This is a genomic window from candidate division WOR-1 bacterium RIFOXYB2_FULL_36_35, assembly GCA_001771505.1.
Taxonomy (GTDB): domain Bacteria; phylum Margulisbacteria; class WOR-1; order XYC2-FULL-46-14; family XYC2-FULL-37-10; genus XYB2-FULL-36-35.
In genome coordinates, this window is record MEUA01000028.1 from 1 (window position 1) to 46397 (window position 46397).

Below are 46397 nucleotides of genomic sequence, written 5' to 3' on the forward strand. Positions count from 1 at the left end.
AACCGACAGGAAATGGAGATGGCACATACTATATTTCGTTTGGGTTGGCAAGATCGGTAAATAGTGTATATGCGACAGCAGGACTAAAGGATGTGGCGATAATAAATAATGTATCGAAGACTTCGGCAACAGTGCCATTTACAATAAAGCCTGAAATAACAAGCAGCATATCGCCAACAAATGGTTATGCAGGCAGTAAAATAAAAATATATGGAACAGGATTTGGCGCGACTAATGATACCGTAACGGTAATATTGAATGATGGGACGACAAGCGTAAGTACAACAGGGGTTGTAACAAGAGTTAACGATGAGCCAGCATATGATGGATATGATCAGGTAGGAGCTACAGTTCCTGCAAGTTTATTAGCAGGCGTATATAAGGTTATAGTAGAAACCAATGAAGCTCAAAGCAATGATGATGAGACCTTTACTGTAGACGCAGCTCCCGGGGCACAAACACCGTCAGTGACAAAGATTGAAGTAAGAAAAGATGAGAATTCAGCTTATGTGACTACAAGTGAAGGATATCTAGGATATACGGTAAAGATGAGCGGAACAGGGTTTGAAGGGAACTATAATAATCAAGGCAAGGTAATGATAGATGGCGTAGAGATGCCGATATATAGTTGGAATGAACCGACAGGAAATGGAGATGGCACATACTATATTTCGTTTGGGTTGGCAAGATCGGTAAATAGTGTATATGCGACAGCAGGACTAAAGGCTGTGGCGATAATAAATAATGTATCGAAGACTTCGGCAACAGTGCCATTTACGATAAAGCCTGAAATAACAAGCAGCATATCGCCAACAAATGGTTATGCAGGCAGTAAAATAAAAATATATGGAACAGGATTTGGCGCGACTAATGATACCGTAACGGTAATATTGAATGATGGGACGACAAGCGTAAGTACAACAGGGGTTGCAACAAGAGTTAACGATGAGCCAGCAATATTATATGATGGATATGATCAGGTAGAGACTACGGTTCCTGCTGGATTGACAGTAGGTACTTATGAAGTTGTTGTTGTCGCGGGATTAGTAGAGAGCAATAATGATTATAAATTTACTGTAAAAGAGATACCTCAAACCCCAACTCCAGTTATTACCGGGCTTGAAGTTGATACTGACACTTCTCAAAATAATGCATGGCAGGCAACTACTGATGCTGTGATATACGATCATATAAGAATTGTTGGAACAGGATTCGGAAATACAATTTCTAAAGGAGAATTTTCTACAGATACAAATAATGTGACTATTGCGGGATTGAGAATTCGTGATGGTGGAGCAAATGATTATGATGGATTGCAAGTCTATAGCTGGCTCGATAATTATATAGAAATCGGTATCCCAAGGAGAATCGGCGATGGCGCAAACTCTGATAATTTTATAAAAGCCGGACCAAATGAAATTAAAATTACCGCAAATGGAAAAGTTTCAAATGTCATAACTTTAAACATAAAACCTTATGTTTATGCTTTGGCGCCTGGAAATGGCATAGCCGGTGATGAAGTTAAAATTAAAGGGACAGCTTTAGTTCCAGATGCTTTAGGTCAACGTTATATAAATTTTGGAAGTTATACCGCTGTTGAGAAAAGTTTTGATCAGCAGGCAGGAATGGATCCTGATGGAACAAGCAATGACGACTTTACAGATGGGAATGATGTTGTAACTGTAACAGTTCCAAGCGGTTTGGTCATTGCCGGAGATTATAGTGTCTCTGCTGTTGTTTCCAGTTTGACAAGTAATATCAAGACATTTACTATAAAATCTTTGGGCGCGCCAAAGATAATTCAAGTTACACCTGATGTCCTTTTAAATACTGAAAACATTACAGTTATTATCGATGGGGAGAATTTTATTGATGGGGCTTCTGTCTTTCTTGTAAAAGATCAGCAGCCTTCTATTACAAGCGACAATGTGATAGTTGAATCTTCTTCAAGAATAAGAGCATATTTGCCAATAAAAGATAAAGGTGCGGTTATAGGCAAGTGGAACCTTGTTGTTACAAATCCTGATACTCAAACAGCATCAAAAGTTATATCAATTCTTGACGGCAATGATCCAAACAATGAAACCGCACAGGTTATTGACGATTTTGAAGGGATGGCGGTCAAGCCGGAAAATTATACAGCGTTTACATCCGGAGGAGATATTAACTTTGCTCTCTCTTCAGTAGAAAAACATGAAGGGGAACAGTCAATAGCTGTTACTTACGGATCGTCACCTACTGATAAGTATAGGGGATATAACGGGTATCTATCTGAACCTAGAGATATTTCAGATTTTACCTCTGTTGCGTTATGGGTAAAAGGTGATGGGAGTTCAGGTCTTGTCAGTCTTCAGCTTACAGACAAAAATAGTAATAATTTTGCCGCGGTAGATTCTAAAGGGGACCCCAAATACACAATACCTTTAACGACTACAATATGGACCAAGTATGTAATTCCATTAAGCGCTTTTGTTCAGATTAAAGATGGGTTCCCTTCCGGCGGACAGGCTATGGATAAGAGTTCGATAGCAAATTATCAGATTGTATTTAAGGGGTCAGGAGGAACAACAGGGACTGTTTATGTTGACTTTGTTGTTGCGGAAGGATATATTCCTCCTCCAGCCCTTGGGGATATAACGACTTCTATTGCGCGCTCAGGATCAGATATAAGTATCACTTGGAAGCATAATGATAAATATGCCGGAACTTCTGATATTTATACAAGCAACACCTTTTCAACAAATGCTAATGATTGGACCATCTGGAAAAAGAGCGTTGCAAGCCCACAGACTGATCTCTCTCAGGTCGGTTTGGGAACAGAAAAATATTATAAAGTGGTTAAAACTGATGCCGGCATATCAAGTGACATGTTAAAAGACGATGTTGTCGGTAAATTTGATATAAAAGCTTTAAAAAACTTGAAATATAATTTAGTCTCTCTTCCTTTAATTCAGTCTGAGTCTAATATTAACAGTGTTATCGGAAATCAGATGACAGGAGCCCCTTTTGAATTTGGCGCTGATTCTATTTATTATCCCGTTGGAGATGTTTTTGAAATTGCATGGTTAAAAGATGATGGTAAATGGTACAAATCGGGGACTACCGATACCTTAGCTCAAATTTCAATTGATGAGAAAAAAGGATTTTATATGGTTGTTAATGATACTACGGGGAATCCGGATAAAAATGTGACAATAGTAGGAAATGTCAGTTTTTCAAAAGCTGTTCAAACTGTAAGCCAGGGCTATAATTTGGTCGGTTCTCCATATCCTGTTACGGTTGGTTTATCGTCATCAGGCTTATTTGAAAGCGGACTTAAACCCGGAGATTTTGAATTTGCAGCTTCATCTATTTATTATCCAAATGCACAAGGCGGCTTTGATGTCGCATGGCTCAAGAGTGACGGGACCTGGCGTGATACTGGGACTGACAACATAACAAGTATAAAATTAAAACCGGGAGTCGGTTATTATTTATATGATACAGATGTGTCCAATTCAAATCTTAATTTTGAATGGACATATCCGTTGCCATATTGAAAGTAGGAGGAGAATAAATGTTAAAAGAGTTATTTAAAAAAATTAATAAAACCGGGAGTATAATTTTGTTTTTACTTCTTTTAATGATGGCTCTTTCTACACAAGCTTTGGCTACAGGTGTAAACATTCGTATGCTGGAACAGGTAAACGTTCCAAATGCCGGGGGGACAATTTCTGATGATCAGGGGATTCCTCTTCCTGTCGGTTCTGTTGTTCAGATAATACAGGTTGTCGGTTCAGTAGATCAGGCTGATATGAGCAAAGCTCATTTTGTAGGTGGGGATGATATCTGGATAGCTGATGTAACGGTGGGCTTGGGGACAGGAGCTCCCGGATCGCTATATATTCAAAACGGTTCTATTAGTGAAAAGACTATATATTTAAGAGGATGGAATGCTACAAGTTTAGCTTCTGCCACTAAGTATGGAAATTCTGCAACAAAATCTGTCACGGGCCTTTCTCCTATTACATGGGATGTTCCAAGTTTCGCGACGGCAACTTCTATAACACCTTCTGAGACTTTAACATTTAATCCGTCAAGTCTTTATGCTGGAGATGAAGCTTCCGTCGTGGCGACAAATTCGGCGGGGACATTTACTTCGGCAACTACTTTTAATTTTGGTTCAGGGATTGCGGTAAGTAAGGGATCAAACACCACAACTACTTATAATCTCTCTCTTGCGGTTCAGGCGTCGGCCGCTTCCGGAAGCAGGTCTATTTCTGCTTCAACTGGAGGGGCGGGAAACTTTACGATAAATTCTCCTTCTATTTCCTCCGTCTCTCCTCAACAAGGGACGCAGGGGACAGCAACAATAGCTACAATTACTGGCGTTGGGACTCATTTTAAAAATGGCAGTACGACTGTTGTCTTTAACGGAGGAGGAATAACAGTTAATAGTGCAACTGTTAAATCTGCAACTCAAGTTGAAGTTTCAATAACTATCGATCCTGCGGCTTCTGCTACAACAAGGACTGTAACGGTTACAACTCCGATTGTAAATCTTGGGACAGAAAGCGTAACTTCTTCGACGGCTGGTTTTCAGGTTGTCTCTTCTTCAAGCAATGCTATCATCGATGACTTTGAAGGGATTTATGTCCCTGCGGATGGTTATTATTCTTATGAGGCGGCAGGCGATTCTTTACCTACTATGGAGTTGTCTACCAAAACGTACCATGAAACGGCTACCTCTATGCATTTTGCTTATAAAGCGGCCTCTGATTCAAAAAATGCTTGGAGAGGGTTTGGCGGAATATTGACGAATCTAAAAGATATAACTTCATACGACACTATTTCTTTCTGGATGAAAGGGGATGGCTCAACAAATACAGTAAAGATTCAATTAAAAGATGATGACGGAACAAATTGGGCGGCAACAGATGCAGCTGCTGTTTCAACGGCAGATACAGACTGGAAAGAGTATAAAGTTCCGATCTCATCAATAACAAAATCATTGAATCCTGGGGCTGACGGCTCACTTGAGAAAACAAAAATAGCCGAATACCAGTTTACATTTGTGGGGAAAAACGGATCATTAAATGACGGCGTTTATATAGATTATGTAACCCTTGAGAATGCGGCAGAGACTCCTGCTTTATCTGTGAACAAGACCACTCTTAACTTTACGGCTCAATATGGAGGAGTAAATCCCAATTCTCAAACAGTCTCTGTCTCTAATACAGGAGGAGGAACCCTCAGTTGGAGTACATCAGACCCGGGGAATTGGCTTTCTATCTCTCCGCTTAGCGGAACACTTGGAGCAGGAAATGGAGAGACACTTACATTTTCTGTCGATGTTACAGGTGTTGCGACAGGAGATTATTCATACTCTGCAATAATTAATTCGATTGATGGGGGATCATCAACTATCGTTGTAAATCTTAATGTTACAGAGCCTCATGCCCTTGCCCCAAAACTTTTATCCGCTGATCCCGCCTCCGCGACACAGGGGACAACTGTTTCTCTTATGACGATTGAAGCCCAAGATACTCAGTTTAGCGGAACACTAAGTGTTGATTTCGGCGAAGGGATTACACATGGCAATGTCACAGTTATTGATGATACGACCTTGACGGTTGCGGATGTTGTACTTGCAGGCAGCGCCTCTGCCGGTTTGAAGCTTATAAAAGTTACTCAAGGTAGTTCAGTAATTACAGGTGAAATATTTACGGTTATAGAGACAACTTCATCGTTTGTTATTGACGATTTTGAAGGAGATCTTGTGGATCCTGCTAACGGTTATTACAGAGAGGCGGCTCTTAAAGATTATAAACCTACAAGTGAACGTACTTCTAAAGAGGCTTATGAAAAAGATTATTCTTTTAGCGTTGTCTATGGAAGCATAAGCGATCCTGCAAATGCCTGGAGGCTTGTAGGGGCTGTTTTAAATGATTTAAAGGATATATCAAGTTACAATGCTATATCTCTCAGAATTAAAGGGGATGGACAGCCTCATCAGTTTAAGTTCCAGTTAAAAGACAGAGACAGCGCTACAAGTGATGAGGGGGATAATTTTGCAAGTAATCCTATCGACATTAACCCTACAACAAACTGGCAGGAATATACTATACCTATAGCTAATATCGGCAGCCGTGTTAACGAAGGGAGTACCGATAACAGTAACGGGACTTTAGATAAGCAATTGATAAAAGAATACCAGTTGGTTTTTCAGGGAGAGAGCGGGACCAGTGGATTGCTTCTTGATTATGTGATTTTAAAAAATACATCTCAAATTGAAGATCCTGTTATTACTTCAATAGATCCTAATCATGGAATTTATGGCAGAGAGACAACCTTTACTCTTACGGGTTCAGGCCTTGGCAATGGCGGAGAGATTAAAATAGAGGGACAGGGGATAACCTCTATATACAAATCTTCCGCGGATCAAGAGAGCAGAGTTTCTGCTTGGAGTATAAACAGCATAGCTTTTACAGTCCCCAGAATGGAAGTTGGAACTAAGACAATAAGTGTTAAACGTACAGATGGAAAAGAGAGTAACACTATAACATTTAACGTTGTAGCTTCTGATGTGACCGGAGTTTCTGGTTCGTATAACTATCCCAACCCGTTTAATCCTTTGGCAGGGGAGATTACGAAGATAGTCTTTGATCCGCAAGGGGCAACATCTGCTACAGCATACATTATGGATATGACTACAAGAATTGTAGGGAAACTTAGCTGGACAGATGATGGCTCGGGTCCTTCCGAAATTGAATGGAATGGCGTAAGCGCATTTTCAGAAAAATTGGGAGATGGGGTCTATTTGTATCGTGTAATTGATTCAAATAATAAATTGCTTGGTAAAGGGAAAATACTAATTATCAATAAATAATGGAGAAAAGCAAGAAATTTATGTCCAGAATTTTCGATAATAAGTTAGGAGATGAAAAGATGAGAAAGATCAAATTTTCAATTGCATGGATGGTAGTTTTTCTGTTGTGTTTGATCTCTTTGCCTGTTTTTGCGGCTCAGGACATGATAGTCGCAGATCCAATGTATATAGGTGTGGGGGCGAGACCCCTCGGAATGGGTAAAGCATATGTTGCAGTCGCAGAAGATGGCGATACGGTTTTTGTAAATCCCGCAGGTCTTGGAAAAGTTCTTACGCCAAAATTGACTAGCATGTATACAAGCCTTTTGGGTGATGTAAATTATGTAGTTTTGGGAGGAGCTTACCCTCAGACCAAAAATAGCGCCATCGGAGTTGGGGCGATTATTGCTTCCTCTCCGGATATAATATTGTCAGATTCGAACGGAACAAAGCTTGGTTCAGGCACATGGGGATCCAGTCTCTTTTTCTTGTCTTATGGGATTGATCTTATAAATTCAAATATCCAGTTGGGAGGAAGCTTGAAATATTTTTCACAGGGAGGGACTGGAGACTCATCAATTGAGAATGCAAATTCAACAGGAATAGGGTTTGATATTGGAGCTCTTTATGCTGTATCAGATAAACTCTCTTTGGGTGTTTCAGCTCAAAATCCTTTAGGGACGAAGCTGACTTCAGGAAATGGAATTGAAAATACGGTTCCATATTTAATTAAAGTCGGCGGCGCTTATAAAACGAGCATGTATGATGATAGAAAACTTACTTTGGCTTGCGATGTTGACATAGTTGACAACAGGCCATTAACTTTGCATGTTGGAGCGGAATTGGGTCTTACTCAAAATATTACAATAAGGGCGGGGTTGGACCAGAATCCGATTCCTAATTCCGAGATCCAAAATAACCCTACCCTTGGGATGGGATTATCTGTTAGTGGAATGGAATTTAACTATGCTTATCATCCGTATGGTAATATAGCGGAAGATTCTACACACTATTTTTCTCTATCTTATGTTGGAGATAAATACATAGAAGAAGAGACCTTTGGAATTGTTATTTATGAGCCGAAAGATAAATCTATAATTTATGATGATAAAGTTGCGGTGTCAGGAAGCGCCGAAGGGTTTAAAACTGTTTCTGTCAACGGGATAACTGTTTCTGTAAACAATGATGGCACTTTTAATGCTAATGTTCCAATTGGAAATGTAGGCAAAAAATTAATTGAGGTTACGGCTGCCAAGGATGACGGGGAAAAATTATCTGAATCAATAAGGGTCTTAAGATTGGTTGGGTTTAAAGATGTACCACAAAGTTATTGGGCAAAACGGCCTATTGAAGGATCAAGTACTGTTGGTCTTGTTGAAGGCTATCCTGACGGGACATTTAAACCCGAGAGGACTTTAAGCAGGGCGGAACTTGCGACTCTTCTTGTTCGTGCAAGCGGGACGGAAGTTACAGAGCGTCCTCGAAGCAAAGTTTTTAAAGATGTAGATCCGAGTCATTGGGCGGCTCCTTATATAAAAGAAGCGATAGCAATGGGTTTGGTTCAAGGCTACCCTGACGGGAACTTTAGGCCAAACAATAAAATTTCAAAGGCCGAAGCGATAACCGTTTTGGCACGCTATGACAGACTCCCCCTGGAAAAAGTTGAACAAAAGCCTTTCAGTGATGTTGCTGTTGATAATTGGGCCGCTAAATATGTTCAAGCTGCAAAGAATGCTGGTGTTTTATCTTATGTAAAGAAGGGTTCTTTGGGAGTTAAACAAGATGTTACTCGTGCTGAAGCTATAGAGATGATGAGCAAGACCTCTATGGCGGGGGCCCTTATAAAAGAGTTGTTTTCCTGGGAGAAAGGCTTTAGATTGAAAAAAGAAAAGCCTATGATAAAGGCGAGTTTGTAAGGAGATGTATAAAAAATGCCAGACATTGATAACGTAGGCAATAGTTTCTCTTTTAAAATGCCTATAGGTCCTCATAATTATAATAATGGGAATACTGAATTTATTCCTCCTGACTTAAAAGAAGTTGGAGAAGAATATTTAGGACAGGTTTGTGGAGAAAAAAATCCAACTCCAAAACAATCGGAGAGGGCTGCTCATATAATTTTGGGGCAATATAGTTATTTGCCGCCTGTTTGGATTGATGGTGAATTGCGATATTATGATGAATTAGCGCGAGAAGTTTGTGATGCTCTTTATGAAGAAGAGGCTTTTTCCATGGTTTCTGTTGAGGTTGACCAGCGGGGAGTTGTTGAGGTTAACCTTACAGCCCTGGTCTCTACTGATGAGCGCAAAATTTTGGAAAAAATTTATCTAGGAGAAGGGGTTAGATTAATTGATTCTGATGGAGACAGTTACGCAGTTCCCCCTGAGCAATTGCGACAAACCTTACTTGAAAATACGAAAATTAATTTAATTGGGGGGGAGCCAGGCATAGGGGTTGAGAAATATTTAAATGACAAAGGTGAACTCTGTTTAAAAATTTCAGCTCCGGCGGCAGATGTTCCTCTTAACGGACAAAGAAGCTATCAATTTAGTTTGGAAATTAAACCTGAAAAGGAGACTGTTTCTAGAGAACAAACTTCAGTAAGACAAATAACCGATACAACTGGAAACACAATTAGTGTTCCTGTTTTTACTGAGAAAGTTGAAGTTATAAGCTTGTTTGAGGGAAGGCTCTCTTTTATGGGGGAGGTTAAGGTCAATTATAAGCCTTATGCCCGTAAAGCAGTACGAGAGAGTGCAGCTCCGTCGCTTGGAAGATCTTTGCAGATTGAAAGAAATTAAACGTTAGGAGTATATAATGGTTAGTATAGGATTAAATCTTATAAGTTATTTTTCCGCATTATCTGCGACCCACTTAACTGCGTCAAATGATTCAACAAATGGTACAGATACGACTCTTCAAGAAGTTGATCCTGCTATTCTTCAAGCCCAATATGAAGTAGTTTTAAAAATAATTGATCTTATTGAATTAAAAGATCGAGTGTCAACTCTTGCCGACAGATTAGACAGGCTTGATCCCGGGTATTCTATTAGAAAAGGGATATCGCATAAATTAGATAGATTTTTTGTTGGAGACCAAAGGGTCTCTTTCTCTGAAAAAGATGATTTTGATTTTCAAGGTGAAGATAAGAAGAAAGTTTTTGATGCTTTAATAAGAGCGGGACTTATTACCCGTAAGGTTGTTAGTGGTAGACAGGGAAGACATTGTATCCTTAATTTTGAAGAGATATTTGTCAGTTTTGCAATTAAGAATATCGTTATAGATGGACAGGTTGTGTCAGACGAGAGAAAAGCCAAAATATTTACAAGCCTTTTAGCTCTCATAACAAAAAAACTGGAACAATCTTTAGACGAAAGTTTGGATTTAAGAGGATTTATTTCTGATGCTGAATTTGGAATTTTTGGGGATAGAGTTAGGCCTGCCGTTGTTTTTGGGGCTTTATCTGACTATGTTGAAAAAAAGAGATTGTTGGATGCTAATAGTGGACATTATTATAATGTTTATGTTGTTAAAAAAGAGGCATTTAGGACTGTTGCCAGTGATTTTAATGCTTTTAAATCCGCGGTTAACATTCCTGGGATTACAGAAGATGCAGATCTTCTTGCAATATACAGAATACTCCAAACAGCTTATGATAAAGAAAAGAGACTTGAAAGAGTAAAGGATAATTTAAGTGCGGCTGTTACAAAATCAGAAACTCCTTCTACCTCTTCAGGAGATATCATAACTCCTTGGCTCGCAGAAGTTGGTGAGCGTGCAGTTTATGGTACAGATAATTATCTGCAGCGATTAGATATTATAGCAAAAGTTAGGCGGGAAATAGGCGAAACCTATGAACTTGACGGTAGAAGTTATGATGTTGAAACGTTGACTGATGCTACAAGTATTATTGCTTCGCATGAAAAAGAATTACTTGGCAAATTACAGGGAAAAACAAAGGAATTATTTGACACAGCTGCAGGATCAACTTATGCAAGGATAATGAGGGTTGAAAGAGATTTATCAAACGCTATTAATAATAAAAAAGAATCAGGCACTGTTGGTCTTGATACATCAAGGACAATGGAACTCCTTCCCGAGATGGTGAAACCTTCCGCAAAAAAACCTTTGAATGCTTTCTGGAGTTGGATGGCAACTCAAGGCGCCCGAGGTGGACTTACATTTGAAGTTCCTGTAGAGACGATTGGTTCTGAACGTGGCGCGGATTTGATGGCGACTGTTGCTGTAAAACCGTCGTTTTCCGGGAAGATCGGAGATAATTATCTTCTTCAGTTTGATCCTTATTTTCTGGGGCTGAAACAATACGGTTTTAATCTTCACGGATTGACAATAGATCCTGACGCTTCTTATCTACCTAAGGATTTTTCTCTTGGAGTTGACATCGTAAATAAGTTAAACGTCGTGAGGCAATCTTTTTCTACGATTGTTGATGGAAACTTTTTAGCTAATGGAAGATTATCTTTGGGAGACGCGGGGTTGTTGTACGGAATGAACGGTAGACTAAGTTATGAAAAAAACAGGACAGTGGCGCTTGGTGATGTTTATACAACTTCCGGCAGGTTTGCTTTTGGTTTCGATTTGGGTTTTTCTTCTAATATTTTCTCACTTATGATCTCTTTCAATGCTGTTTGGCAGACGGCCCCTGTTGTTTCTGCCAATGGGATGGAGACTTTTAGCAATGTTCTCGCCGGAGAGTTGCCTGTTTACAGAGGAATTGATGCCTCTTTAGTTGGGATACTTGATCTTTCTAGGTTGGGTAATTTTACTGTAAACAGTTATTTTACAGATATGCCAAGATCTGATGATACCGTCGCAGGGATATTTGGAATATACAGACCGGAAAACTTTTCTTCATTATATGTGGCAGGTGGGTATACTTTAACTTCAGATAATATTTGGAAGCCGGGGATAAAAGTTGGCACAGGAGAAGTTGATCTTTTTGGGGTCTCTTCTTTGGGTTTTGTTGCCGGATATACTTTTGATAGATCCTTTGGAAATAAAGATTTTAATTTTAGAAATGGAACATTTACTGCTGGAGTAGTTGGTGGTTTTGGAGGGCGGCGTAGAGTAAGTGTTCGAGCATTAAGAGCGGCTCTTCGTTCTGAAAGAGAGGGGCGTATATCTAGATCTCAGCAAAGATTGGAAATCGGTAGAGCTAATGTTAGTCCTTTATCTACGAACCACCCATATTTGGAGGATATTGCCGACTTAGGCAAGTACGCAACTCCTCTTCCTTCAGAGGAATCTATTGCTCAGCCTATTAGTGGCGAAGTTCCGGAAGTTTCAATATTAGGCGGAAAGAAGATATATCTTAACGAAGAAATGTCAGATAAATTGCGAAGTGCGTTGATTGAGTTAAATAAGCAGACAGAATTTATAAAACAGGCTTTAATATCTTTAGGAGTTAACGACGAGTCTGTAAATAGAGTAGAGCGAATTGATTTGATTGTTCCTGCTGATGTGATAGCAGAATTGCCTGGGGAGATTGTTTTGGAAGCTGCTGATGCTGATGAAATTAGTAAGCTTATAGGTTTATGCGCGGTTGGGTTTATTGAAGAGGCTGTTGATGTTGATGGCTCTCAAAAGATAATATTTAAAGTGCAAGAGTTTTTTAATAAATTAAATAAAGAGATAGAAGATAATAGGGTGGGACGCGCTCTGGTAGCTCTTATTAATGCGATCCATCTTATAGACCCTATATTGAGTGAAACCCTAAAAACAGAAAACCCTGAAATTGCGAGTTCAGATGTGATGAGTCGTGCAAAAATAGAGTATCTTTATAGCAGGCTTGATCTTTATGCTGAAGATGGTGTAAGTGTCGAATATATTTTGAAATGGCATGAAAACTTTAATCAAAAAGGAGCGTCTCTACCACTGGATGGTGTGTCTCAGGAAAGATCAGCTGTAACAGCAGTTCCTTCTCAAGAAGAAGGAGCCCCTGCTTTACAATCGCCAAGTGAACCAGCCAGGACTGATTTATCCTCTGGGACAGCTCCAGCATCAGAGCCTCAAATCTTTCCGACTCCTCAACCAGAGAGAACCGTTGAGGATCAGATTCCTCAAGAGCTTTTAAACGATGGTGATCCATTGCGTACTATGGAACAATTTATTTACGGAATAGAGGAAGAGTAATTTTATATGACATCCTGTTCTGAAATATCTTTTAATAATTTAACATCGATAACTACTTCGCCTCAATGCAAAAAAGATGTTGAGCCTACCGTTGAAAAGGAGCTTGAATATGTTAGAGTTCTTATCTATCTTACAACCCTTCTTGAGGAGGCAAAAGAGCTTTATAATTCAGCCAAGTCTTCGGATCCTGAGGATAAAATAAGAAGGGAATTGCAGGTAATAATTTATCCGTATCTTGCAAGAGGTGGAATTTCAGATATTAATGCACTTGTTAATAAAATTATAAGTAAACTGAAAGTTGAACTTACCTCTGATAGAGAGACTAAACTTAGGGATGATTTAACAAGAGCGCTTAGCCTAGAGAGTGTTTCTAACGTTTTATCCAGGACTCCTGCTAAGGATGAAAATATTCAGGCTCATCTTATTGCCATGACGAGGGATATTTCAAGATATGTGGCTTATGGGTTTGAAAATTATGAAGGATTAATTGGTTTTTCTAGAAAAATAGGAGATTTAAAAACAGATAGCACCCTTCCTGATTTTGTTCGTAATTCAGCAGCTCATGGATATAAAGGAATGGTTAAGGCTTTGGAGAGTGCCATCTCTGATCTTGAATCTAAATTGCCTGATGGTCTTCGCCCAAAAACTCCTAACCAGATAAGCTCTCTTTCAAATGGCGGATTGACTTCAAGCGAGCTTGAATGTTTAAAGGCGTGGCTTGAAGATTTTAATTGTCTTCAGATTCAAACCCCTGAACCCCAATTTCCTAATCGGGGATTTACTATACCTTATGATCTTAATGTCAGACTGATAGAGTCAATTACACTTCCTATGCAGACTCTTGCAGAAGTCCTTTCAGATGAAGCTGGTGGTGATTGGATAAATTTAAAAGAGGTCGTTCTTAATGAAAAGAGACCTGTTTTAACCTTTTTATCACGGTTTATTCCATCTGAACCCCGTTTAGGAGATCGGGGTGAATATATTGAGAATAGAGATGGAAATAAATATTTTCAGATAGGGGCATTCTTTAATAATGTCAAATTTGTATCAGGACATCCTGATACTCATGGCTATACTTACTCAAAAGAGAGTATAGCCATACTTAAACTTTTGTGGTTGCTGGCGGCAGTAGCTGATTTGTCAAGTAGGAGTTCACAAGCGGACGGATCGTCTATTCTAATTGATCAAGTCAAGGGCAGAGCTAGCGCTTTTGTTGCGAGTGATCTTTTAATGATTGATCAGGTTAATAATATTATTAGATTTTTAGATGGCGTAGAAGAGCGTCGACTTAAATATTATTGGCATATTTTAAAAGAGGCTGTTAAGCAATCAGATGAAACACACCCTCAGGGAGGGGATATAATTAAAGATATTCCTAAGATGATCAACGATAAATTTATGGAGAGAGTTCTAAATCTTCAACAAAAACGGTCTACTGAGAGTTATTCTCCGCCAATAAGCGGGGTTGCTTCTCCCATTGTAGCGTTTATTAATGTTTCTGCTGATTCTGTAACTATGTTTGTTCGGTTTAGATGTGCTGGAATATGCAACGATATTTTTACTCAAGCTATAGATTCATTTAATGATTCGAATATCGGTGGCATGTTTATAATATATCCATATTCTGAGCATTTGCCTGATGAAAAAATAGAAGAGTTAAAGGAAGCTATTTCCAATTCTTCTATTAGAGGCTTCTCTGAATAATATAGGGACTGTTGCAAAATGGTCATTCCCGTGAAAACGGGAATCTATTTCTCAGAAAACAACCCCGATTATTATAATCGTGGTTAAGATGGATCTCCGCTTTCCTGCCTGCCGTCAGGCAGGCGACAGGCACGGCGCGGGGATGGCAAATTGCAAAAACTGTTATTACCCAACAAGCCTATAAGAGCAGTAAAAAATGAAATTCCACTTTGTTTTATCCGATGTAGATATATGGATGCAATACGAATTAAGCTCCGATGTCCGGTCCTCCCTTCTCCTCAAAGGATAGATTTTTTAAATCAGCTTAAATCTGCTAAAACTATGTTTTTGGCGAGATCACCTAATGCTTTTTCATTTGTGCAACAGATTTATACTAATAAAGCGTTTGCTGGGTGGAAAGAAGAGGTCTCTGGTTTTTTAATGAAAGTTGCCCGTGCGTTTTCGAGAATTGCGTATCTTGATGAAGCAAATAGCATAATAAAATTTTGTAATACTTTAGAGCCTGGAGGGACAAGAAAGAGGATCTATCATGATTTTCAAATAAGCAATGAATTTGATCGTCTTTTAATGTACGGAGATACCGATAATGCAATAAAATTACTCAGGAGGGCTTTGTTATCTCCCTCTCTTACAGAAGATGATAAAACCTCCATTATAGAATTTGCATCTTATACGCTTGTTTATTTTACTTATAGAACAATAGCTTTTTCCGATTCATCTATAGAGAAAATAACAGAACCATGGAAAGGGCTTTTTTCTCTTAAATTGAGTGACCCTCAAATGTTTGGTCTTTCTAAAGAAGTGGTCAGGGTCGCTACTGCGATAGCATTAGATCTTTCTCCTTTGGAAGAAAAAGAGAAATGGAAAGAATTGTTGGAAGCTGCCGGAGAAGATAAAAGAAGGGTTGCAGAGGGCCTTGTAAATACAAATTATCTTAGAGCTGTGATGCCTGAGTCTGTTGCAAAGAAGCGGGGAGATGTAATTTATAGACTTGTAGAGACCCTTTATAATATGGAAACTGATGAAAGAAAAAGAGCTGTTTTTTTGATGGAGATGATATCTGTTGCAAATCTTACCGCGGATATTGGAAATGGTTTTATTGCCGCTAAATTGTATTTAGCTATAGGATTAAAAATGCGTGAAGAGGTTGAACGGGGGGAGTTGGAAAATGAAAAATTAATTAATTTGTGCCGTAAAATATACTCTAAAGCCGGTGATTTTATGATGATAGGTGAAATAGATATGGCGATTCCTCTTTGTGGAGTTCTTTTTAATTTACATGATGAGCTGTTGGGTGAACAAGTGTTTGGTAAAATCAAAACTTTTTTTGAAAAAAAGATGATTGAACCAGCGTTAAAGTTGCTAACTTTTGGGTATGAAACAAATTTATTTTCAAGGACTCGCAGATATAGATTTATTTCAATACTGGCAAAAAATATATCTGATTCTGAAATTAGAGAAAGAGTAAAAAAGTTTTTGATCGATAATAACAGTAAGAGTAATTTTTTTGTGATTCTCTCTTCGTTGGTTTTTTATTTTGAGCAGAGGTTTAATGAAATTATAGAGTTAGTTGATGCCATGCCATCTCCTGATCTATTGGTTCGACAATTTAGAGCAGACGCTTTAAGAAAATCTTTTTGTCGTGAAGAGGCAATAGAGGAATCATCCTGTATTATTGATGAGGCGCAAAAAGGGACAGATGATGATATCAAGCTAAGGGCTTTTGTTTGTAGGGCTTATTCTTATTATCATGCGCCATGGATTGAGGGCCATCTTCAAAAAGCTCTTGAAGATTTTAAAGTTGCGGAAGATCTTGTTGAAAATTTTGGTTTAGGATCTGTTCAACGTATCTTATTAGGCAAGGCGCTTGTTTATGTTGATCTAGGAGATTATGACTCCGCGGAACAAATTGTTTGTAGTATACCCTACTCTTTGCATGATGATAAAACTAACAGAATAAGGGCTTTGATCAAAGAGATAAGAGGACTAGAAGGATGTCACACTGAACTTGTCAAGGGATGATTTTAACCCTGATTAATTTATATAAGAGCAATAAAAACATCGAAATTTACCTTCATTTTTAGCGATATATATGTAGGGCTTGTTGGGTAATGACAGTTTTTGCAATTTGTCATCCCAGCGAAAGCGGGGATCCATCTTGTTTTATGAGAAATAGATTCCCGTTTTCACGGGAATGACCATTATGCAACAGACCCATGTAGTAAAGAGAGAATATACAATGACTCATGACCCAAGACCCATGACTCATGACCAATATTAAATAATCTAAAAGTAACGGGGAGAAATGAGAAATGTCTGATATTTTAAGGCTTGGTTTGAATCCCATATTTTCTTTTTCTAGTTCTTCTGATAAAGATAAAAAAGAGAAACCTGAAACTAAACAATGTATAGTAAATGGCTTTGTTGGAACTGTTTTTGGTTATTATGGTAACCAGCTTTCTTACGATGTCAGTAGTGATGGCTGGCAGCCTGGTGATGTCGTGGGGGAAGTAGATAAAAGTACTACCACAGAAGAGAATCCCTCATTGATTGCCCTTCGCGTTCCTGTTTACCTTGATCTCAAGCTTAGTGAGAATGTTGGTTTATCATTTGGGGGGACAGGGAATCTGGACAACCTTTTTTCTGCAAATAATTTGACTTCCAATCCGTTTAATTTAACAGAAGCTTTATTTAGTGGGAATCTTAATGTTTCTAATGATTATATTGCAAGCCTTTCTTTGGGAGGATTTTCAGGCTTATCTTATTTTGGCTTTTATGAGTTTTGGGATGGCAGCCTGCCGACTGATGATTATGAAAAATTAAGATGGGGCGGGCGACTTCATAATAATTTTGATTTTGGACATATTTTCGGAGTTGATCCATCAAAGTACGATCTGTCCCTTAATATTGGCTGGGAAGGTTCTTATCTTTCACAGCCTACTCAAAAGGAATTTAATTCACTTGCGGTTGCCGATGTTGCAGGGAGAGTAGGTATATTGGAAGTAGAAGCAAACTTTAAGTGGAGGTATTATTCAGGATTTTCAATTCGTACCGTTTTATCTGGCAATGAAAATTCCTCAGAGGGAAATGATGATTCCAGTTGTTGGGTAAATATATGTGATGGAGAGACAGGTGTTGGCTGCTGGGAAAATACTTGCACGGGAGAAGACGGGCCACCAAGCTATGGAAATGACAATGGTGATATTGGATCAGGAATTGGAGATGGGATTGCTCAAACAGTTGAAGAAAATTTGGATTATTCGGGAAATATTTTCGAGGTTCGGGGCGGGATTAAGATCTCTCCCGCCTTTGGTGAGACTTCAAACTTTAGTTTTATGATTATGGGGGGGCTCTCTTTTTATAAAGAAGAGAAGGGGTGGTTTGTGGGGGGAGAAGCAGAGATCCCTTTATGCCATGCACCCCGATTAGAAAATCAGGGTGAATACAGGTTGGGGGTTGGGTATTCTTTTGTAAATAATTATGCTTCAATTTTTGCTGATTCAAAAAATGATAGCCATAATCTGAAGTTGTCTTTAGATGCCGGGAAAAATCAATTAACTCTTATTGGCCGACTTTCAACTTCAAAAGATGAAGGGAAACCTCCTTATTTTGTCGGAATGACTTTAACTCACTATTTTGAGGGAAGTTTTTTTGATGTGATGCAAAGTTTATTTCATTAAAACACCTGCTATTTAACGGTTATCTTCCTCTCTGGAAATACTTTTATTTTGAAAAACCGACCAAGTTTATGTCATGATACTTGACAAACTCATTGTTAAGTTTTATTATAATGTCTGTGATAAGTTATGATGTTTTTTATATCAGATAGAAGACGACCAGTCTATACTATATCAATAGCGGCAGAAATGTTAGAATGTCATCCTAGAACATTGCGTATATATGAAGAGAAGGGTTTAGTGAAACCTTATCGCCGTAATAATATTCGTCTCTATTCTCAGCAAGACATAGAGAGTATCAAGAAAATATGCGATTTAATGGATGAATTAAGCATTAATTTATCTGCCGTTAGGGCATTATTTAAGGTTTCGGAGAAATTCCACCTTTCATTTTCAAAAATGATTGATAGAATGTTAGAATAGTATTAAGTACAGACCAAATAAAGGAGTTGAATATATGTCGATGATATGTGATGAGTGCCATATAAATCAAGCTACAGTTCATGTAACAAGAGTGGTAAATGGGAAAAAGGTTGTAAGACATTTATGTCCGACATGCGCGGAAAAACTTGGATTTATGCCAACAGATCTTGGGTTCCCAGGGTTTTTTGAAATTCCGGATATATTTGCTTCATTTTTTAAACGCCGTCCTTCTGAAAGAATATATGATTATTTTACGGATTCCGCGCAAAAGGTTATCCATCTTGCCTCAGAAGAGGCTCGCAGATTAAAACACGACCATTTGACGACAGAGCATCTACTACTTGGAATAATTCGTGAAGAGGGTTTTGCTTACAAAATTTTAAAAGATTTAGAAGTTGATCTTGTTGATCTTTTTTCTGATATTGAATCTTTAATTGGTCATGGAGAAGGGACTAAAGGAGAGATATCTCTTTCACCAAGAACAAAAAAAGTTTTGGAGCTTTCTTATAATGCAGCAAAAGAATTAGGTTTTAGTTTTGTAGGGTCAGAGCATATTCTTTTAGGAATTATTCGTGAAGGGGAGTCAATTTCAGCTCAATCTCTTCACAAACGTAAAATTACGTTTGATAAGGTTGTAAGCAAAATATTGGAAGAGTTGGAAAAAGAACAGAAGGGGGAAGAGGGGTTGCTTGGTGGGGATGCAGATGACCAGTTTTCCTTGGAAGGCGGGCCTGAGGGGATGGATATTCCCGAGGGGTCTGAGGATATAGAAGGTGGAGGAGGTGGTTTCTTTGGTGGTATGCCGGGGTTTGGTTTCCCAGGGACAATGGCTCCTCCCAGGTCAAGAAAACCGGCGCTTGCGTCTTTTGGTAAAGACTTGACTCTTGAAGCAAAGGAGGGGAGGCTTGATCCTGTTATAGATAGGAGTAAAGAGATAGAAAGGGTTATAAGAATTCTTTCTCGTCGAACCAAAAATAATCCGGCATTACTTGGTGATCCCGGTGTTGGTAAAACAGCTATAGTGGAAGGCCTTGCTGATAAGATCATAAAAGGTGATGTCCCAGATGTTTTAAAAGGAAAGAAGCTTATCTCTCTTGATTTGGGAGGGATGGTAGCCGGAACAAAATACCGTGGCGAGTTTGAAGCCAGGATCAAAAAAGTTCTTGATGAAGTGCTAAGCAAAAAAAGAGAAATTATTTTATTTATAGACGAACTTCATACTTTGGTTGGGGCTGGGGCTGCTGAGGGGGCAATTGATGCTGCCAATATGTTAAAGCCTGCGCTTGCAAGGGGAGAGTTACAAGTTATCGGAGCTACAACAGTTGATGAATACCGTAAAAATATAGAAAAAGACGCTGCATTGGAACGTAGATTTCAACCTGTTATGGTAAATGAACCAGACAAGGAACTTGCCGTGCAAATATTGCAGGGGATTCGGTCTAAGTATGAAGAACATCACAGAGTGAAAATTCCTGATGCCGCTTTATTTGCAGCTGTCTCTTTGTCTGATCGTTACATATCAGATAGATTCCTTCCTGATAAGGCAATTGATGTTATGGATGAAGCTGCCGCAAAGGTTCGTTTAAAGCTTATTAACAGGCCTAAAGCATTAAAAGAAGTTGAAAATAAAATTGAGGATGTTAAAAAGAGCCAGGCTGCAGCTATTGGCGAACAGAAATATGAAAAGGCCGCATCAAAAAGAGACGAATTACAGAGCCTGCAGGATCATTTGAAAAAGTTGGAAGAAGAATGGAAAGTGGAATCAAGTAATATCGCTGCTGTGGTTACAGAAGATGATATTGCAGAGGTTGTTTCTGATTGGACGGGAATTCCTGTTGTAAAACTTACTCAAGCGGAGACGGAAAAACTTCTTCATATGGAAGAGACTTTGCATAAGCGTGTTATCGGACAGGATGAATCTATAGTTTCGATTGCTCAGGCTATTCGCAGGGGAAGGGCGGGGCTCAAGGCTCCTGAACGTCCGTTGGGATCTTTCATTTTTGCGGGACCTACAGGGGTTGGAAAAACAGAGGTTGCAAGGCGCCTGGCGGAATTTATGTTTGGGACTATGGATGCAATGATTCGTATTGATATGTCTGAATATATGGAAAAGCATACCATATCGAGATTAATTGGAGCGCCTCCGGGATATGTTGGATATGAAGAGGGGGGAGTTTTAACTGAAGCTGTACGCCGTAAACCATATTCTGTTGTCCTTTTTGATGAAATAGAGAAAGGACATCCTGATGTGTTTAATGTTTTGCTTCAAATATTGGATGATGGAAGAGTTACAGATTCTAAAGGAAAGCTTATTGATTTTAAAAATACAATAATCATCATGACTACAAATATTGGACAGAGACTGATAATTGAAAGGGGAGCTATAGGCTTTATGGCTAAAGAGGACAGGGAAGCCGATTATGAAAAGATGAAAGATACGGTTATGGATGAGATGAAAAAAGAGTTTAGACCTGAATTTTTAAACCGTATCGATGAAATTATAGTTTTTCATCCATTATCAGATGCAGAATTGAAGCAAATTGCAAAACTTATACTTTCTGATGTTGAGAGACAAATGGAGGAACAAGAGATGCAGCTAGCTATAGATGATGAGATTACATCTATGATAGTGAAAGAGGGGTATGATCCTAAATTTGGAGCAAGGCCTTTACGCCGTGCTGTTAGGCGTTTAATTGAAAATCCGTTAAGCAATCAATTGATTGAGGGAAAGTTTAAAGCCGGAGATAAAGTTGCCGCTGTTGTTAAAGATGGGAAAATAGTTTTTGAAAAGATCGGGAAGGCTGAAATTAAGGGTAAACGTTCTGAATCAGAAACTAAATCTGTAACAAAGCCTGTACAAGCTGAATCGTCATCTAAAAAAGAGCTCGATGGTGGAGAAAAATTCAAGAAAGGTAAAAAAAAGAGTAAATAATACTAATTATAAAAGTTCTTTAAGTTTTATACTACCTGTGTATAATGCTTGACCTACAATACAACCCTCAAGAGGAAGCTTTTTTAGTTTTTCTATATCTTCGGTACAGGCAACCCCTCCGGACGCAATAACCGGAACTTTTACAGCATTTGCGAATTTTTCAATTTCATCAAAATTAGGACCCGTAAGCATCCCATCACGAGAAATATCTGTAAATATAAATCTTTTAACTCCCATTGCGACAACTTCTTGTCCTAACGCAGCGGCAGTCTTTTGCGAAACATTTGTCCATCCGTTTGCCATTACTTTTCCATCTTTTGCGTCTACAGCTACAATTATTTGATCTCTAAATTTCTGACAAACTTTTTCTATTAAATTGGGATTAAATATCGCGGAACTTCCAAGTACAACACGAGAAATTCCAAGGGACAAGAGTTTTTCAATGTCGTCCATTCTTCTGTATCCTCCGCCTACTTGAATGGCTATATTTGATGTCTCTACAATTTTTTTTATGATCTCAAAATTTTTGGGAGTTCCTGTTCTTGCTCCATCTAAATCTACGACATGAAGACGTTTAGCTCCTTCTTGTTCCCACGTTAGCATTGCTTTGACAGGATCTTCATAATAGATGGTTTTTTTGTCGAAATGGCCTTGTTTTAGCCTTACGCATTTTCCATCTAATATATCTATAGCTGGTATTATTTCAAACATATTTCACCAAAATTCTTTAAAATTTTTAATCCTACAACACCCGATTTTTCAGGATGGAATTGAATTCCAAACATTTTCCCTTTTGATATAGAAGAAACAAATTCAATCCCATAATCTGTGGTCGTGCTTACAATCGACTCTTCTTTGGGGTTGCAATAATAAGAATGAGCAAAGTATACCATAGATCCGTTTTCAATTCCATTAAAGAGCTTAGATTCATTTTTTATTTTCATCTGATTCCACCCCATATGAGGAATTGATAATTTTAAATCTGTTCTTGTAAAGTTGAATTTTTTTACTTCTCCTTTTATTATGGCAAGCCCTTTGTCTCTTCCTTCTTCCGATTTCTCAAAAAGAAGTTGAAAGCCAATACATATTCCAAGAAAAGGTTTGTTTCTGGCTATTGCTTCTTCTATAGTTAATTCAAGCCCTTTTGCCCTTAATTCTTTCATTGCCGAGTCAAAGGCTCCGACTCCCGGGAGAATTATTCCGCTTGCAGAAAGTATTTCAGCTTTATCTTTTGTTAATGTTGCCTTAACACCTAAATTTTCTAGGGCTTTTTGAACGCTTCTTAGATTTCCCGCGCCATAGTCGATTATAGCTATAAACATAGCGCTCCAGCTCCTAAAACACCGGCTTTTGAACCAAGACGCGCTTTAACTATTTTTATAGTAGATGCAGGGATTGGCAGAGCATGTTTTTTGACATAAGATCGTACAGGCTTAAGCAGTAAATTATCCATGTTTGAGAGTCCTCCACCTACAACTATAAGTTCCGGATCGAAAATATTGACGAGATTTGTAATTCCTAATCCTAAATAATATGCAACTTGATCTATAATTTTTAGAGCTTTTTTCTCTCCTTGTTGGGCTTTTATGTGAACAGCCATGGCATTTTCTCCAAAAATTTTTTTAATAGAAGTTCCTGACGCCATTGATTCTAAATCTCCATAATTTCCACAACCACACTTATATTTGCGATTGCTTGCATCTATTATTATATGTCCTATTTCTCCCGCAGATCCATTTTTACCTCTATAAATTTTCCTTTCAATTATTATTCCACCTCCGATTCCGGTGGAGACTGTTATATAAATAAAATTTTTGGCCTTTTTGCCGGCGCCAAAAAGAGCTTCTCCGTATGCCGCGCAATTTGCATCGTTATCAACATAAACCGGAATACGAAACATGTCGGTTAGTATTTTTTTTAAATTTACCTTTTTCCAGCCGGGAAGATTTGGGGGATTTACGACTATCCCTTTTTCATATAATATAGGGCCTGGTACGCCTATTCCTATTGCTGATATTTTTGCTTTGCTTAATTTTTTTAAAGTTTCTATTGATTTTTTTATTTTATTGAGGACTGCTTTTTTCCCTTTTTTAGCTTCGGTAGGGATGTTTATGTCTGTGATGATGTTTTTTTTGTCTAAATCGATGAGAGCGGAAGCGATTTTTGTCCCTCCTAAGTCAATGCCTATAACACAATTTTTAGGATTTTCCATTTGTAATAAAGTATAACACGAAATAAAAAGCGCTGGGGGGTTAAGATTTTAGCTTTGGCATTGTCACTCTCAAGGCTTAACTGCTAAAAGTTGTTGACATTAGAGTCTCCCTATTGCTATAATTATCACTCAGTGTTATGGAGTGATAATTTGTGAGTAAAATGTCAGATGAATTGAAGTAAAATTTTTTTATGTCGTTTGAAATTTAGTTTTATATAAAAAAGGAGGTGACGTGAAAGTATGGCAGCAAAAAAGCTTATACCGCTTGGGGATAGAGTTGTAGTATTGCCTGAGCCGCAAGAAGAAAAAACTCGTTCAGGGATTGTTCTTCCGGATACAGCAAAAGAAAAACCATCAGAAGGAACAGTTGTTGCTGTTGGCACGGGAAGAATTTTGGATAACGGACAAAAAGTTGCTATTGAAGTAAAAGTTGGAGATAAGGTTATCTATAGCAAATACGGTGGGACAGAAGTTAAACTTGAAGGTGAAGAGTATATAATTTTACAAGAGAGAGATATTTTGGCAGTAAAAGGTTAATAGAATTTTTGGAGGTGAGTATTAAAAATGGCTTCGAAACAATTAAAGTTTGGTGATGAAGCTTGGCGTGCTGCTGAAAAAGGGGTAGAAAAAGTTGCAGATGCGGTAAAAGTAACTTTAGGGCCTCGCGGCAGAAATGTAGTCCTTGAGAAAAAATGGGGATCACCAACAATTACAAATGACGGGGTAACTATTGCAAAAGAGATAGACCTCGAAGACCCATTTGAAAATATGGGAGCTCAACTTTTAAAAGAAGTAGCTTCAAAGACCAATGATATAGCAGGCGATGGAACAACAACTGCTACAGTTTTAGGACATATTATATTTAAAGAAGGATTAAAAAATGTTGTTGCTGGTATTAATCCTATGGCTTTAAAGAGAGGGATTAACAAGGCAGTTGAAGTCGCAGTTGCTGAACTAAAAAAGAATAGCAGGCCTGTTGAGACAAAAGAGGCTATATCTCAGGTTGCGGCAATTTCAGCAAATAATGACCAGGAAATTGGCGATTTAATTGCAAATGCGATGGAGAAGGTTGGCAAAGATGGTGTTATTACTGTTGAAGAGTCCAAAGGGATTGAAACAACTTTGGATGTTGTAGAAGGGATGCAGTTTGACAAAGGGTATGCTTCTCCTTATATGGTAACTGATCGTGATCGCATGGAAGCTGTCCTTGAAGATTGCTTAATATTAATTACCGATAAGAAGATTTCTGCGGTAAAAGATCTTTTGCCTTCTCTTGAAAAATCTGTTCAAATGAGCAAACCGTTGCTTATTATTGCAGATGATATAGAAGGAGAAGCCCTTGCTACTATAGTTGTAAACAAACTTCGTGGAACACTTAATTGTGTTGCCGTAAAAGCTCCGGGATTTGGCGATAGAAGGAAAGCCATGCTTGAAGATATTGCTATTTTAACCGGCGGTGAAGTTGTGACTGAAGACAAGGGATTGTCTTTGGAAAATGTTGATGATAAATGGTTTGGAAAGGCAAAGAAAATTGTTATTGCAAAAGAGGCTACTACAATTATTGAAGGAGCTGGAACCCAAAAAGATGTTAAGGATAGAGTTTCTCAAATTAAAAAAGAGATAGACCTGTCTGATTCATCTTATGATAAGGAAAAGCTTCAAGAGAGATTGGCTAAGCTTTCAGGCGGTGTTGCTGTAATTAAAGCCGGGGCTGCCACTGAGACAGAACTCAAGGAGAAAAAACATCGTATAGAAGATGCCCTTTCTGCCACAAGAGCTGCTGTTGAAGAAGGTATTATTGCCGGCGGCGGATCAAGTTTGATCGGTATAATTCCGGCAATAGAAAAGCTTGAAAAGGAGACTTCAGGAGACGAAAAAGCTGGTGTCTCTATTGTAAAGCGTTCACTTAGTGAGCCTTTAAAACAAATAGCTACCAATGCTGGAGTTGAAGGATCCGTTGTTGTTGAACAGATAAAAAAGGAGAAGGCGGGTATCGGCTTTAACGCTCAGACTTTTGAATATGTTGATATGTTTAAAGCAGGTATCGTTGATCCTTTGAAAGTTACACGTTCAGCGCTTCAAAACGCAGCATCAATTGCGTCACTTCTTCTTACAACTGAAGTGTTAATTGCAGATAAGCCGGAAGAGGACAAGGCTCCTGCAATGCCAGGTGGTGGAATGGGTGGTATGGGCGGCATGGGAGGAATGATGTAGAACTATCTGCATCATCTAGTTTTAGTTTTGATAGAAGGGCCGGTTATTAAATCGGCCCTTTTTTTTGTTGCTTTCTGCTTACAAGCCTCAAAGCTTATGATGAAATAAGAGTTTTTGTTGTCATCCGAAAAATTCTTCTGTACGTGGATGATTATTGATAAATTTTTAATCGGATGATATTATAACACCAGGTTTCAAGAGATCAAGGTGTCGAGGTTTCAAGAGAGCAAAAGGAGCGCTTGAAATGAAGAAAATTCTAGTCATCCATGGGCCGAATTTAGATCTTTTAGGACAGAGGGAAATCGATGTTTATGGCAAATTTACCCTTGAAGAGATAAATTCCGAACTTAATAAATCGGCAAAAGAGCTTGGGGTGGAACTTGAAATAATTCAACTTGCAGGTGAAGGGGAAATTGTTAAAAAAGTAGGGTCAGCCAAAAAAGAGGGCTTTTCAGCAATAATTATAAACCCCGGAGGATATACTCATTACAGTATTGCGATCCGTGACGCAGTTGCCGCAGTTGATATTCCTACAATAGAGGTGCATCTTTCAAATATTTACGCACGCGAGGAGTTTCGCCACACATCTGTTATTGCCGCTGTAGCCCGCGGCCAAGTTTCAGGATTTGGAAAGGAAAGCTACTTATTGGGGCTTAGAGCCGCTGTTGCTTCTATGAGATGATTAGCGACTACGGGTTACCTACTGCAGACTCCTGTCTGCCGGCTGATTTTAAAAAAGCGATAGAGATTGCTGAAAAAGTTTTTAAAGAACTTCCGACATTTGTAAAAATAGGCCTTTCTGAAAAAGAAGTTGCCCAAAAAATTAGGTCTGCATTAAAAAAGCATGGAGCTAAAAAAGAGGCTTTCCGCATAATTGTAGCATCAGGTAAAAATTCCACTAAAATACATGGCTTTGCGGGTAGAAGAAAAATCAAACAAGGTGACATTGTCATGTTTGATTTTGGAGCTTTGTATAATACTTTTAGATCAGATATTACAAGAACCTATATTATAGGAAAACCGACAAAGAAACACAAAAAGATATGGGCACTTCTTTTAAAGGCTCAAAAAGGAGCAATTGAAAAGATTAAAGCGGGAACCTCCTGCAAAGTAGTTGATCTTACCGCAAGAGCTATAATACAAAGAGCAGGCCACGGTGAAAATTTTATCCATTCGACAGGACACGCCGTACGACACAAAATCCACGAATATCCGAGGATTCGTTCAAAAAGCAGAGGAGTTTTGAAAGAGGGCGATGTTATTACAATTGAGCCGGGGATTTATATAAAAGGATGGGGTGGGATGCGGGTTGAGGACATGGTTTTGGTGACAAAAAGGGGGTATAGGGTTTTGACGAGGTTGCCGCAAACCCTCACCCTAAATCCCTCTCCCAGAGGGCGAGGGACTTAATTTCATGAAAACAACAGCCATCATAACAGCCGGCGGATCGGGACAGCGAATGGGTGAGCCCAAGCAGTTTCTTTTCTTGCTTGGACGACCTATGCTTGAATGGACAATTGACGCATTTAAAAAGTGTGATGCTATAAACGAGATAATTCTTGTTGTCGCAAAAGATAATATTGCAAAGGCAAAGGTTTATGGATTTAAAGTTGCAGAAGGGGGAGAGGAGCGGACCGATTCTGTTAGAAATGGATTGGCACTAGTTTCTCCTGATACCGATATTGTCCTAATACATGATGGAGCCAGACCCCTTGTTACGGAGAAGATTATAAAAAGAGCGGTTGATGGGTTAAAGGAGACGGGAGCTGCAATTGTTGGTGTGCCGGTGAAGGATACTGTAAAACAAGTGAACAGTGAACAGTGTACAGTGTACAGAACGCTTGAGAGAAGTTCTTTATGGCAAGCGCAGACACCCCAGGCGTTTCGATATGACATTATCAAAAAGGCATATGAAAATGCGAAATCAAATGCGACTGATGATTCAAAGCTGGTTGAGGATTTAGGGATTAAAGTTAAAATGGTTATGGGGAGTTATGAGAATATAAAAGTTACGACACCGGAAGATCTGATAATCGCAGAAGCTTTTTTGAAAAACAGATTATGAACTCCGATTGGGTCTGTTTGCATAATGGTCATTTCCGTGCCGTATCTGCCTCCTGCGTGATAAAATTTGCCGCTCTTACAATATTTATCTAAAATTTCTATGTTTTTTTGTCGATATATATATATGATAACCTATTCAGCAGGAGTAGTTTCTACTCCTGCAGCAAGAACAACCCTTGCAACTACAGCGCTTACTTTCGCAAAAGGCTATTTTGACAGGCACGAATATCGAAGCGCTTTAAGTTTTTTATTGTCTGTGGATGTAGGGCAATGGGATTATCCTAATTTTAGAACTGTTATAAAATGTTACTATCTCCTTGAAGAATATGAGAATGCCTTGCGTTATTCGGAAATTTCTTTAAAAAGATTTCCTGATATGGCTATTCATTCTGATACTTCTGATATTTTAAGACATTTAGGCAGACATAGCGAGGCAGATAATTTCGAGCAAAGACAGTTAAAACTTCTTTATGAATCTCCCGACCAAAAGTCAAGAGAAGTTGTAAGCGCTAAAGTAAAATCTTGTCTACGTTTTGGTTTTATATTAAAGGATAAAAGGAGTGGGAATCCGACCGGAGATAAGTGTGAAGCAATGAGATATTTTATAGAAGCATATGATATCCAGAGGCATATATACAGGCATGAAAAAGTTATAAGAATCTTTAATGGGCTTGTTTTTGCGATGCAGGAACTGTCTACACTGAGATTTTTTGATGATTTTATATCACGGCAATCAAAAAATAGGGAGACATTTTTGACGGCTTTCAAGTTGGCTGAGAGCATAATGACTGAAGCGTTAAAAGATTTCAATATGAAAAAAAGAGGAATACCGCAAGAATCCCAGAATGAATTTCTCAGAGCGCTTCACGCCTTCAAATTAATTCAGGAGAGAATAAAACAAATAGAAACAATTCCCTCAATAGCAGCATAAAGCCCAAATAGGCTTGACACAAAAGAGTAGACAATATAATATAAAAGCAGGTGTTTTACATATGGATAATTTGAATCCTTCGACTATTGCGCAGAAAGGTGAAAAAATTTATCAGGAAAAATATAAGCAACTTCTTGAAAAAAGTGATTTTGGACAATATGTTGCCATTGATATTGAAACAGAAACTTATTATTTAGGAAAAACTGCCGAGGAAGCTTTGGAAAAAGCAAAAGAAAGCAATCCGCAAAAAATCTTTCATCTTATAAAAATCGGTTCAGAGGGGATATTTAAAGTTGCATGGACTTTAGATAATAAATTGGAAGATGCCTGGCATTTTTGATCAACGAAATCATCCTGGAATCTGCGCTTGTTTTGGCAAGTACTGCAACTTATACTTTAGCAGATGGCAGACCGTCTACTACTTTATTATGCAGGGGGACTGTAGAGATAGAAAATATCAAATTATTTGGCTTGATCTCAATTTTTCCTGGGGATGATCTTTTAATAGGGGTTGAACTTTTAAAAAGATTGAACAAAAAATTTATTTTAGATTTTCCCAATAATAAAATTGAGTTCATCTAAATAAAAAACTCCAAAAGAGCCCAAACAACGGCTTGGGCTCTTTTAAGGTGTTAAAAAATACAATCTAATTCGGTCCGTCATCAAAAAGGAGTTCGTGTTCTATATGTGGATTACATTTTGATTTTGCATTAGAATATGCGATGTATGCGATGTCAATTGCAGTTGCTGCTTTTTCTACTAATGCTGATGTGCCACCGGTAGCCTTAATTACCTTGGCTTTTCCTATAACAATATTCACAAGCGCGCTATTCTTAGGATCATCTAATGCCTTTTTACTTAATGTCCATCCTTTAGGGGTTTTAATAAATAGTTTTTTTGCATCTTTTGGTAAACCATTTTGACTTAAAAAAGCATTAATCTCTGAAGATGTCATATAACCAGAAGGCGGAATTGTATTAAATATTGTTTTCACTATTATTTCGTTAATCTTTTTTTGATCAGAATTATTCAAGATTAAGTTTGTGTTGTTGTTAATACCCTCCATCGTTCCATATCACCTCCTGAAACTCTTCAATTTCTATATTATTATAGTTTTTTTTTTTTTGAAATTTCATCTTATTTTTGATTTGCGGCTGTGGTAGAATAAAAGAGACTATGAAAAAAAAGCTTAATAAAAAAGATATATTTAAATTAATAAGAACAATAGTAGATAAATCTATCAATAGAGTTAAACCTCAAAAAGTTATTTTGTTTGGTTCTTACGCTTACGGGAATCCTAATAATGATAGTGATGTTGATTTGTTATTTATAAAAAACACAAAACAATCTAATTTAGAAAAACATCGTTTTGTAAGCAGTAGAATTGACCATGTTTTGCCCCTTGATATTTTAGTAAAGACTGATTTTGAAGTAGATAAAAGGCTTAAAATGGGAGACCCTTTTTATAAAGAGATAATTAAAAAAGGCAGAGTATTATATGAATCTACCTAATAAACAGCTTATTAATGAATGGCTAGAAAAGGCTTCCGGAGATTATGAAGTTGCAGTAGGTCTTTATAAAAGCAAAAGAAAGAAAAAAATATACTATATTATTGCTTTTCACTGCCAACAGGCTATAGAGAAATATTTAAAAGCCTTACTCATTTGCTTTGGGATCAATTTCCCAAAAACACATGATCTTCTCAATTTGCTTGATTTTGTAATAAAAAAAGATCAATTTCTTAAAGCCATAGAGCAACAATTATTGATTTTAAACCCTTTTGCGGTAGGATTCAGGTATCCCGGAGAAGATATAGATAAAGAAGAATTAAAAGAAGCTATCAAAGCTTTGAAGATATTAAAACCAATTTTATTGAAAAGGATAAAGGAATTTTTATAGATGTTCTATCCATCAAAAGAACAATTCATAGAATTATCAAAACAGGGTAATTTAATCCCCGTCTGCAAAGAACTTGTTGCAGATATGGAAACCCCTGTTTCCGCATTTAAAAAAATTACAGCATCTGCAAAAGGTGATGATTACTCTTTTCTGCTCGAATCGGTCGAAGGGGGAGAAAATGTCGCAAGGTATTCATTCCTTGGAACTACTCCTCAAAAAATCTTCTCATTTGATGGCAAAAAAGACCCATTCTCCGAACTTGAAAAAATCATCACCCGGTACAAACCTGTAGTTGTTCCCAATATGCCCCGTTTCCACGGTGGTTTGGTTGGCTATATAAGCTACGATGCTGTCCGATTTGTAGAAAATATCCCCGCTAAAAATAAAGACGACCTAAAACTTCCTATCGCGCAATTTATGTTGACAGATACTATCTTGGCTTTTGACCATGTAAAGCACAAAATCCTTATAATATCTAATGCTTTTGTCGAAAATAATCCTGAAAAAGCATACCGGGACGCGTGCGAAAAAATATCGGCACTTGAAAAGAAATTAAAGAAAAGTTTAAAAGGTGATGATTTTGAAATCCCATCAATGCCAAAGAAAGAACTGAAAATCAGATCAAATTTTACACAAAAAGAGTATGAATCGGTCGTCGAAAAAGCAAAAGAGTATATCAGGTCGGGAGATATTATCCAGGTGGTTCCTTCGCAGAGGTTTGAAACAAAATTTGACGGTGATCCTTTTAATGTTTACAGGATTTTGCGGACAATAAATCCGTCACCATACATGTATTACCTCAAATTTAAAGACTTGAAAATAGTTGGCGCGTCTCCCGAAGTGATGGTGCGATTTGAAAACGGCAAGGCAACTTTAAGGCCAATCGCCGGAACTCGCCCTCGAGGCAAAACAGAGAAAGAAGATAAATCATTTGAAAAAGAACTTTTAGCGTCTGAAAAAGAGCGAGCCGAACATGTTATGCTTGTTGATCTTGCAAGAAATGACCTAGGTAGAGTTTGTAAAGCAAATACGATAAAAATAGATGAGATTATGTCTGTCGAGAGATACTCCCATGTTATGCATATTGTAAGTAATGTAACAGGAGCGCTTTCCGATGACAAAAACGCATTTGACCTTATCCGTGCATCTTTTCCTGCGGGAACAGTTTCAGGCGCTCCAAAAGTCCGTGCAATGGAGATAATCGATGAGCTTGAAAATATAAAACGGGGACCTTACGCTGGCGCAATTGGCTACTTTTCATTCTCCGGCGAGATGGATACATGTATAACTATAAGAACATTGATTTTGAAAAATAAAAAGGCTTACATACAAGCAGGGGCGGGAATTGTTTCCGATTCTGTGCCAAGCGAAGAGTATCAAGAGACCTGCAACAAAGCCTCGGCAATGCTTCGTGCTGTAGAGCTTTGCGGGTAAGGCCTTATGATTAACCTCCGCATGCTCAAGCTTTCCGACAAGACCATATGGATTTGTATGTCTTTTCTAATAGCTGTCGGATTTCTTGCCATCTTTTCTGTAACGTACAAGACAGCCCTTAACGAAAATCATAGCGCTCTTTTTTATCTTTCAAAACAGTTCGGTTCTTTTATTGTTGGTCTTATTGGTATGGCTTTTTTTGCCTATCTGGATTATAACCACTTAAAAAAGATCGCGATTCCGTTATATATTGGAATGCTGGCTCTCCTTGTCTTTGTTCTTTTTCAGGGGACATCCGCTTATGGCGCGCAAAGATGGATTAATCTTGGGATTTTGTCTTTTCAGCCGTCAGAAATAACCAAGCTTGTTGTGATTATTGTTCTTGCAACTTATTTTACAAAAAGACAAGGCAAGTCCAATCCTTTGCTGACTTTATTTATAATGGGGCTCCCGTTCCTTTTAATATTTAAGCAGCCTGATTTAGGCACAGCATTGGTTGTTGCCGCAATCAGTTTTGGAATGCTCATATGGGACAAATCATCGCCGATTATCCTTGCAATGATTGTAACCCCATTTTTGTCACTTATGTGTCGGCCAAATATATTATTATGGTGTTTTTATATATTTATGGTTTGGTTCTTCTTGTATTTTAGTCGAGTTAAATTGTGGGATATGTTAATTATCCTCGGTTTAAATATTGGGGTGGGGGTTGCTTTCCCAATTATATGGGGATTGTTAAAAGAATATCAAAGAATGAGAATTATAGCCTTTTTAAATCCCGGAATTGATCCTTATGGTATGGGTTATCATACAATGCAAAGTGTCATAGCTGTCGGCTCGGGTGGATTTCTTGGAAAAGGTTTTCTTCAAGGGACTCAAACTCAGCTTCATTTTATTCCTGAACAGCATTCAGATTTTATATATTCCGCAATAACGGAAGAATTTGGTTTTGTAGGAGCTATGATGGTACTATTTGTTTTATTTGTTTTAATAAGAAAAGCTTTTATTATCGCAGGTGAGGCAAGGGATTATTTGGGGGGGATACTTGTTTGCGGGGCGGCTATGATGATCTTTTTTCACGTTTTTATTTCAATTGGCATGGTTTTAGGGATAATGCCGGTTGTTGGAATCCCACTTCCATTTGTAAGTTTTGGAGGGACGGCGCTTATTGTGAACATGATACTTGTGGGGATTATCCAGAGCGTTGCAATGAGGCGAAGGGATCTTATTTTTTAAACGTTGTCAAAAAATTAGTCGGGTACGATTTGGCTTAAAAGCTCTCTTGCTTTTTTATTTTCCGGATCAATTGCAATAACTTTATTTAAATCAGTTATAACTTCAGGCAGATAGGAATTATCCATTTCTCTTAAAATAACTAAATTTACTATCACGACGGCCCTGTTAAAATAAGCTTCAGCTTTTGTGTCTTTTGTACAATAAGGATCCAATTTAATAGATTGATTAAAATCATCCAAAGCCCCATGATAATCTTGTTGATTCATTCTGGCCGCTCCTCTATATAAATAAACCAGTGAATTCTTTTGATCTAGTAAGATTGCTTTATTAAATAATGTTATTGCCGCTTCATTGTTGTGAGACATAAAACAAGAAAGCCCAAAACCAATGTAATTTCCTGCGCTGTTTGGATCCAAACTTATTGCTTGTTTAAAGTGTTTTTCAGTATTTTCAGAATTTCCTGCATAACCATATGCTGTCCCTAACCAATAGTCTATTTTGTAATAATCGGGATTTTTATTTTTAATCTCTATGAAAAAAGGTATAGCTTCTTTGTATTTTCCACTAAAAAAGTTTGCAACACCAAAATTCCCTATTATATCCAAATCATTTCCTAAAAGTTTTTTAGCCTTGTTAAGATCAGGGAAGGCTTTTTGAGGGGTGCTTTTTATATAAAGATAAGCACATGCTCTATTAAAGTAAGCCAAACCTAATATTCCATTTTCATCCAAGCGTTTTTCTTTTTCGTTTTTAAACATAGGGTTGTGGGAAAACTCATTTTTTGTTGTAGTAGAGATTTTTCCTGTATCTATAGTGTAAGTTGTTTTTCCATCCGTATAACGGCAAAAAACATGTTTTGGCAGTTTATATATATCTATTTTGTAACCCAAAGATTTGGATAGTGCGAGTAAAAGCAAGGCATACGTATCACAAACAATATTTTTTTTTGCCAAAGACTGAAGAAGAAGCGATTTGCTTACTGCATCTTCGCCTGAAACATTAATCCCTTTTTCTTTCAACAGGTCATTTATAAGCTTAAATATATCTATTCCTTTAATCTTTTTTTCTTTAATCTTTTTTTTTTGCTTCAGTTAATATATCTAAAAGGATGTTATAGCCTTTTTGTGTGTCGGGAAAAGAGACGACCTCAGACTCCAACATAAATATTTTATTAATAATAGATGGAAATAGGCCATTGTCAGGCAAAGCTAATCCTTCTATCTCTTTTTCTATGTAAGGCCTGTTGTTTTGAATAAAATCCCAATATTCCTTGTCTGTTCTTTTTCCATTGCCGTCTGAATCTAATTTTTCGCTATTTTCAATTTTCCCGTTTTTATTAAAATCAAATTGGGCAGATTTTTGAATCTGAGGATACCCCCCCCATAAAAAATCTTGAGACCAGTTTGTTGTTGCCGCCATGTGATTTAATGCCTCTTTTAACCCCGATTATTCATGGTAAAACCAGAAACTAACCTGATCATGATAATTGGGGGAACTATGTAAATAATACCTAAAAACAGATTGTACAAATAGTATTGATAAGGAGGTTTTGTTGACTTTTTTCTACTTGTTTTTTTGTTTGATTTTTTGATATAATAATTACTTGCAACACAATGAAGCAAGATATAAAATTTAAAGCATTAATAGATCGTATAGAGGGAGATAAAGCTGTTGTTTTACTGGGAGAAGAAGATGAGGCAACAGTCTATTTTCCTATTCAATTTTTACCTCAAAGCATTAAAGAAGGGGATATTCTTAATTTTAAAATAGCTGTCAAATCGAGAAAGACAAAAGAGGCTAAAGATAAAATTAGGGAGATGATAGAAAAATTAAAAGCAAAAAATTAGAAGTTTCTATGCGTTGGATGATGTTTTTTCTACTCTTATTTTATTCAACCGGATTATCAGAAAATACCAATATAAAAAATGAAGTTCCTAGGCATTTTACGGTAAAAGTCTTAACGACTTCTTATTGGGCACATAAGGGAAGCGATTATGGCTGTTATCGGAGAGTTGCAAAAAATCAAAAACGCATAGGCAATTTTGTCGCGCTTAATTTTCTTCCCGGTGGAAGCATAGTCATGATTCCAGCTCTTTTTAAGACTACAACTTTTGAAGTTGCGGACACCTTTGGAGGTTCAGGCTTTGGATATTTCAAAGGTGAAAAATATTGGAAAGTTGACATCTTGAAAAACAAAAATGAGTGGCACGAAAATATTGATTATCCTATTGATTTATATGTTGTAAAATTCAACGAAAAAGGGCCTGTAAAAAATAAAACAGTAAAAAACAACGCACTTTCTATTTTACAAAAAATCAAAGCAAATAATAAGTGAGGGTAGTTATCTTTTTCTCTTGATATATTCGATAAGCCCGCCGGCATCAATCAGTTTTTGCATGAATTCAGGAAAGGCTTGGGCTTTGTAAATCTTGCCTGTTGTTTTGTTGGTAATATTTCCTTTGGCTAACTCAACCTCAATTTCGTCTCCTTCGTTTATTCCGTCAACAGCTTCAGGAGATTCAAGGATAGGAAGACCTATGTTTATAGCATTGCGATAAAATATCCTAGCAAACGATTTTGCGATAACGGCTGAAACGCCTGATTCTTTTATGGCAATTGGAGCATGTTCACGAGAAGACCCACACCCAAAGTTTTCGCCGCCGACGATAAAATCACCTTTTTGCATTTTATTTATCCATGTAGGATCAGCATCTTCCATGCAATGTTTCGCAAGCTCCGCGGGATCGGAGGTGTTTAAATATCTTGCAGGGATAATTAAATCAGTATCAATATTATCTTTAAATTTCCAAGCTTTGCCTTGCATGCCTTAACTATACCAAAAATCGGATGAAATTTCAAAAAAAATGATAAGAGTGTATGTGGAGTGAGGATACTTGGAGGTAAATAAATGGCTATTTCCCCATCACGGGGTTTTCTTGAATGAAAAAAAAGTTTTCCGATAGTATGAGCTCCGATTATGAACCCCGATTAGGAAATCGGGGTTCATAGACGAACAGAATTCTAGCAGAGTGTTGGAACTTTCCCCAGGTATGAATAATCGGGGTGAAATTTTCTTATTACAAAACAGATAATAATTTATGGCGAAAATAATAAAAAAACCTGCATATACTTGGCCTTCTACATTAAGAATGTGGGCAAGAGGAAGCGGCTCTAAAGCTTTTGGAGTATATTTAAAAGCCTTACGGGATATTACATATTTAACAAATGATGAGCTTGTTGACAAGTTGGCTTTAAAAAAAGAGGCTTTTGAGCGCGGAGATGCTGCAACAGTAGAAAAATTAAGAAATGATATTGTCTCATCATTTTTGCCGTATGTCAGAAATATCGCATTTAGCTTTGAATATTCAGGGGTTCCTATTGGTGATATTATTCAGGAAGGGAACCTCGGTTTAATGAGGGCTGTGGAAAAATACGATCCTGAGAGAGGTATAACCCTTATAACCTATTCTAGATCTTACATTTGGGGAGCGATGATGCGCTTTGTGTATACGGAAAACCTAGCAAAAGATGGGGTTGACAAGCCTTTGTATTTATTGGAATTAGGAAGGGAATTAAGCCGTTTATCGAAAGATTTTTTAATGACAAATGGGAGAGCTCCTGATCATGAAGAACTTGCTGAAATTGTGGATTTGCCATTGAAGACAGTTGATAGAGCTTTGACTTGTAATTCTGGAGCTTTTAATCATAGCTTTTATTCTGTAAGAAGAGATGAGAGTGAAGAAGAGCTTGATCTTCAGGGAGATGAATCTTTTTCTGAATTAGATGGAATTCTTTGTTTCGGAAAGATAAGCCAGCCGTCGATAATTGATGAGTTTTTACAGGGGGAAGAACTCTCTCCTGAAGAAAGAGTTTTTATGCACGAAAGAGAAGCTCTCTTTGATTCTATATTTAGGAGACTACTTACGCCTCGTGAAGAAAAAATAATTCAACTTTTCTATTTTGAAGATAAATCATATTCAGAAATAAGCGCTATTTGTTTGTCTTCCGAAGATAAGGTTAGAGGGAGAAAACAGGCAGCTATACGAAAACTTCGAGTTCATAATTTGTACTTCCGAGAATTTAAAAGTAAATAAATTAACGATAGTAATTAACCCCGATTATCCCAATCGGGGTTAATTTGAAAAATATGGACGAGAAAAATGATTTTAAAAAAACAGGGGAAACCACTTTTATAAGAAGAAGAGAATCACAGAATCATTCATAAAACAACCTGAAATTTAGCTTTTTTCATTCGATATTAAAACAGCATAAATGATTAACAGTAAAATAATATCTTTTAATATTGATACCGCTGTCAATAAACCTTACAGCATAAAGCAATTACTAGATAGAATTCAACAAGAAGAAGCAACTGACATTGATATTATCATGATGTTGCACGAGTTTGGAATGCCTATTGTCACCACTCGATTAAAAGCCATTATGAGAACAGAACCTTTTATTGAGTTTCTTAGAAATCTGGCAATAGAGGAAGAGATGAAAACAATAAATGACCTAACAGCCAAGGCGATATTAGTTTATGAAAACTCAATAGCTGCGGGTAAGATTACTTCAGCATTAACAAATTTTTTACATGAAAATCCATCTGCTGAATCAATTATTATTAATATATGTTTAGATAGATCTGAATGGTGGGATACGAAAAGAGATCCAGATTTTAACACGTTTGGTTTTATAACTGAAGCCAGTTTTTTGTATGGCCTTTTAACTGACAACGATCAAAAATGGCGTTTTATAATATTCATGATAGCTATCCAGTATCTTTACTCTCACCATGACACTAGAATTTGGGAACAAAACCTGAAAATCGATTTTTTCAATATAACAAGAAAAGCATTTCCTCATAGGGATGAAATATATCGTAAGCTTAGGTTCAGACATTATCCCCGTGACTATGCTAAATATACATCAACCGCCGAAATCATGGAAAAACTTATCTCCCTGATAAATAAATCGGAGCCTACTACTTCAGCTTCTTTGTAGACTTCTACAGCCAAGTTATTAGATGTTTAACATCATTTAACCCCGATTATTCATACATCGAGTAATGTTTGACAATTTGTTAGTTATTGATTCTGGCGTGAACCCCGATTATCCCAATCGGGGTGAATAATCGGGGTTAATTTTAGATTACTGAAGGAGTTTTTAACACAAATCCGCAGGGCTTACAATATATCCTGCTACAGCAGAGGCTGCCGCCACTGCAACATTTGAAAGATAAACTTCCGACTTTGGATGACCCATTCTTCCTACAAAGTTTCGATTTGTAGTAGCAATTGATCTTTCATCTTCCGCCAATATTCCCATATGCCCGCCAAGGCACGGTCCGCAGGTTGGAGTTGAGACTGCCGCTTCCGCTTTCATAAATATGTCGATTAAGCCTTCTTTCATGGCTTGACTGTAAATTGCTTGTGTCGCAGGAATAATTATTAGCCTTACATTCTTATTTCTCTTTTTCCCTTTTAGTATTTTTGCTGCAATTCGTAAATCTTCAATACGACCGTTTGTGCATGAACCGATTACAGACTGGTCGATTTTTATGTTCTTACATTTACTCACAGGCTTTGTGTTGCTTGGCAAATGAGGGAAGGCGACTTGTGGCTCGATTGTTGAGACATCCCAGTTGTATGTGTGTTTATAGACTGCATCGGGATCGGACTGGAGATTAGACCACAGATCACTGACCACAGACCATGAACCTAATTTCATTTTTGTCTTTAGATACTCATAAGTCTTTTGGTCAGGAGCAAAAATTCCATTCTTTCCACCTGCCTCAATCGCCATATTGGCCATTGTCAAACGGCCTTCAATAGAAAGCTTTTCAATCGCGGGACCTGTAAACTCCATAGACATATACCGTGCGCCGTCTACACCTATTTGCCCTATTGTGTAAAGGATCAAATCTTTTGCTTCGACCCATTTTTTAAGCTTGCCTTTAAAGATGAATTTTAACTGCTCTGGAACTTTAAACCAAACTTCGCCAGTTGCCATTGCAGCCGCCATGTCTGTTGATCCAACTCCTGTTGAGAATGCTCCAAGAGCTCCGTATGTACAGGTGTGAGAATCAGCGCCTATAATTAAATCTCCCGGAATTATTGCTCCCATTTCTGGAAGCAGAGCATGTTCAACACCCATGCAGCCAATCTCAAAAAAATTGACTATCCCATATTTTTTGGCAAATTCACGCATCATCTTAACCTGTTCCGCAGATTTTATATCTTTGGCAGGGGTAAAATGATCGGGCACAAGATAGATTTTCTTTTTGTTGAAAACTTTTGCAACTCCAATTTTTGCGAATTCTTTTATGGCGGGTGGGGATGTAATATCATTCCCAAGTACAAGATCAACTTTGCAGTTGATAAGTTGTCCGGGTTCGACTTCTTTCAACCCCGCATGTTTAGCTAATATTTTTTGTGACATTGTTTGTTGCATGTCTTAACTATACCAAAAATCGCCTGAAATTTCAAAGAAATCTAAACGAGAGTGTAAACGAGAACCAAATATATTTTATTTAAAAAAAGGAGGGAAAGGATTGGGAGAGAGTCTATTGCTTAAAGGAGGAAAATATTATGGGAGTTAGAGCCGCGAGAGTAATAAGTAGCCTTGGTGGGAGTCGGGAGATGTTAGCATCCATGGTTTTTCATCGTGCAAAAAGTTTAGTTGGGAGCAGAATTTCTCAAATGGAAAAATTGAAAGAACCCTATAACCCCAGTGAGCTAAGAGGAAATGTTTTAAATGGATTGGGGATAGAAAATGTCGAAGATGTTTCAAAAGGAATCGAAGGAAATAGAGTCCCTGATGAAGTATACCTTAGGGTGAGAGATGAAGAGCAAGGAAATACAGAAGATGTTGATATTATAAGGCAAATAGCTATGAGATTTTTGGGTTCTACCAAAGTTCCAATGATGCTTGGAGATTCTCTTACTACTAGAGAAGGAAATTGGTTTGATAAGCGAACCAAGCTTTCGTGGGAGCAGGGAACAGAAAAATTACTTTATTATCCTGACTTTTCTAGAAGGTTGTTAGGTAAAATATATGGTGAATGGATAGCATTATTAGGAATAATTCCCCCTTCCAATGATGTTGAATCTCTCATGATAAACAAAAATATTGATTGGCTTACCATGCTATATTTTAGTGAGAGATTAGAAAGAAGACAAGATAGGCCTAGTGGTGCAAAATATCCTAACCCTGGGAGTATGCAAGTATCTTTAAGCTTTTTGATATGCAAGCCAGGAGAGTCGCCAGAACTAAATAGTAGGCAAATATTAGCATCTGGTAAAGTGGCGTTTTAAACAAAAATTATGCAAATAAGTTGTGAGGTATGAGTTGTGCATTATATGGCTCAACCTCACAACTGCGGCTTAACCAACTATTCTAGGATTTAGCCTCCAAAAAGTCATAGTCTGATGAAGAAGAAAAGTTTCCTCTTGCTCTTGACCCAAAAAGATAGGCGCTTACTATTTGAGGATATTTCCTGAAAACTTTAGCTAATATTTTTTGTGACATTGTTTGTTGCATGCCTTAACCCCGATTATTCACCTCAGAATCAATAACTAACAAATTGTCAAACATTACTCGAGGTATGAATAATCGGGGTTAACTATATCAAAAATCATCTGAAATTTCAAAAATCTCTTGTTAGGGCTTCAAAGAATTGGTATAATAAAGATGTCGTGGAGGAAGAGTTATAGATGAAGATGTCGAGGCTCTTTGCGCCAACCTTGCGAGAAGAACCAGGTGAAGCTGAGGTAATATCCCATAAATTAATGCTTCGGGCGGGTATGATGAGGAAGCTGGCTGCAGGAGTTTATTCACTTTTACCCCTTGGACAACGTGTTATTCAAAAAGTCTCCAATATTATTCGTAAAGAATTAAATTATGCTGGAGCTCAAGAAGTTTTTCTGCCAGTCCTCCTTCCTTCTGAATTATGGAAAGAGACAGGCCGATGGGACCTTTACGGCAAGGAACTCTTTCGCATAAAAGATCGCCATGATAGAGAATTTTGTTTAGGCCCTACGCACGAAGAGATAATTACGGATATTGCGCGCAATAATATACGTTCATATAAACAGCTGCCAATTAATTTATATCAGATACAAACGAAATTCCGCGATGAAATACGCCCGCGATTTGGAGTTATGCGTTCTCGCGAATTTATGATGAAAGATGCGTACTCTTTCCATGCGGACCAAGAATGTTTGAATAAAGAGTATAAAAACATGTATGAGACTTATTGCCGTATTTTTGACCGTATCGGTTTTAAATATAAAGTGGTTGACGCGGATTCCGGTATTATGGGCGGAGGGTTTTCTCAAGAATACATGGTTTTGGCAGATACCGGCGAAGAAGAAATTTTCTACTGTGAAGAATGTTCTTATGCTGTTTCTTCAGAAGCCAAAAAATCTGATGACTGTCCAAAATGTAAGGGTAAAAGCTTAAATAAGACACGAGGGATTGAAGTGGGCCATATTTTTCAGCTTGGGACAAAATATTCCGAAGGGATGAAGGCTACTTATCTTGATGAAAACAATAATGAGCAACCTTTTATTATGGGGTGTTATGGCATAGGGGTTGGAAGGACTGCGGCAGCCGCAATAGAACAGAGCCATGACAAGGATGGAATAATTTGGCCGATGGCGATCGCGCCTTATAAAATTATTATAGTTCCGGTAAATGCTGAAGACCCTGAGCAATTTGTTGCTGCAGAAAAAATTTATAATGAATTGACCGATCAAGTAGGAGATGATATCGCGTTTGATGATCGCGCGGGTCGTCTTGGGATGAAATTAAAAGATGCCGATTTAATCGGTTTTCCTGTCAAAATAATAATAGGAAAGGGATTAAAAGAAGGTAAGTTTGAACTCAAAATAAGGGCGACAGGTGAAGTTAAATTAGTTGACAAGGATAATATATTTCCGGTTTTGAAAGAATTGATTTAGCATAGTAAGAAATATTTTTCTGGAGGGCTTAATGACTTGTTTTAATTGTTCCTCAAAATGTGATAAACCTGAAGAAGCCTGCGGTGTGTTCGGCATATATTCTTATGATGGTGATCATTTGGCAAAAACAACATATTATGGCCTTTTTTCGCTTCAACATAGAGGACAGGAGTCTGCCGGAATTGCTGTATCTAATGGGAAAGAGATTAATTATCAGGTTGGGATGGGGCTTGTTAATGTTGTGTTCAAAGAATGGAGTTTAAAAGATCTAACAGGCAACATATCTATCGGGCATGTCAGATATTCAACAACCGGAGGAAGCAGCCTCTCTAATGCGCAGCCTTTTGTTTTGGATACAAAATTTGGGCCTGTTGCTGTTGCTCATAACGGTAATTTAATTAATACCGATGAACTTAAACAGGGTTTGCAGGATAAAGGATTTAAGTTTTCCGGAACTTCCGATACTGAAGTAATTGCAGGACTTATTGCTACTTCGGAGAAAGATAAATTTGAAGAAGCCCTTTTTTCTGTTCTTGATCAGATTCAAGGGGCTTTTTCTCTTCTTATTATGACAACTGACAAACTTTTTGCGATAAAAGATCCTCATGGTGTCAGGCCTTTGTGTGTTGGCGAGTTGGATGAAGCTTATGTTGTGGCATCTGAGACATGCGCATTGGATATTGTCGGCGCGAAATTTCTAAGAGAGATATCAAATGGAGAGATTGTTATTATAGATAAAGAAGGGATGCAGTCAAAAACTTATTCCAGAAAAAAGAAGTCTGCTTTATGTGTTTTTGAATTTATTTATTTTGCCAGACCTGATTCTGTAATTAATGGGCGCAGCGTTTATGAAGCCCGAGTCAGCATGGGGAAATATTTAGCGAAAGAACATAATTCTCCTTATATGGATTTTATAAGCGGGGTTCCAGATTCGGGAATACCCGCGGCGATCGGTTTTGCGTCTGAAAGCAGAATCCCTTTTGGTGACTCGTTGATTAAAAACAGGTACGTAGGGAGGACTTTTATACAGCCCAGCCAGGAGATCCGTGATATGGGAGTAAAAATCAAATTAAATCCTTTAAGAGAGACAGTTAGAAACAGCAAGTTGGTTGTTTTAGATGATTCAATAGTAAGGGGGACAACCTCCAGGCAGATTGTGAAGATTTTAAAAGACGCGGGAGCAAGAGAAGTTCATTTTAGAGTATCTTCACCTCCTATAACACATTCTTGTTTTTATGGTATTGATACTCCTTCCAGGGCTGAATTAATAGCTGCTAACTTGTCTGTTGAAGGCATTAGGAAATACCTTGATGTAGAATCTTTGGGTTATTTAAGCTTAGAAAGTTTGGTTAGGTCAATCAATTTGCCGAGAAATTCTTTGTGTTTGGCTTGTTTAAGCGGCAGTTATCCTATAGAAATTCCGGAAAAACTGGAAACACTGAAATTATTTTTTAAATGATAAGATAATAAAAAGGGGGGTGAATAGCATGGGTGAATCATGCAACTCTTATCCAAAATGTCAGAAGTGTGGAACGGGGGAACTTATTCCATTATCTGACTTTTCTAACAACTCAGTTGCAATTCGTTATAAAGCGTGGGCTTGTACGAATAAAGATTGCAGATTCTTTATTGTTTTGCGTGGTGGAGATGTTTATTATGGTACAGCAACAACAGAATCAGCAAGATAATTTTAAGCTTATTTATAAGAATAATAAGAGCGGGCGGTGTATGTAAACGCCCGTTTTTTATTTTATGGAAAAGGCAATAAGCGCTTATTGTTTAGGGTAAAGTAAAGTGGTATAATTATAATCAAATAGCATAATAATTTAGCGTGAAATTTAAAATATATGGGATCGAATAGCAAATAACTAAAAAAAGAGGGTGATTACTGTGAAAGGCTTAACTTATAAATCATCGGGAGTGGATATAGAGGCGGGGTATGAGGTGGTGAAAAGGGTTAAGAAACTGGCACGCTCTACTTTTAATCCCGCAGTTGCCTCTGGAATCGGTTTTTTTGGCGGTTGCTATTCGATCGATGAAAAAAACATGTTGGTTTCTGCGACCGATGGGGTTGGAACCAAACTTAAAATCGCCTTTAAAATGAATAAGCATGATACTGTAGGAATTGATCTTGTTGCAATGAATGTGAATGATGTTATTTGTTGTGGCGCTAAACCGCTATTTTTTCTTGATTATATTGGAGTTCACAAGTTAGACCCTGATATTGCTGAACAAATTTTAAAGGGGATTGTTAAGGGATGTAAGGAGGCTGGTTGTGCATTGATTGGCGGGGAGACCGCTGAGCTTCCCGGTTTGTACAATGATGGGGAGTATGATTTGGCCGGTTTTGTTGTCGGTATGGTTCAAAAGAAAGATGTGATTAATGGTTCTAAAATTAAGCCTGGAGATAAGATTTTAGGACTTGCTTCTTCCGGCATTCACAGTAATGGGTATTCTTTGGTGCGAAGGGTATTTTTCTGTTGCGCTGATCTTGATATTAATGAAGAGATGAAAGGGCTTGATAAGACTTTAGGTGAAGAGCTGTTGACTCCTACTAGAATTTACACTAAAACCATTTTAAACTTAATAAAACAGGTGAAAGTTAAGGGAGTTGCTCATATAACAGGGGGCGGACTTCCTGAAAATGTTGCCCGCCTTTTACCGAAAGGGACAAAAGCTCATATAGAACGTTTCTCATGGAAACATCCATCTATCTTCGGTTTAGTTCAAATGTACGGACGAGTTGGAAATGACGAGATGTATAAAACATTTAATATGGGAATTGGAATGGTTATTGTTGTTGAGAAGAAAGATGTGGATAAGACTTTAAAAGCTCTAAAAAAATCAGGGGAGGAAGCTTTTTTGATAGGTGAAATTCAGAAGGGGAGCGGGGAAGTAGAGATTAAGTAGAGTTACCAAAAAATGCCGGACTCCATTTCGGGTATGGGGTCAGAGCAAGAGCGAAGTTCATCATTATCAAGTACTTGATGAACTTGGGGATTAATTCTCCATCTGCCATCAGGAAGAATTTCTAAATTTTCATATCCTAGAAAGTCTATTGTAGTTGCATCTTTAACTTTGTTTGGAGCAACGAGGGGTGAAGATGCTCTGACAATATTAATCCAATCCTCAAACCCAATATGTTTAAATCTTTCTCCTGATACGTCTGGAATTTTTTCTGTATATTTTTTTTGCAAATCATGAGAAAGGAAGGGAAAAACTCGATTCCAGAAAAAACTTTCAATAAATTTAAAATGCAGCCATTCAGGATTTTTGTTTATCCAGGCACAATCATTTTCACTAAAAAAGCCATGGCGTAAACCTAAGCCCCTTAGCGCGATTTTAGCGGGTTTTAAATATTCAATTGCTTCAATAAACCTTGCAGCATATTCATTGAGAATCTCTTCACTTGGTCTATCTGGCCCGTTAAATTCTTTATGGAATAAATGCACAGAAAGTCTACGTATTTCTATTCCCATAGAACTTAACTTTTTATAAGTAGCTAAAGCGTTCTTAAGGGTATGCGGTGAACCGTGTGTTTGAAGCGCTGCTGCTCCAAAAGTATATGCTGAAAGAACATCGTGGCTTGCTTTATATACATCGCCAAAATCTGCCTTCCAAAAAGGATCTCCGTAGTGTAATATCTCTATTCTAACGGTATTAAAACGGATTTTAATATTATACCGTTTTGCCATCTCAAATATTAA

At 37.7% G+C, this 46397-nt stretch carries 39 protein-coding genes and 1 pseudogene; 31 read left to right on the plus strand and 9 right to left on the minus strand.

The window, feature by feature from the left end:
* From A2290_07300 to A2290_07345, 10 genes and pseudogenes are all read left to right on the plus strand, one after another.
* Positions 1-3539 (plus strand): annotated as a pseudogene (locus A2290_07300) (hypothetical protein).
* Between the two features lie 17 nt (positions 3540-3556).
* Entirely contained in the window at positions 3557-6868 is a 3312-nt protein-coding gene (locus A2290_07305; GenBank protein OGC14888.1) for a hypothetical protein, read from the plus strand.
* The gene (locus A2290_07310; GenBank protein OGC14889.1) at positions 6868-8763 is read left to right on the plus strand and encodes a hypothetical protein; all 1896 of its coding nucleotides are present in this window, start codon (positions 6868-6870) and stop codon (positions 8761-8763) included. The genes A2290_07305 and A2290_07310 overlap by 1 nt, the downstream gene beginning before the upstream one ends.
* 15 nt (positions 8764-8778) lie before the next feature.
* Positions 8779-9648: a hypothetical protein gene (locus tag A2290_07315; protein ID OGC14890.1), complete on the plus strand. Its 870-nt coding sequence runs from the start codon at positions 8779-8781 to the stop codon at positions 9646-9648.
* A gap of 16 nt (positions 9649-9664) precedes the next feature.
* Complete coding sequence (locus tag A2290_07320) at positions 9665-13000, plus strand: hypothetical protein (GenBank protein ID OGC14891.1); 3336 nt, start codon at positions 9665-9667, stop codon at positions 12998-13000.
* A gap of 6 nt (positions 13001-13006) precedes the next feature.
* On the plus strand, positions 13007-14704 hold the full coding sequence (locus A2290_07325) for a hypothetical protein (protein ID OGC14892.1): 1698 nt from the start codon (positions 13007-13009) through the stop codon (positions 14702-14704).
* Between the two features lie 231 nt (positions 14705-14935).
* The gene (locus A2290_07330; GenBank protein OGC14893.1) at positions 14936-16726 is read left to right on the plus strand and encodes a hypothetical protein; all 1791 of its coding nucleotides are present in this window, start codon (positions 14936-14938) and stop codon (positions 16724-16726) included.
* Between the two features lie 290 nt (positions 16727-17016).
* A complete protein-coding gene (locus A2290_07335) occupies positions 17017-18384 on the plus strand; it encodes a hypothetical protein (GenBank protein ID OGC14894.1) in 1368 nt (455 codons plus the stop codon).
* Positions 18385-18513: 129 nt separating this feature from the next.
* Positions 18514-18804 (plus strand): hypothetical protein, encoded by a 291-nt coding sequence (locus A2290_07340; GenBank protein ID OGC14895.1) that lies wholly within the window; start codon positions 18514-18516, stop codon positions 18802-18804.
* A 34-nt stretch (positions 18805-18838) separates the two neighbouring features.
* Complete coding sequence (locus A2290_07345) at positions 18839-21736, plus strand: hypothetical protein (GenBank protein ID OGC14896.1); 2898 nt, start codon at positions 18839-18841, stop codon at positions 21734-21736.
* Between the two features lie 6 nt (positions 21737-21742).
* On the opposite strand, the gene A2290_07350 is transcribed toward A2290_07345, so the two are convergent.
* From A2290_07350 to A2290_07360, 3 genes are read right to left on the minus strand one after another with little or no spacing between them, the layout of a single operon-like run.
* Entirely contained in the window at positions 21743-22447 is a 705-nt protein-coding gene (locus A2290_07350; GenBank protein OGC14897.1) for a 1-(5-phosphoribosyl)-5-[(5-phosphoribosylamino)methylideneamino]imidazole-4-carboxamide isomerase, read from the minus strand.
* Positions 22435-23058, minus strand: coding sequence for an imidazole glycerol phosphate synthase, glutamine amidotransferase subunit (locus A2290_07355; protein ID OGC14898.1), 624 nt, complete (start codon positions 23056-23058; stop codon positions 22435-22437). The genes A2290_07350 and A2290_07355 overlap by 13 nt, the downstream gene beginning before the upstream one ends.
* On the minus strand, positions 23049-23948 hold the full coding sequence (locus A2290_07360; GenBank protein ID OGC14899.1) for a hypothetical protein: 900 nt from the start codon (positions 23946-23948) through the stop codon (positions 23049-23051). The genes A2290_07355 and A2290_07360 overlap by 10 nt, the downstream gene beginning before the upstream one ends.
* Positions 23949-24188: 240 nt before the next feature.
* On the opposite strand from A2290_07360, the gene A2290_07365 reads away from it, so the two are divergent.
* The 8 genes from A2290_07365 to A2290_07400 all read left to right on the plus strand — a co-directional run bounded on the left by A2290_07365 (position 24189) and on the right by A2290_07400 (position 29739).
* A complete protein-coding gene (locus tag A2290_07365) occupies positions 24189-24485 on the plus strand; it encodes a co-chaperone GroES (protein OGC14900.1) in 297 nt (98 codons plus the stop codon).
* A gap of 27 nt (positions 24486-24512) precedes the next feature.
* Positions 24513-26162, plus strand: coding sequence for a chaperonin GroL (locus tag A2290_07370; protein OGC14901.1), 1650 nt, complete (start codon positions 24513-24515; stop codon positions 26160-26162).
* A 244-nt stretch (positions 26163-26406) separates the two neighbouring features.
* Positions 26407-26844, plus strand: coding sequence for a type II 3-dehydroquinate dehydratase (locus A2290_07375; GenBank protein OGC14902.1), 438 nt, complete (start codon positions 26407-26409; stop codon positions 26842-26844).
* Positions 26841-27572: a hypothetical protein gene (locus A2290_07380; protein OGC14903.1), complete on the plus strand. Its 732-nt coding sequence runs from the start codon at positions 26841-26843 to the stop codon at positions 27570-27572. Before A2290_07375 ends, A2290_07380 begins: the two co-directional genes overlap by 4 nt.
* Positions 27573-27576: 4 nt before the next feature.
* Entirely contained in the window at positions 27577-28227 is a 651-nt protein-coding gene (locus A2290_07385) for a 2-C-methyl-D-erythritol 4-phosphate cytidylyltransferase (GenBank protein ID OGC14904.1), read from the plus strand.
* 123 nt (positions 28228-28350) lie between these two features.
* The gene (locus A2290_07390) at positions 28351-29157 is read left to right on the plus strand and encodes a hypothetical protein (protein ID OGC14905.1); all 807 of its coding nucleotides are present in this window, start codon (positions 28351-28353) and stop codon (positions 29155-29157) included.
* A gap of 61 nt (positions 29158-29218) precedes the next feature.
* On the plus strand, positions 29219-29497 hold the full coding sequence (locus A2290_07395) for a hypothetical protein (protein ID OGC14906.1): 279 nt from the start codon (positions 29219-29221) through the stop codon (positions 29495-29497).
* On the plus strand, positions 29494-29739 hold the full coding sequence (locus A2290_07400) for a hypothetical protein (GenBank protein ID OGC14907.1): 246 nt from the start codon (positions 29494-29496) through the stop codon (positions 29737-29739). The genes A2290_07395 and A2290_07400 overlap by 4 nt, the downstream gene beginning before the upstream one ends.
* Before the next feature lie 64 nt (positions 29740-29803).
* Here A2290_07400 and A2290_07405 read toward each other — a convergent pair whose 3' ends face one another.
* Entirely contained in the window at positions 29804-30223 is a 420-nt protein-coding gene (locus A2290_07405) for a hypothetical protein (GenBank protein ID OGC14908.1), read from the minus strand.
* A gap of 110 nt (positions 30224-30333) precedes the next feature.
* On the opposite strand from A2290_07405, the gene A2290_07410 reads away from it, so the two are divergent.
* The 4 genes from A2290_07410 to A2290_07425 all read left to right on the plus strand — a co-directional run bounded on the left by A2290_07410 (position 30334) and on the right by A2290_07425 (position 33727).
* Positions 30334-30669: a hypothetical protein gene (locus tag A2290_07410; GenBank protein OGC14909.1), complete on the plus strand. Its 336-nt coding sequence runs from the start codon at positions 30334-30336 to the stop codon at positions 30667-30669.
* An 88-nt stretch (positions 30670-30757) separates the two neighbouring features.
* Entirely contained in the window at positions 30758-31057 is a 300-nt protein-coding gene (locus tag A2290_07415) for a hypothetical protein (protein OGC14926.1), read from the plus strand.
* Positions 31058-32491, plus strand: a complete 1434-nt coding sequence (locus A2290_07420; GenBank protein ID OGC14910.1) for an anthranilate synthase component I — start codon at positions 31058-31060, stop codon at positions 32489-32491.
* 57 nt (positions 32492-32548) lie between these two features.
* Positions 32549-33727, plus strand: a complete 1179-nt coding sequence (locus A2290_07425) for a rod shape-determining protein RodA (GenBank protein OGC14911.1) — start codon at positions 32549-32551, stop codon at positions 33725-33727.
* Between the two features lie 14 nt (positions 33728-33741).
* Here the strand turns inward: A2290_07425 and A2290_07430 are convergent, their stop codons facing one another.
* Together A2290_07430 and A2290_07435 are read right to left on the minus strand one after the other, a co-directional pair.
* Positions 33742-34746, minus strand: coding sequence for a hypothetical protein (locus A2290_07430; GenBank protein OGC14912.1), 1005 nt, complete (start codon positions 34744-34746; stop codon positions 33742-33744).
* 49 nt (positions 34747-34795) lie between these two features.
* Positions 34796-35146 (minus strand): hypothetical protein, encoded by a 351-nt coding sequence (locus A2290_07435; GenBank protein ID OGC14913.1) that lies wholly within the window; start codon positions 35144-35146, stop codon positions 34796-34798.
* Positions 35147-35340: 194 nt separating this feature from the next.
* Between A2290_07435 and A2290_07440 the strand changes: the two genes are divergently transcribed.
* Positions 35341-35574 carry a hypothetical protein gene (locus tag A2290_07440; GenBank protein ID OGC14914.1) on the plus strand — a complete coding sequence of 78 codons (234 nt, stop codon included), beginning with the start codon at positions 35341-35343 and terminating at the stop codon, positions 35572-35574.
* A 20-nt stretch (positions 35575-35594) separates the two neighbouring features.
* The gene (locus A2290_07445) at positions 35595-36062 is read left to right on the plus strand and encodes a hypothetical protein (protein OGC14915.1); all 468 of its coding nucleotides are present in this window, start codon (positions 35595-35597) and stop codon (positions 36060-36062) included.
* Positions 36063-36068: 6 nt separating this feature from the next.
* Here A2290_07445 and A2290_07450 read toward each other — a convergent pair whose 3' ends face one another.
* Complete coding sequence (locus A2290_07450) at positions 36069-36551, minus strand: 3-isopropylmalate dehydratase small subunit (GenBank protein OGC14916.1); 483 nt, start codon at positions 36549-36551, stop codon at positions 36069-36071.
* 274 nt (positions 36552-36825) lie between these two features.
* On the opposite strand from A2290_07450, the gene A2290_07455 reads away from it, so the two are divergent.
* Together A2290_07455 and A2290_07460 are read left to right on the plus strand one after the other, a co-directional pair.
* Positions 36826-37821, plus strand: coding sequence for a hypothetical protein (locus A2290_07455; GenBank protein OGC14917.1), 996 nt, complete (start codon positions 36826-36828; stop codon positions 37819-37821).
* Positions 37822-37999: 178 nt separating this feature from the next.
* Positions 38000-38731, plus strand: coding sequence for a hypothetical protein (locus tag A2290_07460; protein ID OGC14918.1), 732 nt, complete (start codon positions 38000-38002; stop codon positions 38729-38731).
* A gap of 162 nt (positions 38732-38893) precedes the next feature.
* Here the strand turns inward: A2290_07460 and A2290_07465 are convergent, their stop codons facing one another.
* Positions 38894-40180 carry a 3-isopropylmalate dehydratase large subunit gene (locus tag A2290_07465; GenBank protein ID OGC14919.1) on the minus strand — a complete coding sequence of 429 codons (1287 nt, stop codon included), beginning with the start codon at positions 40178-40180 and terminating at the stop codon, positions 38894-38896.
* A 137-nt stretch (positions 40181-40317) separates the two neighbouring features.
* Between A2290_07465 and A2290_07470 the strand changes: the two genes are divergently transcribed.
* From A2290_07470 to A2290_07490, 5 genes are all read left to right on the plus strand, one after another.
* Entirely contained in the window at positions 40318-41043 is a 726-nt protein-coding gene (locus A2290_07470; GenBank protein OGC14920.1) for a hypothetical protein, read from the plus strand.
* A gap of 399 nt (positions 41044-41442) precedes the next feature.
* Positions 41443-42690, plus strand: a complete 1248-nt coding sequence (locus A2290_07475; GenBank protein OGC14921.1) for a proline--tRNA ligase — start codon at positions 41443-41445, stop codon at positions 42688-42690.
* A gap of 31 nt (positions 42691-42721) precedes the next feature.
* A complete protein-coding gene (locus tag A2290_07480; GenBank protein OGC14922.1) occupies positions 42722-44149 on the plus strand; it encodes an amidophosphoribosyltransferase in 1428 nt (475 codons plus the stop codon).
* A gap of 28 nt (positions 44150-44177) precedes the next feature.
* Positions 44178-44378: a hypothetical protein gene (locus A2290_07485; GenBank protein OGC14923.1), complete on the plus strand. Its 201-nt coding sequence runs from the start codon at positions 44178-44180 to the stop codon at positions 44376-44378.
* 202 nt (positions 44379-44580) lie between these two features.
* Positions 44581-45600: a phosphoribosylformylglycinamidine cyclo-ligase gene (locus A2290_07490; GenBank protein ID OGC14924.1), complete on the plus strand. Its 1020-nt coding sequence runs from the start codon at positions 44581-44583 to the stop codon at positions 45598-45600.
* A gap of 2 nt (positions 45601-45602) precedes the next feature.
* Here the strand turns inward: A2290_07490 and A2290_07495 are convergent, their stop codons facing one another.
* Positions 45603-46385 carry a hypothetical protein gene (locus A2290_07495; protein ID OGC14925.1) on the minus strand — a complete coding sequence of 261 codons (783 nt, stop codon included), beginning with the start codon at positions 46383-46385 and terminating at the stop codon, positions 45603-45605.
* Positions 46386-46397: the final 12 nt, after the last annotated feature.

Bases quoted from the DNA above. Each gene is read 5' to 3' on its own strand.
- A2290_07305 (OGC14888.1), top strand. From the start codon at position 3,557: ATGTTAAAAGAGTTATTTAAAAAAATTAATAAAACCGGGAGTATAATT.
- A2290_07310 (OGC14889.1), top strand. From the start codon at position 6,868: ATGGAGAAAAGCAAGAAATTTATGTCCAGAATTTTCGATAATAAGTTA.
- A2290_07315 (OGC14890.1), top strand. From the start codon at position 8,779: ATGCCAGACATTGATAACGTAGGCAATAGTTTCTCTTTTAAAATGCCT.
- A2290_07320 (OGC14891.1), top strand. From the start codon at position 9,665: ATGGTTAGTATAGGATTAAATCTTATAAGTTATTTTTCCGCATTATCT.
- A2290_07325 (OGC14892.1), top strand. From the start codon at position 13,007: ATGACATCCTGTTCTGAAATATCTTTTAATAATTTAACATCGATAACT.
- A2290_07330 (OGC14893.1), top strand. From the start codon at position 14,936: ATGGATGCAATACGAATTAAGCTCCGATGTCCGGTCCTCCCTTCTCCT.
- A2290_07335 (OGC14894.1), top strand. From the start codon at position 17,017: ATGTCTGATATTTTAAGGCTTGGTTTGAATCCCATATTTTCTTTTTCT.
- A2290_07340 (OGC14895.1), top strand. From the start codon at position 18,514: ATGTTTTTTATATCAGATAGAAGACGACCAGTCTATACTATATCAATA.
- A2290_07345 (OGC14896.1), top strand. From the start codon at position 18,839: ATGTCGATGATATGTGATGAGTGCCATATAAATCAAGCTACAGTTCAT.
- A2290_07350 (OGC14897.1), bottom strand. From the start codon at position 22,447: ATGTTTGAAATAATACCAGCTATAGATATATTAGATGGAAAATGCGTA.
- A2290_07355 (OGC14898.1), bottom strand. From the start codon at position 23,058: ATGTTTATAGCTATAATCGACTATGGCGCGGGAAATCTAAGAAGCGTT.
- A2290_07360 (OGC14899.1), bottom strand. From the start codon at position 23,948: ATGGAAAATCCTAAAAATTGTGTTATAGGCATTGACTTAGGAGGGACA.
- A2290_07365 (OGC14900.1), top strand. From the start codon at position 24,189: ATGGCAGCAAAAAAGCTTATACCGCTTGGGGATAGAGTTGTAGTATTG.
- A2290_07370 (OGC14901.1), top strand. From the start codon at position 24,513: ATGGCTTCGAAACAATTAAAGTTTGGTGATGAAGCTTGGCGTGCTGCT.
- A2290_07375 (OGC14902.1), top strand. From the start codon at position 26,407: ATGAAGAAAATTCTAGTCATCCATGGGCCGAATTTAGATCTTTTAGGA.
- A2290_07380 (OGC14903.1), top strand. From the start codon at position 26,841: ATGATTAGCGACTACGGGTTACCTACTGCAGACTCCTGTCTGCCGGCT.
- A2290_07385 (OGC14904.1), top strand. From the start codon at position 27,577: ATGAAAACAACAGCCATCATAACAGCCGGCGGATCGGGACAGCGAATG.
- A2290_07390 (OGC14905.1), top strand. From the start codon at position 28,351: ATGATAACCTATTCAGCAGGAGTAGTTTCTACTCCTGCAGCAAGAACA.
- A2290_07395 (OGC14906.1), top strand. From the start codon at position 29,219: ATGGATAATTTGAATCCTTCGACTATTGCGCAGAAAGGTGAAAAAATT.
- A2290_07405 (OGC14908.1), bottom strand. From the start codon at position 30,223: ATGGAGGGTATTAACAACAACACAAACTTAATCTTGAATAATTCTGAT.
- A2290_07410 (OGC14909.1), top strand. From the start codon at position 30,334: ATGAAAAAAAAGCTTAATAAAAAAGATATATTTAAATTAATAAGAACA.
- A2290_07420 (OGC14910.1), top strand. From the start codon at position 31,058: ATGTTCTATCCATCAAAAGAACAATTCATAGAATTATCAAAACAGGGT.
- A2290_07425 (OGC14911.1), top strand. From the start codon at position 32,549: ATGTCTTTTCTAATAGCTGTCGGATTTCTTGCCATCTTTTCTGTAACG.
- A2290_07435 (OGC14913.1), bottom strand. From the start codon at position 35,146: ATGGCGGCAACAACAAACTGGTCTCAAGATTTTTTATGGGGGGGGTAT.
- A2290_07440 (OGC14914.1), top strand. From the start codon at position 35,341: ATGAAGCAAGATATAAAATTTAAAGCATTAATAGATCGTATAGAGGGA.
- A2290_07445 (OGC14915.1), top strand. From the start codon at position 35,595: ATGTTTTTTCTACTCTTATTTTATTCAACCGGATTATCAGAAAATACC.
- A2290_07450 (OGC14916.1), bottom strand. From the start codon at position 36,551: ATGCAAGGCAAAGCTTGGAAATTTAAAGATAATATTGATACTGATTTA.
- A2290_07455 (OGC14917.1), top strand. From the start codon at position 36,826: ATGGCGAAAATAATAAAAAAACCTGCATATACTTGGCCTTCTACATTA.
- A2290_07460 (OGC14918.1), top strand. From the start codon at position 38,000: ATGATTAACAGTAAAATAATATCTTTTAATATTGATACCGCTGTCAAT.
- A2290_07465 (OGC14919.1), bottom strand. From the start codon at position 40,180: ATGCAACAAACAATGTCACAAAAAATATTAGCTAAACATGCGGGGTTG.
- A2290_07470 (OGC14920.1), top strand. From the start codon at position 40,318: ATGGGAGTTAGAGCCGCGAGAGTAATAAGTAGCCTTGGTGGGAGTCGG.
- A2290_07475 (OGC14921.1), top strand. From the start codon at position 41,443: ATGAAGATGTCGAGGCTCTTTGCGCCAACCTTGCGAGAAGAACCAGGT.
- A2290_07480 (OGC14922.1), top strand. From the start codon at position 42,722: ATGACTTGTTTTAATTGTTCCTCAAAATGTGATAAACCTGAAGAAGCC.
- A2290_07485 (OGC14923.1), top strand. From the start codon at position 44,178: ATGGGTGAATCATGCAACTCTTATCCAAAATGTCAGAAGTGTGGAACG.
- A2290_07495 (OGC14925.1), bottom strand. From the start codon at position 46,385: ATGGCAAAACGGTATAATATTAAAATCCGTTTTAATACCGTTAGAATA.